Here is a 54,095-nt window from a genome sequence, read left to right on the forward strand (position 1 = left end):
TGCGCCTCGCGTTCATCGTGGCGCTGCAGATGCTCCCACCGCGCCAGCGCGCCGTGCTCCTGCTGCGGGACGTGCTCGTCTTCAGCGCCGCGGACGTCGCCGCCATGCTCGAGACCTCGCCCCAGGCGGTCAACAGCCTCCTGCAGCGGGCGCGGACACGGATCGCGCAGGAGGCGCCGACGGAGGACGAGGTGGGGGAGGTGGAACCCGGCACGGAGCGGGAGATCCTCGAACGTTTCGAGACCGCGATGCGCGCCAACGACATCCCGGGGCTCGTCGCAGTCCTCACCGAGGACGCCGTCTACGAGATGCCGCCGTACCCCGAGTGGTTCCGCGGTGCCGCGGAGATCGGTGCGATGGTCGATGCCCAGAGCCCGGCGCAGGGGCCGGGGGACCACCACCTTGTGCCCGTCGCAGCCAACGGCCAGCCGGCCTTCGCCCTCTACATGCCGGACGAGCACGGCGTGCACCGAGCCTTCAACCTGCAGGTGCTCACCGTGACGCCCACCGGCGTCGCCCATGTCGTCGCCTTCTTCGACCCGCGGCTGTTCGCGCGGTTCGGTCTGCCGGAGACCGCGACGCCGCCGCGGTGACAGCAGCCGGCGCTCCGTACACTGGGCGCATGTCCGACGATCCCGGCACCCCGGGCGGCACGACGGAGCGCCCCGCGCTCTTCTTCCGCGATGCCGCGGAGTTCCGCCGATGGCTCGAGCTCCACCACGACTCCGCGAGCGAGCTGTGGATGGGGCTCCGGCTCGCGCACGTCGAGGAGCGGGGACTCACCTGGGCCGATGCCGTCCCCGAAGCGATCTGCTTCGGATGGATCGACTCCGTCTCACAGCGGATCGATGCCGACTCGCGCCGCCAGCGCTGGTCGCCGCGCAGGGCCCGCAGCACCTGGTCGCGGGTGAACATCGCGCACGTCGAGCGCCTGAGGGCGGAGGGCCGGATGCACCCGGCGGGGATCGCGGCCTTCGAGAGCCGCAGCGAGGACCGCACGGGCACCTACTCCCACGAGAACCCCGAGGCCGAGCTCGCGCCCGATCTGCAGCAGATCCTCGATGCCTCGCCCGGCGCGCTCGCCTTCCTCGCGCAGGCGACGCCCGGCTACCGCAAGGCGGCGCGGCACTGGATCATGTCCGCAAAGCGGGATGCCACCCGGGAGCGCCGCGCGCATCAGCTCGTCTCCTGCTGCGAGGCGGGCGAGCTGATCCCGCCTCAGCGCCCGGGACGCACTCCGGCATGGCTCGCTCGCGCGGCCGCGGCGAGCGCCGACGCCTCCTGAGCTCCCTCGAGGCCGACGGCGTCGAGCTCTTCGGCCGGAGTGCCCCCGCGTCGTCCCGGCCGGGCGTCCGAGCAGGAGCCGGCGAGTCACCTCATCACTCGGTGAGCGCCCACCGTGCCAGGTCCGCCGTGCGGCGCCGGACCCTGGCGACGCCCTCGCGGCCGTTGTACGCCGCGAACGGCGGCCACACCAGCAGGTACGTCGCAAGCTCGATGAGCGCGGTCGCCCGTCGCAGCTTGGAGAGGTCTTCGCCGCCCGCGGCGGCGTAGGCGGCGAGGAAGGCGTCCGGTGCCGCCCGCCCTGCCGGGGCGAGCCGGACGTCGACGAAGGCGAGGTCCGCGGCCGCCGAGCCGGCGCCGCACTGCTGCCAGTCCACGATCCGCAGGTCGTCGCCCGAGGCGAGGACGTTGTCCAGGTGCAGGTCCCCGTGGACGAAGGCGCCACGGTCCAGCAGGGGAGGCACGGATTCCCGTACCGCCGCGAGCACCTCGTCGAGCGCGGGGGAGAGGTCGCGCCAGAACGCGGTGCTCCCGTCACAGTCGGGGACGGTGAGCACCTCCTCCAGGGGGTGAGACGGCGCGAGCTCCTCGTGCAGCGTCGGCGTTGCCGCGTGCACCTGGTGCATCGTCTCGGCCAGAAGCGACCAGCGCTCGGTGTCCCAGTCCTCGACGGGCAGGACCCGGCCGGCGGCCTCGATCAGCAGGGCGGTGCCGTCGGACCCTTCGGTCGCCTCCAGGAGGCGCGGCGCCACGTGCGGGAGGCCGGGGGCGATCTCGGTATAGAACGCGAGCTCGCGGCGCGCCGCCCGCACCGCGGCCCCGCCGGCGGCCGACGAGGTCACCTTGAGGACCGCGCGGCCGTGCCGCCCCAGGACGTGGTGGACGGACGCCGGTGAGCGCGCTTCGCGCGGCTGTGCGCCATCGGCCGGCGAGAGCCCCCACCGTTCCATCGACTGCTCGAGAACGGGCACGGCGCGGACTCCTCTCCCCGGGATGCGTCGGAGCGCCTCATTCTTGCTCAGGAACCACCTCGAGCACAGCGCCGTCAGGCGCCGATGTCATCCAGCTCCGCGATGTCCTCCGCCGTCAGGTGCAGCGCGGCGCCGGCGATGTTCTCCCGCAGGTGCGCCGCCTGTGAGGTGCCCGGGATCAGCAGGATGTTCTCCGAGCGCTGCAGGAGCCAGGCCAGCGCCACCGCCATCCTCGTCGCTCCCGTCCGCGCCGCCACCGAGGTCAGCGCCTCCGCCTGGAGCGGGGTGAAGCCGCCGAGCGGGAAGAACGGGACGTAGGCGATGGCGTCGGCGGCGAGCTCGTCGACGAGCGCGTCGTCCTGGCGGTGGGCCAGGTTGTACATGTTCTGCACGCAGACCACCGGGGCGATGCTCCGCGCCTCGGTGACCTGGTCGGCGGTCACGTTGCTGAGGCCGAGCTCGCGGATCAGGCCCTGCCGCCGGAGGCCGGCGAGGGTCTCGAAGGCCTCGGCGAGGGAGTCCGGCCGGGGGCCCGATGCGTCGCCCATCCGCAGGTTCACCAGGTCCAGGGCGTCCGTCTGGAGGGACTCGAGGTTCTCGTGCACCTGCCTCCTCAGGGACTCGGGATCCCGGGCCGGGGGCCAGCCGCCCTCCGCATCGCGGACCGCTCCGACCTTCGTCGACAGGACGAGTGAGTCCGGGTAGGGATGCAGCGCCTCGCGCAGGAGCTGGTTCGTGATCCGCGGTCCGTAGGCATCGCTGGTGTCGATGTGCGTGATGCCCTGCTCGACCACGGCGCGCAGGACCGCGATCGCCTCGTCGCGTCGGGCGGGTGGGCCCATCGCCCCGGGGCCGGCCAGCTGCATCGCGCCGTATCCGAAGCGGGTCACCGTGCGGTCGCCGAGCATCCAGGTCCCGCCGGGAAGCGTGGTGGTGGTCATCTCTCGCCCTTCTCGTGGTGGTGCGGTGGCGGAGCGCCACCGTGTGCACCATCCTTGGAGAGCAGCACTCCATCGGGAAGTACGCACCTCGAAGTGCGTAACGCACGAGAGAAGAGACCAGCATGGCGACCACCACCGCCGCCGCGAGGCGCGATGAGGCCGGGGCCCGGTACAACGCATTCCTCGCCGGATGTCCGAGCCGGGCCCTGCTGGATCGGATCTCCGACAAGTGGGTGGTCCTGGTCCTGTGTGCGCTCGGCGGCGACGGCGAGGAGGACCCGGAACCGCGACGCTATTCGGAGCTGGCGCGGACCATCGCCGGCGTCAGCCAGAAGATGCTCACCCAGACGCTGCGGTCCCTGGAGCGCGACGGGCTCGTCACCCGCACGGTCACGCCCACGGTGCCCGTGACCGTCCACTACGCGCTGACGGACCTCGGCCTCTCCCTCCACCTGCTCATGCAGCAGGTCCGCTCCTGGGCGCAGGAGAACATGGACGAGGTCCAGGCCCGACGCGAGGAGCACGACACTCGCGCCTGAGTCGATGCCGGGGGCGTCCGGTCGCCGCGTAGGATCCGATCCATGAGCGGCGACCTGGTGATCCGGCGATCCGTGGGTGCACCGGAGTATCCGCGGCTCGTCGAGGTGTGGCGGACCTCCGTCGACGCGACGCACGGGTTCCTCGCCGCAGAGCATCGGGAGGAGATCCAGGAGCGCCTCGCGGCGGACTATCTGCCGCAGGTGGCGCTCTGGGTCGCGGACCGCGGCGGAACCCCGGTCGGATTCGCCGGGACGGCCGATGGCGCGCTGGAGATGCTGTTCGTCGACGCGGCGCATCGTGGCCGCGGCATCGGGTGGCAGCTGCTGCGCCAGGTGCTCGCCGCGGACGGGGTGACGCGCGTCGACGTCAATGAGCAGAACGAGCAGGCGCTGCGCTTCTACCGGCGTGCCGGGTTCGCGGTGGTCGGCCGGAGTCCTCTCGACGGTGACGGACGCCCGTATCCGATCCTGCACATGGCGCTGGGCCGCTGACTGCTTCTGTCGGTCGGCGATCTGCGCCCCATTGACCTCCCCCATCCGGCGGGGAACACTCGAGAGGGTGAGAACCGTCGAGGTCGACGACGTCTCCCTGGTGGTCGACGAGGTCGGTGACCGGGGCGATCCCGCGGTGCTGCACATCGCCGGCGCCACGCAGTCGATGGACTGGTGGACCCCGGACTTCTGCGCCCTGCTCGCCGCGGAGGGCCTGCACGTCCTCCGCTACGACCAGCGGGACACCGGGCAGTCCACCACGAGCCCGCCGGGCCGCCCCGGCTACACAGGCAGCGATATGGCGAGCGACCCGCTGCGGATCCTCGACGCCCTCGGCCTCGACGCCGTGCACCTGGTGGGTCTGTCGATGGGCGGAGGGATCGCCCAGCACCTCGCCGTCCACGCGGTATCTCGGGTGCTCACGCTCACCCTCATCGAGTCCTCGCCCGCCGGCGGGGACACCGGAGCGCTGTCGCCGCCGGACCCGTGCCTCGCCGCCGAGGAGGAGGCGGTCCCCGCCGTCGAGGACTGGGGTGATGCCGCCGCGGTCCTCGAGCACCGTGTGGCCGCAGAGCGGCCCTACGCCGGCTCGTTCGGCGTCGACGAGGAGCGCCTGCGATCGATCGCCGCCACGGAGATCGCCCGCAGCCGGTCCCTGGAATCAGCGATGACGAACCACGTCCTCCTGGAGGACGGCACCGCAGCGGATCCGTCACGGATTGTGGCGCCCACGCTCGTCCTCCACAGCGCCACGGACCCGCTGCTCCCGCTCGACCACGGGGAGGCGCTCGTCCGGATGATCCCGCACGCCGTCCTGCTGCGGACCGACGGCATGGGGCACGAGGCGCCGCCGCCACCGGTGTGGGACACCGTCGTGCCCGCGCTCGCCGACCACATGCTCTCGCGCGAGCGGCCGCCGAGGGATCGCGGTGCTCGATGAATCGTGAGAACGGAAGCGCCTGGCTGGAGAGGACCAGGGCGTCCTACGACCTCGACGCCGAGGGATACGCCGAGCAGGTGCGAGGGCTGCTCGAGGACCGCCCGGCCCTGCGGGCCCCGCTGGAGGTGATCGCGCAGCTCGTGGCGCAGGACGGCGGCGGTCCGGTCGCCGACATCGGCTGCGGAACCGGATACGTGACCCGGTATCTCCATGATCTCGGTGCCGAGGCCTTCGGGATCGATCTCTCGCCGGCGATGGTCTCGATCGCTCGACGCGACCACCCGCAGCTGCGCTTCGAGGTCGGGACCATGACCAGCCTCGAGCTGGAGGCCTGCTCGGTGGCCGGCATCGTCGCGTTCTGGTCGACGGTCCACATCCCCGACGACGTCATGCCGGATGTGATCGCCGAGTTCCACCGCGTCCTGCGCCCCGGCGGGCACGTGCTCCTCGGCTTCCCCGTCGGCGAGGGCATCGAGCACCGGTCGACGGGCTACACCGGACGGTCCATCAGCATCGACTCCCATCGCCGACCGGTGAGCACCTTCTCGGCCTGGCTGCGCGACGGCGGCTTCCGGGTGGCGCAGGAGACGGTGCTGCGCCCCGATGACGAGACCCCCGGGGCCCTCGTCATCGCGAGCCGGTGACCTCCGCGCTCAGGTGTGAGAGCCGACGTTGACCACTCGCCCCGAGGCATCGCGGTAGAGGAAGCGGGTCACGCCCCAATCCTCGGCGGTCAGCGGGTGCACGATCTCGACGCCCGCAGAGGCGGCCGCCTCGTGCGCGGCGCGGACGTCGTCGACGAAGACGGAGAGATCCGCGGCAACAGGCGGCCGAGGCGTCCTCTGTCATGAGGCTCAGCTGGTGGCCCGCGCCGTCCGCGAGGGTCACGATCCAGCCATGGTCCATCACGATCTCGAGCCCGAGGATCTCGGTGTGCTGGCGGACCGCCGTCGGGAGATCGGCGACGGTGAGGACGGGGACGATCCGTTCGATGCGCATGACCCAGTCGACCAGAGTGGAGGGTGCGAGGCCATGGTTTCGACTGCGGCAGAAGTCCTGATCACCGCGCCCGCTGGGACAGGAGCGACAGGGCGGCCCGGCCGGCGAGGGCCGCGGCGAGCATCGCGGCCGCCGCGGCGAGGGCGGCGGGGGACGTCATCAGCGGCTCCTCCGGCGGGGCCAGGGAGGCGCCGGCGAGGTTGACGCCGAGGTGGACCAGCGTGGCCGGCAGCATCCGCTGCCAGAAGGAGCCCACGTAGATCGTGGTGATCGTCAGGCTCATGAGCATCGCGGTCACCGCGAACGTCAGCACGGGCAACACCCCGAGCCCCCAGTAGCCCAGGTGCGTCGCACCGAAGACGAACCCGGCGATCGCGGAGACCACGGCGGGCCGGGCGAGCTGCTCGCCGCAGCGCTGGACGAGCCCGCGCCACCCGATCTCCTCCGCGAGCGCCCCGAGGGCCTGGGCGAGGAGCAGGACGGCCGGCGCCGTGCTCGTCGCGGGAGGCCAGGACGGCGCACGGCCCGTCAGGATCGCGAGCACCGCCAGGAACACGGCCGTCGCCGCCACGGCGAGCAGCGACGCCCGCAGGACCGCGGGCACCGCCGCGGCCCTCCAGGGCTCCGGCATCCAGGACGGCCGCACGAGCACCACCGCACAGGCCAGCGCGGGGGCGAGCATCACCAGGGAGAGCAGCTCCCCGGGCACGCCCAGCTGGTCCTGCGCGACCGTGGCGAGGGTGGCGAGCACCAGCAGCGAGAGCGCCCAGAGCATGAGCACCCGGATCGGCCGCCCGGTGAGGGCAGGGGTCGCCTCGTGCCGGGGCGCGGTCGACGGGGCGGGGCGCGAATCGGTCACGCGGCGATCGTACGAAGCGGTGCTCGTCGCGAGGAGCCTGCTGACGGGGTGGCCGTCAGCCTCTCTCGGTGTTATCGGCTGCGCGCCGGTGGGCCCTCTCGAGACGGTGGAGCGGAGCTGGCCTGCTGCGCTCCGGCGCCGGGGCGCCGAGATGCCGGACGCGCAGCTCGTCCATCAGCTCCGCGACGAACTCCGGCCCGGCATCGCACAGCAGCTCCTGGCGCGCGCGCAGCTCCGGCGTGCCCTCCCGCCACGCGAGGCCCCAGGTGCCGAGCGCGACGAGGATCGGGACGGTCTGGATGCCGGCCTCGGTGAGGCTGTACCGGGCGCGCTGTCCGCGCCGTACCTCGGCCTTCGTCAGCAGACCCGCGGCCACCAGCTTCTTGAGGCGGCTGGCGAGGATGTTCGAGGCGATCCCCTCGATCGAGCCGTCGAGGAGCTCGCGGAAGTAACGGCGGTCGCCGAAGATCATGTCGCGCAGGATCAGCATCGACCAGGAGTCGCCGAGCGCTTCGACCGCGGCGTTGATCGCGCATCCGGAGCGGGGCTGCATCGTTCCTCCCGAGGTGGATCTCTTGACCGGTCTCCGTCCGCGCTCTAGCGTACTGGTTGCACAGTGCAATCACTGGAGGGGTGTGGACGATGGGGATCACGCGGGTGGATCTGAACGTGTCGCTGGACGGGTACATGACCACCACGGACCAGACGCCGGAGGACCCGTTCGGCGCGGACTGGGAGCGGCTGACCGCGGCGTACACCGCGACCCGCACGTTCCAGCTGCGCCTCGGCCACGAGGGCGGCACCACGGGACTCGACGACGCCCATATCAAGGCGGAGTCCCACGGGATCGGCGCCGAGATCCTCGGCGCCGGGATGTTCGGCTTCCATGCGCATCCGGAGGACTCCGACTGGCAGGGCTGGTGGGGGCCGAATCCGCCGTTCGGTGTGCCGGTCTTCGTCCTCACGCACCGGGAGCGGGAGAGCCTCGCGATGGAGGGCGGGACCACCTACCACTTCCTCAGCGCCTCGCCCCAGGAGACGCTCGCCCGGGCGCAGGAGGCGGCCGGCGAGCTCGACGTGCGCATCGGCGGCGGCGCCCGTGTGGTGAAGAACTTCCTCCGCGCGGGCCTGGTGGACCGGCTGCACGTCGCGATCGTGCCGATCCTGCTGGGTCGCGGGGAGAGCATCTGGCAGGACCTGCGCGGATTCGAGGAGGGGCGCGAGATGCGCAGCGAGGTCGCCGAGTCCGGCGTGGTGCACGTCGTCTTCGAGCCCCGCTCGTCATGAGGCCGACGGGCGCGCCGCGCGAGCGCATCGTCCTGCGCGCGGCGCGGGCCGAGGAGGCGCCGCTGATCTCCGCCCTCGCACTGCGGTCCAAGGGGCACTGGGGGTACTCGCCGGAGTTCCTCGCGGCCTGTCGCGAGGAGCTCACCCTCACCGCGGAGCAGTGCGCCTCCGGAGCGGTGCGGGTCGCCGTCCTGGACGGGCACCTCGCGGGATTCTCCCGACTCGACGGCGCGCCGCCCGAGGGGGAGCTGGAGGCGCTGTTCGTCGATCCGCCGTGGATCGGCGAGGGTCTGGGCGCCGCGCTGCTGGACGATGTGCTGCGCCGGGCCGCAGGCAGCGGGATGCGATACCTCGGCCTGGACGCCGATCCGGGCGCCGAGAGCTTCTACGCGAAGCACGGCGCGGTCACCGTCGGGCGCGCGGAGAGCGGCTCGATCCCGGGCAGGATGCTGCCGCGGATGCGCTTCGACCTGGGGTGAGGCCGGGCTCCGACCCGTCAGAAGCTGCCGATGCCCTTGCCGATCATCGAGATGCCGATGACCAGGAGCAGGACGGCCATGATGACGGCGTTCTCCCGGGCGAGCCAGGTCCGCAGGGCGTCCAGGACACCCCGGAGCCTGTCGGCGGCGAGCAGATAGCCGACCACGGGCACCGCCACCGTCGAGGCGGCGAGAACGGTGAAGACGGCGAGGACGGTGATCGTCGAGCCGGCGGAGAGACTCGCAGAGCCCACCGTGACACCGGCGCCCGCGGCCATGATGAGGTTCTTGGGGTTCACCGCGGACAGCAGGAATCCGAGGCCGAGGGCCTTGCCGAGCGTGAAGGTGTCGATGGCCTTCATCCAGGTCGGCAGCGCAGCCTCCTCGCCCTCCTGAGGCCGCTTGCCCCACTGCTTCGCGGCGATCACGAACAGCAGCGCGCCGAGGAGGAGCTGGATGACCCCCTTGATCGGCTGCGCGGCGTCGGGATCCTGCTCGGGAAGCACCGAGGACAGCAGCGTGAACAGCGAGATCGCGACGACGATCCCGGCGATCCAGCCGATCAGGAAGCCCACGCTCGTCGTCCGCGCCTTCGGGGAGAGCAGCATGAGGATCGCGGCGATGATCGGGATCGGGCTGATCGCGACGCCGAGCGCGAGCGGGAGGACGTCCCCGAGGGCGGAGCTCATGGGCGGGCCTGCTTTCCGTGGACGAGGGGTGACCGGCGTCGATATCGTCGCACGGTTCGGCCCGCCCGGATCGTGTCGGCGCGACCGGGGTGGACCCGGCCGCGTGCACCTCAGCGCTCGAGCGAGGCGTAGTACTCCGCGAGGGTGCGCGAGCCGTGCCGCTCGCCGACGGAGTCCGTCAGGGCACCCTCGAGGAAGAACCGCGTCAGGGAGCCCGCACGGGGGCTCACCCGGTCCGAGGCCCAGACGGCCGCGGGGGCGACCGCCCGGGGCACGCCCAGGTAGCGCTCCTTCCTTCCGGCGGCGTCGAAGGCAATCCGGGCGATGTCCCGGTACGTGAGCACTTCCGGACCGCCCACGTCCCAAGTCCCCGCCCCGCTGCGCAGACGGGCGAGGCAGAACTCCGCGAGGTCCGCGCCATGGATCGGCATCAGGCGCACGTCCCCGGCGCCCAGGCCCACCACCACGCCGCGCCGGGCGAGGTCGTAGATCTCGGTGAGGTCGGAGAAATATCCGGAGGGATTCACGATCTGGGGCGTGACCCGCGAGCGGGAGAGGGCCTCGACGAAGGCGTGCTTCGCCCGCATGAGCTCCGAGGTGCCCTTCTCGATGTTCATCACGCCCACATAGAGGAAGGAGCGCACCTCCGCCTTCTCGGCCAGCTCGAGATAGCGCAGGTTCATGAGGAAGTCGATGTCCCACGGGAGCGCCTTCTGCCGCGTCACGCCGAGCGCGGACACCACGCGGTCCACGCCGTCCATGACCCGGCTGTCCAGCTCCGCGGCGCCGCGCGGCGCGATCACCCAGTCGTCGACGAGTCCGGCGAGGCCGGGGGCGTCGTAGGCTCCGGGAGCCTCGGCGCGCCCCCGCTCGCGGACCACGGCCCGGACGCGGAAGCCCTCGGCGTGGAGGCGCTGGGCGAGGTGCCGGCCGACGTATCCGGTCGCGCCGACGAGAAGGACGGTCTCAGGGGACGAGGTCATGCCGTGGCCTTTCGTCGAAGGGGACGTCCGCGCTGCGAGAGCGCGGTGCTCCCCTCCAGGCTACGGCGCGGGCCCCGCTCAGAGGGTGCTGCGTCCCTGCGCCGCCGAGGTCACCAGATCGCTGCCCGCGAGCGCCTCGCCGGAGTCCACGGCCGCGACCCAGGCGGCGGTCTCCGCGACGGCAGCCCAGCTCGAGTTCAGCACCGCCATGAGCGTCTCGTGGACCTGGCGGGCGCTCGCCCCGCCCGCGTCGTTGACGATGTCGATCGCCCCGGTCGCGTCCGAGAGCACCTCGACGGCGAACCCGAGCGGCTCGGCGCCGGCGGCGGAGGCGAGCACGCAGTTGTTGTTCATGTAGCCGACGAGGGTGACGGTGTCGATGCCGTGCTCGCGCAGCCAGGACTCGAGCTCGGTGCCGGCGAAGACGCTCGAGAACTGCTTCGTCACACGCAGCGCGGCTCGCTCCTCGTGGGCGGCGACCTCGGGATGGTTCGCCCCGCTCGACGAGCCGGCGGCGAAGACCGGTGCCCCCTCCGGCAGTTCGTGCTGGACCAGGACGACTGGGATCCCGGCGGCCTCCGCCGTCTCGATCGCTGCTGCGATGCGGGTGATCGACCGCTCGCGGTCGGGATGCTGGATCGGCAGCAGGCCGTCGAAGTACTCCTGCTGGGCGTCGATGACGATGAGGGCGCGGTGCGGTGCGGTCATGGTGTTCTCCGGTTCGTCGGTGCGTGGGGCTCGTTGGGAAGGATGGGTGGGGCCGGGATCAGCGCGCGGGGGTCATGCTGCCCGTCGGGTCCTGCGCCGGCTGGTCCGTGGGGCGGGCGTCCAGCCCGTAGTGCTCGGCGATCAGCTCGATGCCGCGCCGGTCGAGCTCGGCGGAGTGGCCGCTGACGACGAGCATCATCTCGTCGACACCGGTGCGCTCGTGGAGGACCTCGAGGCGGGCGGCGACCGCGGCCGGGGTGCCGTGGAGGCTGCGGTGGACATAGGCGTCGAGGACCTGCTGCTCCTGGATCGTGGCCGGATAGGCTCGACCTCCTCGGGCGGCAGCAGGAGGTAGCCCTTCCGCGTGAACATCCGCAGCATCGCCATCGCGGAGGTCGAGGCCTGGCGCCGCGCGGCGAGCGGGTCCTCGCTGATCGCCACCGGCACGCTGACCAGGGTGCGGGGTGCGGAGAGCGCCGCCGAGGGGCGGAACTGCTCGCGGTAGATCCGCAGGGCGGTGTCGATGTCCGCGTCGCCGAACTGCAGGGCGAAGGCGTAGGGGCGGCCCAGCTGGGCGGCGAGCTGTGCGGAATAGGGTGAAGAGCCCAGCATCCACAGCTCCGGCGCGGTGGTCGGGGCCGGGACCCGGTTCTGCTCCGCCTGCCACGGCCCGGGGACCGCATGGACGGCGCGATAGGGGTGCGTGGGCGGGAACTCGTCGCCGAGGAAGCCGAGCAGCTCCGCGACCTGCTGCGGGAAGCCGTCGTTCGCATCGGCGCCCTGCCGCAGCGCGGCCGCGGTGGCGCCGTCGGTGCCGGGTGCACGGCCCAGGCCCAGGTCGATGCGACCGGGCGCCAGGGCGTCGAGCATCCCGAACTGCTCCGCGACGAGCAGCGGCGCGTGGTTGGGGAGCATCACCCCTCCCGCCCCCAGGCGCAGGTGGGCTGTCTCGGCGATGAGCCGGGCGACCATGAGCGCCGGGGAGGAGACGGAGGTCGCGCCCATGGCGTGATGCTCGGACATCCAGAACCGGTGCAGTCCCCTCGCATCCGCGGTGCGGGCGAGTGCGATGGTGCCCGCCAGTCCCTCCTGGGCGGTCATTCCCACGCCGGTGCCGCCGGTGGCGAGCAGGGAGAGGGCGAACGGGGCAGAGCCCGTGGGGTGTCCGAGCGGCATGCAGAAGCTCCATGTCTCATGGCAAAGTGGCACGTTTGACGTGACGTGAGCGTAGCAGAGACTCACGGCAACGGCGGACTGTTACCGTGAGGGCATGGAGGAGTCAGAGCGCATCGAGGTGCCCGGGGTGCAGGAGCACCCGAGCCTCGCCCTGGTCGACAGCGAGGTCCGCACAGGCCGCGGAGGAGCGAGGGATGAACTCGAGACCCCGGAGGCGTTGCGCGCCTGGCTGCTCGAGCGCGACCTCATCGACCCCGGGGCCGAGCTCTTCGAGCACTGCCGTGGTCGGATCGTGCGGCTGCGCGCGGACCTCCGGGAGCTCTTCGCCGCGCGCGCGACCGCGCACGCCCCGTCGGTGGGGGCGATCGAGGCTCTCAACCGTGCGCTGACCAGCGCCCCCGGCACCCTGCTCCTGCACTACGAGCCGGCGACGGGATTCGTCCGCGGCGCCGACCATCCCGCCACCCAGGTCATCGAGCACGTCATGGCCCTGATGGCAGAGGATGCTGCGGCTCTGCTGTCCGGGGAGGAGGGAGATCTGCTCGCCCTCTGCGGGGCGGACGGCTGCGAGCGCTTCTACCTGCGCACCCACGCGCGTCGGCAGTGGTGCTCGACCCGCTGCGGAGACCGGATGCGCGCCGCGCGCGCCTACGCCCGCCGGCGCTCGGCGCTCGCGAGGACCTGAGTCGCACCGCGTCGTGCGTGGGGGAAGAGCTCCTCCCGGTCCTGGAAGCTCAGGATGCTCGGGTTCTCGACGACGCCGTCCCGGATCTCGATCGCCCGCGAGACGGTCGGGCTCGAGGCCCACGCCGCGGGACCCTCCATCACCGTGCGCAGGAACGGAAGCAGGGCCGCGCTGACCTCCCAGGTGGCCGCGTTCCACAGATGGGACGGGCTGTGATCCACCGCGTAGTGGTGCACGCCGTCGCCGACGACGAACATCGGGTCCTCGAAGGTGGTGGGCCGCGCCCACTCGAAGCCCATCCCCGCATCGCAGGAGACGTCGATGATCAGGCTGCCCGGGGCGAATCCCGCGAGATCCGCCGTGCGGAGGTAGGTCAGGGGAGCGGCGACGTCCTGGAGGGTGCAGTTGACGACGATGTCATGGGAGGCGAGGAACGTGGCGAGCGGGACCTCGCCGCGCGCCGTGGGCACCGTGCTGCGGTGGGCCTCGCCATCGACGAGGGGGAGGTGGGTGATGTGCGCGCCGTGGATCGGGGAGCTGACCGCGCCGATGTCGCGCTGCGTGAGGACCTGGATGTCGTGGATCCCCTGGGCGGCGAGAGCGGTCACCGCGCCGCGGGCCGTCGCGCCGAAGCCGATGACCACGGCGCTCCGCCGCGGACCGTAGGTGCCCGTGATGCCGGTGAGGCTCAGGGCATGGAGCACGGAGCTGTAGCCGGCGAGCTCGTTGTTCAGGTGGAAGACGTGCAGGCCGAACTCGCCGCGGCTCGTCCAGTGGTGCATCGCCTCGAAGGCGATGAGGGTGAGGCGGCGGTCGATCGCCGTCTGCGTCATCGCCGGGTCCTGCACGCAGTGCGGCCAGCCCCACAGCACCCTGCCCTCGGGGATCGCCGCGACGTCGTCCGCCTGGGGCTTGGGGAGCAGCAGGATGTCGGCCGTGCGGAGCACCGTGGCGCGATCGGCGACGCGACCCACCCGCGAGGCGACGTAGCCGTCGGCGAGCTGGAAGCGCTCGCCGTAGCCGTGCTCGACGATCATCCGGGCGCGGAGATCGGGGTCGATCCGCTCGAGGTGGTGGGGATGGATCGGCAGCCGGTGCTCGTTCTCCATCGAGGACTCGGCGAGCAGTCCCAGGGTGAGCAGCGGGCTCGCGGGGGACAGCGGGCGGGGTGAGGCGGTGCCGGGCATCCGGGCTCCCATCGTCGGGGAACCAGGGTCAGCTCCCTTCTGATCGTACGCGCCCCCTCAGCCGGCGCCTGCTGGCTGTTCTCCTCCCGCCTCGTCCCTCGGCAGCACGTCGATCAGGCGGTGCCGTCTGGCTGATCTCCTACCGCCTCGTCCCTCGGCAGCACGTCGATCAGCTGATCTCCTCGGCGAGGCCCAGGAGGATGCCCTCGGGGCCGCGCACGTAGCACAGCCGGTAGGCGTCCCCGTAGCGGACCACCTCCTCGCTCACGAGCTCCGCGCCGTGCTCATCGAGGCGCGCGAGGGTCGCGTCGAGATCCTCCACGCGGAACATGGCGCGCAGGTAGCCCAGGGCGTTGACGGGGGCGCGCCGGTGATCGGCGATGATCGCGGGGTCGAGGAAGCACGTGAGCTCGAGACGGCCGTGCCCGTCGGGCGTGCGCAGCATCGCGATCTCGCAGCGCTGCCCCTCCAGGCCCGTGACACGGCCGGCCCACTCGCCCTCCACGACGGTGCGGCCCTCGAGCTCGAGCCCGAGGGCGCGGAAGAAGTCGATCGCGGCGCTCAGGTCCTCGACGACGATGCCGACATTGTCCAGTGACACGGTCATACCGCCATCCTAGGCCCCCCACTCGGGGTCCCGGGGGCGGGTGCGCGCCGCGACGGCGCGGCCGCGGCCCCAGGTAGGATCGTCCCAGGTCATCGGCGGATATGCCTCCGTTCACCTGGAACGGGGGATACCTCGCCGGATTCCGCTTCGGATACTGGCGGGGTCGGCGCGCGCTGGCATCGGCACGCCGCGGCTAACCACGAGAACTGCTCGAGGAGAGAACACATGGCTGACAAGCCGAACATTCTGATCATCTGGGGCGACGACATCGGTATCAGCAATCTCAGCTGCTACAGCGACGGCCTGATGGGCTACCGCACCCCGAACATCGATCGGATCGCGGACGAGGGCGCGCGGTTCACCGACTACTACGGCGAGCAGAGCTGCACCGCCGGCCGCGCCGCCTTCATCAGCGGCCAGAACCCCTACCGCACCGGACTGACCAAGGTCGGCATGCCGGGCGCCCCGATCGGCTACCAGGCCGAGGACCCCACCATCGCGACGGCGCTCAAGGCCGAGGGCTACGCCACCGGGCAGTTCGGCAAGAACCACTTCGGCGACCGCGACGAGCACCTGCCCACCATGCACGGCTTCGACGAGTTCTTCGGCAACCTCTACCACCTCAACGCCGAGGAGGAGCCCGAGGACCCGGACTACCCGACCGAGGAGGAGTTCCCGAACTTCAAGGAGCGCTTCGGACCCCGCGGCGTGCTGAAGTCCTGGGCCAACGGGGACGGCACCCAGCGGATCGAGAACACCGGCCCGCTGACCAAGAAGCGGATGGAGACCTGCGACGAGGAGTTCCGCGACGCGACCATCGACTTCATGCGTCGCCAGGTCGAGTCCGACACCCCCTTCTTCACCTGGTTCAACACCACGCACATGCACTTCCGCACGCACACCCGCGAAGAGGACAAGGGACGGGCCGGACGCTGGCAGTCCGAGTACCACGACACGATGCTGTACCACGACGAGATCGTCGGCCAGGTGCTCGACGAGCTGGACCGGCTCGGCATCGCGGACAACACGATCGTCATGTACTCCACCGACAACGGCCCGCACATGAACTCGTGGCCCGATGCCGGCATGACGCCCTTCCGCAACGAGAAGGACTCCAACTGGGAGGGCGCCTATCGCGTGCCCTGCATGGTGCGCTGGCCGGAGAGGATCGAGGCCGGCGTGGTCCTCAACGACATCGTCAGCCACAACGACTGGTTCGTGACCCTCCTGGCCGCAGCCGGGAACACCGAGATCGCCGAGCAGCTCAAGCAGGGTGCCGACCTCGACGGGACGACCTTCAAGGTCCACCTGGACGGGTACGACCAGCTCGACTACATCACCGGCGCGTCGGAGAAGAGCGCGCGGAACCACTTCTTCTACTGCTCGGACGACGGTGACCTCACGGCGCTGCGCTACGACAACTGGAAGATCGTCTTCCTCGAGCAGCGCGCTCCCGGGACGCTGCAGGTCTGGATCGATCCGTACACGGAGCTCCGCGTCCCGAAGATCTTCAATCTGCGCACCGATCCCTACGAGCGGGCGGACATCACGTCCAACACCTACTACGACTGGATGATCAGCCACGCGTACCTGCTGGTCCCGGCACAGATGTACGTCGCCCAGCTGCTGGAGACGCTCAAGGAGTTCCCGCCGCGCCAGGAGCCGGCGTCGTTCAGCGTCGACAAGGTGATGGAGAAGCTGAAGGCAGGTGCCGGCAGCGCATGAGCTCGTCGCTGCGGCGTCGGGACCCAGCCGATCAGCGGACGGACGTGATCGCGCAGTTCTACGATCGCCATCCGTACCCGCCCCCGGCGAACCTCGACGCCGCGGCTCCGCGCTCCGCGCTCGAGCGACGCGCGGCGCACCACCTGCTGTGGCCCGCCCGACCGGTGCCGGAGACCCATCGGGTGCTGGTCGCCGGCTGTGGCACCAGCCAGGCGGTGCGCCACGCCCTGCTCGACCCCACGGCGGAGGTCGTCGGCATCGACGTCTCCGCCCGCTCCCTCGAGCACTCCCGACGCCTCGTCGCGCGACACGGGGTGACGAACCTGGAGCTGCGCCGGCTGCCGATCGAGGACGTCGCCGCGCTCGGTGCGCGGTTCGACCACATCGTCTGCACCGGAGTCCTGCACCACCTCGCCGATCCCGCAGCCGGTCTGCAGGCCCTGCGCGGCGTCCTCGCCCCCGGCGGGGCGGTGACCCTCATGGTCTATGCCCCCTACGGCCGCGCCGGCGTCTACCTCCTCCAGGACTACTGCCGCCGCCTCGGCGTCAGCACCGAGACCGCGGACATCGCCGATCTCGTCGCCACCCTGCGCGAGATCCCACCGGGCCACCCGATCAGCCCCCTGCTGCGCGGGACCCGCGACTTCGCGGACGACGACGCCCTCGCCGACGCCCTGCTGAACCCCCGCGACCGCGCCTACTCGGTGCCCCAGCTGCTCGAGCTGCTGGAGGGGGCGGGCCTGAGGATGCGGCGCTGGGCCCGCCAGGCCCCGTACCTCCCGGACTGCGGCTCGATCAGCGAGACGCCGCACGGCCGGAGGATCGCCGAGCTGCCGGCGGTGGAGCAGCACGCGGCCCTCGAGCTCTTCCGCGGCACGATGCTGCGCCACACGGTGCTCGCCGCGGCGGCCGACGACCCCGGCGCCGAGCAGCCCGACCCCACCGACCCGGAGCTCGCCGCGGCGCGACCGATCCCGTCCCCGACCGCCCTCGCCGTGCAGGAGAAGGACCGCCTGCCGCCCGGCATCGCGGCCGCGCTGCTGAACCGCGCCCACACCGAGACCGACCTGGTGCTCTTCGTCGACGCCGCGGAGCTGGCGCTCTTCCGACGGATCGACGGGGAGCGGACCATCGCCGCGCTGGGGCCCGGCGCCCCGGCGTTCGTGCGCCGCCTGCTCCGCCACGACCTGGTGGTCCTGGACGCCTCCGAGTGTGCTGGGATGGCCCCATGACGGACACACGGCACCGCGGCCACGACGTGGTCGCGCTCGAGGGCGGCACCTTCACGATGGGCTCCGACGCCCACTATCCGGAGGAGGCGCCCGCGCACCCGGTGAAGGTCGCGCCCTTCGGCATCGATCGTCACCAGGTCACCAACGCGCAGTTCGCGGCCTTCGTCGAGGACACCGGGTATCGCACGGTGGCGCAGCGACCGCTGGATCCGAAGGACTTCCCGGGCCTCACGCGCGAGCAGCGGGTCCCCGGCTCGATGGTCTTCACCCCGACCTCCGGCCCGGTGGATCTGCGCCACCTCAGCCAGTGGTGGGAGTGGAAGCCGGGGGCCAGCTGGGCGCGTCCGGAGGGCTTCCCCTCCACGATCGCCGAGCGCGGTGACCACCCCGTGGTCCATGTCTGCCACGAGGACGCCCTCGCCTATGCCCGGTGGGTCGGGGCGCGCCTGCCCACCGAGGCCGAATGGGAGTTCGCCGCCCGCGGCGGACTCGAGGGGGCGGCGTTCACCTGGGGCGACGAGGCGCGTCCGGACGGGAGGATCATGGCCAACAGCTGGGACGGGCTCGACTTCCCCTGGCGCTCCACCGGCGAGTCCGGTTACGAGCGGACCTCGCCCGTGGGCACCTTCCCCGCCAACGGCTACGGCCTCCACGACATGGCCGGCAACGTCTGGGAGTGGACCGAGGACTGGTGGAGCGCCCGTCATCCCGACGCCGCGGCCTCCGTGTGCTGCGCGCCCGCCGATCCCCGCGGCGGCACCCTCGAGGACAGCTACGACCCCGCCCAGCCCCAGTTCCGCGTGCCCCGGAAGGTCGTCAAGGGCGGCTCCCACCTGTGCGCGGACACCTACTGCCTGCGCTACCGACCAGCGGCGCGGCGCCCCCAGATGATCGACACCGGGATGAGCCACGTCGGCTTCCGCTGCGCGTGGTCCCCGGCCACCGACGAGGAGCAGCCATGACCACCCGCCTTCCCTCCTGGCGTCCCGGCCCGACGCGGGACGCGATCCTCGCCTTCCTCGACGGGATCGACCGGGTGCCGGTCGAGGACCGCGTGGCCTATCTCGACAACGACGGCACCATGTGGGGCGAGAAGCCGCAGTACGTCCAGTACTTCTTCTTCCTCGACGTGCTCCGGCGGCGCGCGGCGCACGACCCCGCTCTCGCCGAGCGCCCGGAGTTCGCCGCGGTCCTCGCCTCCGATGCCGCCGCGATCGGCGAGATCGGGCTCGCGACGGTTGCCGGTGCGCTCGCCGCGCTGTTCGACGGACAGTCCCCGGAGGAGTTCGCGGCCGCGGTCGACGACTTCGCCGCCCGGTTCCGCCACCCCGTCCACGGCGGGCCGCTCGCCACGGTCGTCTACCATCCGATGCTCGAGCTGATCGACGAGCTGCGCGCGCATGAGGTCACCGTCGGCATCGTCACCGGCGGCGGGACCGAGTTCGTGCGCCGCCTGAGCCCTCGCCTGTACGGGGTCCCGCCGGAGCTCGTGGTGGGCACCATGATCGGCTACGAGGTCGCGCGCGACGACGAGGACCGCCTGAATCTGCGCCGGTCCATCGCGCTGCTGGGCCCGGCCAACGAGGGCTCTGCGAAGATCCTGAACATCCAGTCCCAGACCGGTCGCGCGCCGCTCATCGCGGTGGGCAACTCCGGCGGCGACCGCGAGATGCTCGAATGGGCACAGGCCTCCCCGCACGGCGGGCTCGCGGTCCTCATCGACCACGACGATGACGAGCGCGAGGTCGCCTACCGCAGCACCGCGGCCACCTTCGCCGACGCCGAGCCGATCACCGCGATCGGCGAGCGGCTGGGCTGGGTCGTGGTGAGCATGGCGAGGGACTGGGAGCAGGTGTTCGCCCCCGCCGCCGCGGACTGAGTTCTCCTCCGGCGCGGGGGGGGGGGGGGGGGCCGGGGGGGGCGGGCCGGGGTGGCGACCCAGCGAGCGCGGTCCAGTGGCCAGCGGCCGCGGTCTGTTTCCCCCCCCGGCGCGCGCGGCCGGGCTAGTCCGGGGCGGCGCGCGACGTTGTGCCGACCATGCGAGCGATGACCTATGCCCAGTACGGAGACCCCAGCACCCTCGAGCTCACCGATGCCCCCACCCCCAGGGTCGGTCCCGGATCCGTGCTGATCCGGGTGGAGCGCGCGGCCGTCAACCCCGTGGACTGGAAGGTCATGGCCGGCGCGCTCGAGCCCCTGCTCGACGCCGTCTTCCCGGTGATCCCCGGCTGGGACGTGGCCGGTGTGGTCGAGGCCGTGGGTCCCGACACCCCCGAGTTCTCCCCGGGGGACCGCGTGGCCGCCTACGGCCGCAAGGACGTCGTCCACGGCGGCACCTTCGCCGAGCTCGTCGCGCTGCCCGCCACCTCGGTGGCGGCGATCCCGGAGGGCGTCGACGTCGACAGCGCCGCCGGCCTGCCGCTGGTGGGGCTCACGGCCCTGCGCAGCCTGGAGACCCTGCAGCTCGGCGCCGAGGACACCCTGCTCATCCACGCCGCCTCCGGCGGCGTCGGCCACCTGGCCGTGCAGCTCGCCCGCGAGATCGGGGCGCGCGTGATCGGAACCGCCTCGGAGCAGAACCACGAGCGGCTGCGCGCCCTCGGCGCCACGCCGGTGCTCTACGGCGACGGTCTGGTCGAGCGGGTGCGCGAGATCGCCCCGGAGGGTGTGAGCGCGGTCGCCGACTTCGTCGGCGGGGTCCACGAGCAGACGCTGCAGCTGCTGGCCGACGGCGGCCGCCACGTCTCGATCGCCGACCACTCGGTGGGGGAGAGCGGCGGCCACGTGGTGTGGGTGCGTCCCGACGGCGCCCGCCTGCGCACGCTCCTGGAGAAGGTCGCCGCCGGCACCCTGGAGGTCGAGATCGACCGCGTGCTCCCGCTCGCGGAGGCGGCCGACGCCTTCGCCGCGAGCCGTGACGGCGCCGCGCGCGGAAAGCTCCTCATCGACCCCACCCGCTGAACCTCGACCAGGCTCTGCACATCGGGCTGATCTCCTGCCGTTCGCAAGCTCACAGCACCTCGATCAGCCTCTGCTCTCGGGCCCCGTCCTCCGCGACCGGAGGTATTCGCCGACCACGGCGGAACCCAGGTCCTCGGGGGACGGGGCCACCACGCTCCCTCCCACCCGCCGCGCCATCGCGGCGAGGAACTGCTCGAGGCCGGGATCCTCGCCCAGCCGGAAGAAGGTGACCTGAGCGCCCAGGCGCGCCGCCCGGTCCAGCTCCGCCACGGTCGCCTCGAGCGTCTCGGGCAGCGGCGGATAGCTGAACAGCGGCTCTCCGCCGGGCAGCAGATGGGCCGTCGGCTCGCCGTCGGTGACCACCAGCAGCACCGGCGTCATCGTCGGGTGGCGGCGGAAGAAGCGCAGGGCGAGCAGCAGCGCGTGGTGCAGGTTGGTGCCCTGCTCGTACATCGCCGGCAGCGCCGTGAGCTCCTCGATGTCCATCTCCTGGGCCCAGCGGCCGAAGGCGATCGGGCGCAGGCGGTCCCCGCGGAACCGGGTGGCCACGAGATGGTGGAGCGCCAGGGCGGTCCGCTTCATGGGGACCCAGCGGCCTTCCGAGGCCATCGAGAAGGAGGTGTCCACGAGCAGGGCCACGGCCGAGCGGGTGCGCGCCTCGGTCTCCTGCACCTCCACGTCCTCGACGCGCAGGCGCAGGGGCGGTCCCGGGTCCGCGCCGGCCGCGGCGGTGCGGGTCAGCGCGTTGGTGAGGGTGCGGCCCACGTCCCACGGCTCGGTGTCGCCGAACTCCCAGGGCCGCCGCGCCCCCGTCAGCTCCCCGGCCGCCCCGGCGAGGTGCGCGTCGCGCTGCCCGCCGCGGTCGGCGAGCCGACGGGCGGCGTCGCGCAGCAGCGAGCGGCCCAGCCGGCGCATCGCGGCGGGGGACAGGCGCAGAGTCCCGTCAGCATCGCGGCGCAGCAGGTCCCCCTCGCGCAGCGCCCGCTCCAGCGCGGCGAGGGTCCGGGCGTCCACGGCGGCGTCCTCGCCCAGCTGGCGGCCCATCGCCTCGAGGTCCAGATCGGAGAGCGAGGAGCCGGCATAGTCCTGCGAGAGCTGCTCGGCCAGTCGATCCAGCTCCGCCAGGTCCTGCAGCGCCTCGGTGCCCGCCCCCATTCCCAGCCCCTGCTCGCCCTCGAACGTCTCGGAGCCGGTCCAGTCCTCGCCCGGACGCAGAGCCTGCAGGCCGGAGTCCAGGCGGGCGAGCTGCTGCATCAGCTCGGGGGAGCCGAAGGCCTGCGCGGACAGCTCCATCAGCTCCTGCCGCTGCTGGTCCGTCATGGAGCGCAGCATCCGCTGCGCCGCGGCGGAACGGCGGGCGAGGGCGTCGATGAGCTCGTCGACGTCCTGCGGGCCCTCGGGGAAGGCCTGTCCGTGACGCTCCATGAAGCGCGCGAAGTCCTCGGGGGTGTCCTCCCCGCGGGCGTGCGCCTCGAGCAGCTCGTTGAGGTCGCGCAGCATCTGCGTGACCTCCTCGCGGTCCTCGGCCGTGGCCCCCTGCAGCGCCTGCTTCATCCCGGCGAAGCGCGCATCGAGCATCTCCCGGCCCAGCAGGTCCGTGATCTGCGCATATCTCGCGCGGGCGTCGCCGGAGGCCCAGTCGTAGTCCGCGAGCTCGCGGACCGCCGCGGCGGTCGAGGACGGCAGGCTCTCGATCTGCATCTCGCGCAGCGTCCGGTCCGTGGCGTCCCGCTCGGTGTCCCGGGCGAGCTCCCCCCGCTCGGCGAGCACCGCCTCGTCCAGCAGCCGCCGGACCTCCTCGAGGGTGCCGCCCAGGTCGTGGCGCGCCAGCAGCTCGCGACGGCGGCGCTGGACCTGGCCGGCGAGATCGTCGAGGCCTCGCCGGGTCCCGTCCCCGCGGCGCAGGTGCTCGCGCAGGGCCTGGTCGGCGGAGTAGCCCTCCAGGAGGTCGTCGGCCATCGCCTCGAGCGCGGCGGAGAGATCCAGCGGCGGGGCGAGCGGGTCGGGCCCGCCGCGGAAGGCGCCGTAGCGGGCGGCGCGGCCCTCCCGCGGGGTCGGGGACTCGGGCTCAGCCATAGATCGTCGCCCCGTCACCGCTGTCCTTGGACAGCCGTCGGGCGAGATACAGGCCCTCGAGGGCGAGCTCGACCGCCCCGGCGCGCTCACCGGGCGTGCTCGCCCCCACCCGCTGCGCGATCCGGTCGTACAGGTCCGGCGGATCGAGGGCGGGCAGGGTGTCCAGCACCTCCTGCGCGGTGACGCGGTCCCCGGTGGTGAGGGTCCGCTCCCCGTCGAAGGCGTCGACCAGCGGCGCGAGGTCCACTCCCGCGAGATGCTCACGGACGGCCTCGGCGGTCGCCACACGCAGGAGGTGCTCGAGGATCTCGTGCTCGCGCCCCTCCTCGCCGGAGTCGAACTCCACCTTGCCGCGCAGCACGTCCACGACGGTCCCGAGGTCGACCGGGCGCGCGATCGCCTCCTCCCCGGGACGGACCGCGGCCCGCAGCCGCGCCGCGGCGGCGACGGTCTCGGCCCCGGCGATCGCGAAGCGGGCGGAGACCCCGGAGGTGCGGCTGACCGCGGGGGACTCGCGCACCGCGCGGGTGTACCGCGCCAGGATCTCCAGCAGGACGTGCGGCACCTCGGCCACCAGCTGGGCCTCCTGGCGGACCACAGCGATCTCGTCCTCGAGCTCGATCGGGTAGTGGGTGCGGATCTCCGCCCCGAAGCGATCCTTGAGCGGCGTGATGATGCGGCCGCGGTTGGTGTAGTCCTCGGGGTTCGCGGAGGCGACCACGAGCACGTCCAGGGGGAGGCGGAGCACGTAGCCGCGGATCTGGATGTCGCGCTCCTCCATGACGTTCAGCAGAGCCACCTGGATGCGCTCGGCGAGGTCCGGCAGCTCGTTGAGGGCGACGATCCCGCGATGGGCGCGGGGGACCAGGCCGTAATGGATGGTCTCCGGGTCGCCGAGGCGGCGGCCCTCGGCGACCCGCATCGGATCGACGTCGCCGATCATGTCCGCCACCGAGGTGTCCGGGGTGGAGAGCTTCTCGACGTACCGCTCGGAGCGGTGCTTCCACGTGATCGGCAGCGCGTCCCCCTCCGCCGCGATGCGTGCGCGGGAGGCGGCCGTCACCGGTGCGAAGGGGTGCTCGGACAGCTCGGACCCCTCGATCGCGGGTGTCCATTCGTCCAGCAGGCCCACCAGGGTGCGCAGCAGGCGGGTCTTGCCCTGCCCGCGCTCGCCCAGCAGCACGAGGTCGTGGCCGGCGATGACGGCGCGCTCCAGCTGCGGGATGACCGTGGTGCTCAGGCCGTGCATGCCCGGCCACGGATCGCGTCCCGCGGCGAGCGCGGCCAGCAGGTTCCGTCGCATCTCCTCGCGCAGGGAGAGCGCCTCCGCACCGGAGGCGCGCAGCTCGCCGAGCGTGCGGGGCGCCGGAGCGCCGGCGGGTGGCGCCGCGGCGGAACCGGGAGCGGCCGACGGGGTGGTCGGGGACGATGAGGACGACGGGACCGGCTGAGGGTGTTCGCTCACGCCTCCACGCTAGACCTGCGGGACATCCCATGGCGAGGGGTGCGGCGACCCTGTCGGGCACGCCGGTCGCGGAGGCGCGGGGGAGGGACCGGGGCGTCGGCGCCCGGGTGCGCCTACCCTGGAGGCGTGAGCGACCCTGCCACCCCCGCCGCCCGCCCCGCGACCCTCGTGCTGCTGGTCCGCCACGGGCGGACCCCGACCACCGGGCGCGACCTGCCCGGCCGCGCTCCCGGCCTGTCTCTCGACGGGAGCGGACGCGACCAGGCCCAGCGCCTCGCCGCACGTCTCGCCGGGCTGCGGATCGACGCCCTGTACAGCTCCCCGCTCGAGCGGGCGCAGGAGACCGCCGCCCCGACGGCGCGACGCACGGGCCTGGCCGTCCGGGAGGAGCCGGGGCTGCTCGAGGGCGAGTTCGGCGACTGGACCGGCCGGCCCCTCGCGGAGCTGACCGCGCTGCCGGCCTGGCAGGACGTGCAGCGCCACCCGGCGGGCTTCCGCTTCCCCGGCGGGGAGAGCTTCGCCGAGATGCAGGCGCGGATGGTCGGGACGATCGAGCGTCTGCGGCGGGAGCACGAGGGAGGCACCGTGGTCTGCTTCTCCCACGCCGATCCGATTCGTCTCCTCCTCGCCCACGCGCTGGGCACCCCGCTGGACGCCTTCCAGCGGATCAGCGTGGGGACCGCCTCGGTCTCGGCGATCTCCTACGCGACCGACCGGGACCCGGTGGTGCTCACCGTCAGCTCCACCACGGACTCCCTCGCCCAGCTGACCGCCTCATGACCGCCGAGGACGCCGCGCGCGAGCTGCTCGGGGCCGCGAGGCCCGGCGCGGAGGGGGAGCTGCTCGCCTCCGGGGAGATCCTGCCGATCGCCCGGCTGGTCAGCTCGAACCAGACCTTCCTGGTCGAGATCCGCGACGGGCAGGATGCGGGCTGGGCCGTGTACAAGCCGGTGCTGGGGGAGCGGCCGCTGGAGGACTTCCCGCCCGGGCTGCATCGCCGGGAGCGGGCCGCATACCTGCTCAGCGAATCCCTCGGCTGGGGCCTGGTCCCCGAGACCGTCGTGCGCGAGGACGGCCCCTTCGGCGTCGGCTCTCTGCAGCGCTTCGTCGCGGCGGATCCCGAGGAGCACTACTTCACGCTCCTGGGTCGGGATCCGGGCACCGACGACGCCCTGCGCCGCCTGGCGGTCTTCGACCTCCTGGTCCGCAACACGGATCGCAAGGCCGGGCACGTGCTCCTCGACGACGCGGAGCGGATCTGGGGCATCGACCACGGACTGTGCTTCCACCCCCACGCGCCGCTGCGCACCGTCATCTGGGACTTCGCGGGGGAGGCGATCGACCCCGGCCTGGTCGAGGACGCCGCGGCCCTGATCGACGAGGTCCCCGCCGTGCTCGCCGCGGTCCTCGAGCCCGAGGAGATCCGGGGCCTGCGCGGACGAGCACGGTTCCTGCTCGCCGCGGGCGCTCTGCCCGAGGACGCGACGGGGATGGCCTTCCCCTGGCCGCTCATCTGAGCCGGGCCCGCGGGGCGGCACCGCCGCCGGCCCGCGGCGGCGGGTAGGTTGCGGCCATGCGATTCACCGACCTCGGCGCCCGGCTCGATGCGCTCGTGCAGAGACTCCGGGACCGTGCGCGACCGGGGACGGGCGGCGAGCTGCGGCTCGGGGAGCGGACGTACCGCATCGGAAGAGCACGGCGCGAGGACGTCCCCGCGATCCGTGACCTGCTGCGGGACGACGCGCTCGGCCGCGACCGCGAGCTCACGGCCGCGGAGGACTCCGCGTACCAGGCTGCCTTCGACCGGGTCGCACGGGACCCCGCGCATCTGCTCGCGGTGGTCCGCGACGAGGCCGGGGAGATCGTGGGGACGATGCAGCTGACCCTCCTGCCGGGCCTGTCCCGCCAGGGCGCCACCCGCCTCCAGATCGAGGCCGTGCGCGTGGCGCGGACGGAGCGCTCCCGCGGGCTGGGCGGCGCGATGTTCGCGTGGGCCCATAGCCACGGCCGTGCCCGCGGGGCCACGCTCGCCCAGCTGACCACCGACCTGAGCCGGGACGGAGCGCGCGCCTTCTACGCCCGGCTCGGGTACGAGGAGTCCCACGCCGGCCTCAAGCGTCCCCTGTGAGCGACCGGCTCCGATCGCGCGGGGCGGGACTACTCACCGCCGCCGATTCCGGCTAAGGTGCCCGGCACGCCCCCTGTGACCGCGGGCACACCCGGAAGGCTGCGGCCCGGGGGAGCCGTCGATGCTCACGACGAGGTGAGGAGGACCTGATGGGACCGGAGTCGATCGAGCTGTCCGCGGCGAGTCTCACCACGGTGGGGGTGATCGCGGTGATCGCCCTGCTGGCCCTGGCGATGGCGCTGCGGTTCCGCACCGAGGTGCTCCGTGCCGAGGCCGGCACCGCGAACATGAACGCCGTCGCCGCGGCCGTGCAGGAGGGGGCCGCGGCGTTCCTGCGGCGGCAGCTGCGCACCCTCGGGGTGTTCGCGGTGATCGCCGTCGTGCTGCTGATGCTGCTCCCGGTGCACGCCTCGACGGGGGCGGACGCCGTGCTGCTGCGCGGCGCGCGCTCGGCGGCCTTCCTCGTCGGTGCCGCCTTCTCCGGCCTCATCGGCTATCTCGGCATGTGGCTCGCGGTGCGCGCGAACGTGCGGGTGGCGGCGGCCGCCCAGGCCTCCGGCCGCGACATCGCCGCCCGGATCGCCGTGCGCACGGGAGCCTGCGTCGGGATGGCGACCATCGGCTTCGGCCTGCTGGGCGCGGGCACGGTGGTGCTGCTGTTCCGTGGCGACGCCCCGCTGGTGCTCGAGGGCTTCGGCTTCGGGGCGGCGATGGTCGCGATGTTCATGCGCGTGGGCGGCGGCATCTTCACCAAGGCGGCCGACGTCGGCGCCGACCTCGTGGGCAAGGTCGAGCAGAACATCCCCGAGGACGACCCGCGCAACGCCGCGACCATCGCGGACAACGTCGGCGACAACGTGGGCGACTGCGCGGGGATGGCCGCGGACCTCTTCGAGTCCTACGCGGTGACGCTGGTCGCCGCGCTGATCCTGGGCCGGGCCGCCTTCGGTGAGGCGGGCATGGTGTTCCCGCTGCTGGTCCCGGCGATCGGGGTGCTGACCGCGCTGATCGGCATCTACCTCACCGCGCCGCGGGCCGGGGAGTCGACCCTGCGCGCGATCCGCCGGGCGTTCCTGATCTCCGCCGCGATCTCCGCCGTGCTGTGCACGGCGGCCGCCTACCTCTATCTGCCGGGCAGCTTCGCCGAGCTGGGGACCGGGGACGTGGGTGCGGCGGTGGACGATCCGCGGCTGGTGGCCGCGGCCTCCGTCGTGATCGGCATTGTGCTCGGGGTGCTGATCCTCTTCCTCACCGGCTACTACACGAGCACCGAGGACCGCCCGGTGAGGCAGGTCGCCGCCACCTCCCGCACCGGCGCGGCGACCGTGGTCCTCGCCGGGTTCTCCCTGGGGCTGGAGTCCGCGGTCTTCACCGCGCTGGTCATCGGCGCCGCGGTCTTCGGCACCTTCCTCCTGGGCGGCGCCGGGGTGGCCGGCCTGTTCGCCGTCGCCCTGGCCGGCTGCGGGCTGCTGACCACCGTCGGCGTGATCGTCACGATGGACACCTTCGGCCCGGTGACGGACAACGCGCAGGGCATCGCCGAGATGTCCGGGGACGTCGACGACGAGGGCGCCCAAGTGCTCACCGAGCTCGACGCCGTCGGCAACACCACCAAGGCGATCACCAAGGGCATCGCGATCGCCACCGCGGTGCTCGCGGCGACCGCCCTGTTCGGCTCCTACACCGACGCGATCCGCGGCGTGCTGGGGGAGCGGTACGAGGACTTCCTCGCCCAGTCCGTCGTCTTCGCCCCGCCGACGCTGGTGGGCGTGGTGGTCGGCTCCTCCGTGGTGTTCCTGTTCTCGGGGCTCGCGATCAGCGCCGTCGGCCGCGCCGCGGGCGCCGTGGTCCACGAGGTCCGCCGGCAGTTCCGGGAGATCCCCGGGATCATGGACTACAGCGCGAAGCCCGAGTACGGACGGGTGGTCGACATCGTCACCCGGGACTCGCTGCGCGAGCTGGCCACCCCGGGCCTGCTCGCCGTCGCCGCCCCCATCGCCGTGGGCTTCGGCCTCGGAGCGCCTGCGCTCGCCGGCTATCTGGCCGGGGCCATCGCCACCGGCGTGCTGATGGCGATCCTGCTGGCCAACTCCGGCGGCGCCTGGGACAACGCCAAGAAGATCGTCGAGGACGGGCACCACGGCGGCAAGGGCTCCGCCGCCCACGAGGCCACGATCATCGGCGACACCGTCGGCGATCCGTTCAAGGACACCGCCGGACCGTCCATCAACCCGCTGATCAAGGTGATGAACCTGGTCGCGGTGCTGATCGCCCCGGCCGTGGTCGGGATGTCCGCGCTCAGCGGGGAGGCGAACCCGCTGCGCTTCGCGATCGCCGGCGCGGCGGTGCTCGTCATCGCCGTCGCGGTCGCGGTGTCGATCCGGCGGGGGATCGCCGTCGAGGTGCCGGCCGACGGGGAGACGCCGCGCGAGGAGGCGCCGCGGCGGGAGGCGGAGCTCGAGGAGAGCTGAGCGCCCCAGCGGGGATCAGGCCGCGGCCGCGACGAGTCGCGCCAGGGTGCTGCGGCCCAGCTCCGCCATCGCCGGATGGGAGGTGTCGTAGTACCAGACCAGCCCGATGGCCTGCTCGAAGGCCCAGCCACGGCCCCGCTCCCACTCCTCGTCGCCGCAGCCCAGTGCGCTGCGCAGATGCTCCCGGGCGCCCTCGTCGAAGAGGTGCCAGGCGGCGACGAGGTCCAGCGCGGGGTCTGCCGGTCGGGTGCCGCCGGTGTCCAGCACGCCCACCAGCCGGCCGCCGGCGACCAGGAGGTTCGCGGGGATCAGATCGGTATGGCACAGGGCGAGGCGCGGGGGCGCGGGCAGTTCGCGCAGGCGCTCCCACTGGGCACGCAGCGGGGCGGTCTCCAGCAGTCCCTCCGATCGCGCCAGGCAGTCGCGGACCCAGTCGTCATGGGCGCGGAGCGTGCCGCCGCGGCCCGGACCGGTGAAGCGCCGGCCCGTGACGTCGACCGCGCGCAGGGACGTGATGAGCGCGGCGAGGTCCTCGGCGAGGGAGATCTCCTCGCGGTGGCCCCGGGGCGAGGCGACCGTGCCGGGCAGCCAGGTCTGGAGGTTCCAGGGCATCGGGACGCCGTGCCCGGGGCGGCCGACGACCAGGGTCCTCGGTCCCGGGACCGGCGAGACGGCGGCGAAGAGGGCCATCCGCTCCGCGTCCTCGCGCAGCCAGCGCTCCGCGTCCGCCGCCGGGGCGTGGGCCTGCCGCGGGAAGCGAGCGGTCGCCTCCTCCCCCACGCGGTAGATGGTGTTGACCGTGCCGCCGGCCTCCAGCGCGGTGATCTCCTCGCCGGCGAACTGCGGCGCCTGGTCCTGGAGCAGTGCGCGGACCTGGTCCGTGGTCACGGTGAGCTCATCGACATGCAGCGGCATGGCGTCAGTGAACACCGTTGTCGCGGCCGGGGCCAGCGGGATTCCCGCGCGGGCTCCCGCTCAGCCGGTCGGAGCCTCTCCGTCGGGGCCGGCCTCGGGCGCGGGGCCCGCGTCCTCCTCGCGCAGGCGCGGCTCGACCCGCTTCCCGGGCGTGTACCCGGCCTTGTCCGCGTAGAACGCGCGGATCCGGTCCATGTCCGCGGCGACCTCGCCGGTGAGCTCGAGGGTGGGCCCCAGGCCGGTGGTCATGGTGGTGCGGTCCACGAAGCCCAGCGTCACCGGCAGCTGGGCGGTGCGGGCGATGCGGTAGAAGCCGGACTTCCAGTGCGTGTGCCCCCCGCGTGTGCCGTCGGGCGTGATGACCAGGCCGAACACCGTGCCGGCGTGCACCTGGTCCACCACCTCCTCGACCACGCGGGCGGGATCGGAGCGATCCACGGGGATTCCTCCCAGGGCGCGCATGACCGGCCCCTTCCACCCGGTGAACAGGTCGTGCTTGCCCAGCCAGCGCAGCGGGATCCGGTGCCTCCAGGCGATCGCGAGCATGAAGACGAAGTCCCAGTTCGAGGTGTGCGGCGCCCCGAGGATCACGGTGGGACGCTCCGGGCGTCCGGCACCGGCGAGCGTCCAGGGGCTGAACGCCCAGAAGGTGCGGGCGAGGAGGCGTCGGATCATGACGTCAACCTAGGCCACCGCCGCTCTCCGGGGGGTGGCGCTCCCGTGGGTGGACGGGTGCGGTGCGGGACGGTCCGCCGGATCGGGGGTGACGGGCCGTCGGGCGGCGGTGCCGGCCGGTCACTCGGCCCCGGGCTTCCGGCGGGTGCGCTTGACGTCCCCGCGGCGACGCTTCGCCTCCAGCCGTCGGCGCTTCGACCCTTTGGTGGGGCGCGTCGCCCGCCGCACCACGGGCGGCGCGACCGCCTCCCGCAGCAGCGCCGCGAGCCGCTGCCGGGCCGCGATGCGGTTCTGGCGCTGGGAACGCTGCTCGGAGGCGGTGAGGGTCAGCACGCTCCCGGCGAGCCGCGGCGCGAGGCGGGACAGGGCGCGGTCGCGCTGGACCTCGTCGAGCGCGGAGGTGGTCGCGAGGTCCAGGCTCAGCTGCACCCGGGAATCGGCGGTGTTGACGCCCTGCCCGCCGGGGCCCGAGGCGTGGGAGAACTGCTCGATCAGCTCCGCGTCCGGGATCTGCAGCCCGTGCGGCGCACCGGGGCCGGGGGTCACCTGCAGATCGTCCATCTCCCCAGTGTCCCGGATCCTGCCGAGCAGCGGTCGCCGCCCCTCCGGAGAGGTCGTCGCGCGGGGGAGGGGTGGCCGATCCGTCCCGGCGGGGGCACGATGGAGGTATGGCTGATCCGACGACACTCCTCACCCCCGACGAGATCTCCGAGGCCGACCTCCCCGACTGGCAGCAGGAGGGCGAGACCCTCACGGCCCGCTTCGCCACCGGTGACTTCGCCACCGGGCTGCAGCTGGTCCAGAGCATCGGCGCCTCCGCCGAGGAGGCGAACCACCACCCCGACCTCCTCCTCACCTACCCCTCTGTCGCCGTGACCCTGACCAGCCACGACGTCGGTGGGATCACCAGGCGCGACCTCGTCCTCGCCCGCACCGTCAGCGAGCACGCCGCCGCCCTCGGCATCGGCGCCGCGCAGGACTGAGATCCCCGCGCCGCGCAGCGCGGCCGCCGAGCGCACCGCGAAGCGTCCCGGGATGAGCAGGGCGGTCTCGCCGCCGCTCCCTCCGCGGTGGGAGGATGGCCCGATGACCGCCACCCTCGTCGCCCATGGCCTGGCCGGAGGGTACGGCCACCGCACCCTCTTCGAGGGGCTCGACCTCACCGTCGCGCCCGGCGACGTGGTCGGCGTGGTGGGAGCCAACGGCGCCGGCAAGTCCACCCTGCTGCGTCTGCTCGCCGCCGAGGACCTGCCTCAGGAAGGGGCCGTCACCCTGTCCCCGTCCGGGGCCTTCGTCGGCCATCTCCCGCAGGAGCACGAGCGCGTGCCCGGCGAGACGGTCGCCGGATACATCGCCCGCCGCACCGGCTGCGCTCGGGCGAGCGCGGAGATGGACGCGGCGGCCATGGCCCTGGCTGAGCAGAGGGCACCCGGCGCGCCCGATCCGGCGGAGGTCTACTCGACCGCCCTGGACCGCTGGCTGGCCAGCGGCGCCGCCGACCTCGAGGAGCGCATCCCCGCGGTGCTCGCCGAGCTGGGACTGCCCGTCGCCCCGGAGGAGGTGCAGCGGACGGTCATGACCTCCCTGTCCGGCGGGCAGGCCGCCCGGGTGGGCCTCGCGGCGCTGCTGCTGAGCCGTTTCGACCTCGTCCTCCTCGACGAGCCCACCAACGATCTCGACCTCGACGGCCTCGAGCGCCTGGAGGGCTTCGTCCGGGGCCTGCGCGGCGGGGTGGTCCTGGTCAGCCACGACCGCGAGTTCCTCGCCCGCTGCGTGACCACCGTGCTCGAGCTCGATCTCGCCCAGCACAGCAATCGCGTCTACGGCGGCGGCTACGAGTCCTATCTCGAGGAGCGCGCCACCCTCCGCCGCCACGCCCGCGAGCGGTACGAGGAGTACGCCGCCACGAAGGCGGACCTCGCGTCCCGAGCCCGCACCCAGCGCGAGTGGTCGAGCCAGGGCGTGCGCAATGCGATGCGCTCCTCGCCGGACAACGACAAGATCCGCCGCCGCGCCCAGTCGGAGTCCAGCGAGAAGCAGGCGCGGAAGGTGCGGCAGATGGAGAGCCGGATCGCCCGCCTCGAGGAGGTCGACGAGCCCCGCAAGGAGTGGCGGCTCCAGCTCGAGATCGCCGCGGCGCCGCGCTCCGGCAGCGTCGTCTCCACCCTCGCCGATGCCGTCGTCGAGCAGGGCGGTTTCACCCTCGGACCAGTGTCGTTGCAGGTCGACGCCGGGGACCGGATCGGCATCACCGGCACCAACGGCGCCGGGAAGTCCACGCTGCTGCTCACCCTGCTGGGCCGGCAGGCGCCCGTGCAGGGCTCCGCCTCCCTCGGTGCGAACGTGAGGATCGGCGAGATCGATCAGGCCCGCTCCCTGTTGGAGGGCACCGCGCCGCTCGCCGACGCCGTCGGGGCGCAGGTGCCGGAGATGACGCCCGCCGAGGTGCGCACCCTGCTGGCGAAGTTCGCGCTGCGCGCCGACCACGTCGGCCGGAGCGTGGGCGAGCTGTCCCCGGGGGAGCGCACGCGCGCCGCCCTCGCGCTGCTGCAGGCCCGCGGCGTCAACCTGCTCGTGCTCGACGAGCCGACCAATCACCTCGACCTGCCCGCCATCGAGCAGCTCGAGCAGGCCCTGGAGACCTACGAGGGCACCCTGCTGCTGGTCACCCACGACCGCCGCATGCTCCGGGCCGTCCGCACCGACCGGCGCTGGCACGTGCAGGACGGACAGGTCCACGAGCTCTGACCGGCGCCGGCGCCGGAGCGCCCGCCGGGCATCATGTCCCTGTTCCACGGGGCGGGTCCGCACTAGCCTGAGTCCATGATCGAGAACTCGAAGCTCACCGTCATCGGTGCCGGAGCCGTCGGCTCCAGCGTCGCCTACGCCGCGCTGATCCGGGGCTCCGCCCGGCACGTGGCCCTCTACGACATCGACGCGGCCAAGACGGAGGCCGAGGTCCTCGATCTCGCCCACGGCACCCTCTTCACCGGCGCCTCGGACATCGACGGCGGTGCCGATATCGGCGTGGCCGCAGGCTCCCACGTCGTGGTGATCACCGCGGGTGCCAAGCAGAAGCCCGGGCAGACCCGCATCGAGCTGGCGGCCACCAACGCGCGGATCGTCGGCTCCCTGATGCGCGAGACGCTCGAGGTCGCTCCCGACGCGATCTTCGTGATCGTCACCAACCCCTGCGACGTGCTGACCATGCTGGCCCACGAGGCCTCCGGACTGCCGGCCGCCCGGGTGTTCGCCTCCGGCACCGTGCTGGACTCCTCCCGCCTGCGCTGGGAGATCGCCCGCCGCGCGGGCGTGGCGCCCACCAGCGTGCACGCCCAGATCATCGGCGAGCACGGAGACACCGAGTTCCCCCTGTGGTCCACGGCGACCATCGGCACCGTGCCCCTGTTGGAGTGGCGCGGCGAGGACGGGTCGCCCCTGTTCACCCGTGAGCTGCTCGACGGGATCGCGGTGGACGTGCGCGATGCCGCCTACACGGTCATCCAGGGCAAGGGCGCGACCAACTATGCGATCGGCCTGTCCAGCGCGCGCATCGTCGAGGCGATCCTCCGGGACGAGAATGCGGTGCTGAACGTCTCGACGGTGCTCTCCGGCTTCCACGGGATCGACGGCGTGGCACTCTCGGTGCCCAGTGTCGTCGGCTCCGCCGGGGCCCGCCCGATCGCCGGGACGCCCTTCGACGAGACGGAGCTCGACAGGCTGCGTGCCTCCGCCCGGGCGCTCGAGGAGGTCGCCGCCGGCCTGCGGCCCTGAGGGCCGCTGCTCTCGCGGGGTGCGCCGACGGCCCCCACCGTTATAGGACTGTTGCCCCAGTGCCGTCCACAGTGCGGTATGGAGCGGCACAGTTGTGCTGTGATGGGGCCGATCCATTCACGGACCCACCGGCATCGATGTCGCAAGGGCCGCCCGAAGCACCGGTCGGAAGACCGCGACCCTGAGGAGAACTCATGAGAATCGGACGACGCACATTCGCGACGCTGGGCCCGGTGGCGGCCCTGGGACTGCTGGCTGCCTGCGGCAACGAGAGCGGCGGCGGCACCGGCGGCGGCGAGGGTGATTTCGTCACCGACCTCACCTTCGGCACCGGCGGCACCGGCGGCGTGTACTACCCGCTGGGCGGCGAGTACGCCGCCATCTACGAGGACAACATCGAGGGCGTCACCGTCAACTACACCGACTCCGGTGCCTCGGTCGAGAACATCGGCAAGATCTTCCAGGGCGAGTGGCAGCTGGGCATCGTCCAGTCCGACACCGCCAACTCGGCGGTCATCGGCGAGGGCGAGTTCGAGGGTGCGCAGGTCGACAACCTCGGCTGGATCGCCGGCCTGTACCCCGAGGCCGCGCACATCGTCACCCTCGCCAGCAGCGGCATCGAGTCCCCGGCGGACCTCGCGGGCAAGAAGATCGCCGTGGGCGACGTCGGCTCGGGCACCCGCGCGGTCTCCGACGCAATCCTCGCCGCCTACGACATCGGCGAGGGCGACTACGAGCCCTTCGAGCAGGACTTCGCCAGCTCCCTGGACCTGCTGCGCGACAACAACATCGACGCCTCGCTGTTCGTCGTGGGCACGCCGACGGGCTCGCTCGGCGACCTCGCCGCGACCAACGAGGTCAAGCTCGTCTCCCTCGACCAGGAGACGGCCGACCAGGTGGCCGGGGAGACCCTGTTCGACGTCTACACGATCGAGACGGACTCCTACGACTTCCTCGAGGAGCCGGTCATCACCCTGTCCGTGGCGGCCGCACTGGTCGCCTCGACCACGCAGGTCAGCCCCGAACTGGGCTACGAGATCACCAAGGCGACCTTCGAGCACGCCGGCGAGATCACGCTGCCGCAGAGCAGCCTGATCGGCCACGACTTCGCGCTCTCGGGCCAGGGCGAGGTGCCCCTGCACCCGGGCGCCGAGCAGTACTACGAGGAAGAGGGACTCCTCTGAGATGAGCAGTAAGGACCACGAGGACGCTCCGAAGGTCTCACGACTCGAGGTCGACGAGAACGCGCAGCACGAGGCCGAGGAGGTGCTGCGCGAGCACGACACGTCCAGCCGTTTCCGCACGAACCTGGGGCTGTGGGCCTGGGTGGTGGGTGGCCTCTCGGTCGCCCTGACGGTGTTCCACCTGTACACCGGCATCACCGGATCCCGCACGTCCCTGGTGCAGGGGGCGATCCACCTCGGCGGGGCGACCTCGCTGATCTTCCTGCTCTACCCCGCCGGGAAGCGGGTCGAGCGCCGCAACGGGAAGGCCGGCATCCCCTGGTGGGACGCCGTGCTGGCGTTCGTGGGGCTGGGGGTGAACCTCTACATCGTCCTGCGGTACTCGCATCTGACCAGCAACCTGGTGCAGATCATGGGCTTCGACACGATCGACTACGTGGTGGCGACGCTGGGCATCGTGCTCACCCTCGAGGCGACCCGCCGCTGCGTGGGCGTGCCCATCGTGCTCATCGCCCTGGCGGCGATCGGGTACTCCACGGTGATCGTCGGGCAGACCTGGCAGGACTACGCGGTGAGCACCTACTTCACCGCCCGCTCGGGCATCTTCGGCACCCCGATCCAGGTCTCCTCCACCTTCATCTTCCTGTTCCTGCTGTTCGCGGTGGTGCTGATCCGCACCAACATCGGCCAGCTCTTCAACGATCTCGCCTTCCGCCTCACCGGCCGCTTCACCGGCGGTCCCGCGAAGGCGGCCGTGGCGGCCTCCGGGCTGCAGGGCATGATCTCCGGATCGTCGGTGGCCAACACCGTCGCGTCCGGGTCCTTCACGATCCCGCTCATGAAGCGGGCCGGTTTCAAGCCCAGCTTCGCCGGGGCGGCCGAGGCCACCGCCTCCACCGGCGGTCAGCTGATGCCGCCGATCATGGGCGCGGCCGCGTTCATCATGGCGGAGTACACCGGGATCCCGTACAACCAGATCATCGTCATCGCGATCATCCCCGCGGCGCTCTACTTCCTCGGCGCCTTCCTCTCGGTGCACTTCGAGGCCAAGCGCGATCGGATCACGGGCATCCCGAGCTCGGCTCTCCCGCCGTGGAGGAGCCTGCTGGCCCGGCTGGATCTGCTGCTTCCGCTGGTGGTCATCGTGTTCATGATGCTCTCGGGCTTCTCGCCCGCGCGCGCGGCGCTGTGGGGGATCGCGGTCGCCTTCGCGCTGAGCTTCCTGCGGCGCTCCACCCGGCTGTCCCTGATCGGCATCGTGCAGACGCTCGAGGCGGGCGCCCGCACGGCGCTGCCGGTGATCGCCGCCTGCGCGACGGCCGGCATCGTCGCGGGCACCGTGACCGGCACCGGTCTGGGCGGTCGACTGGGCAACACCGTCATCGACCTCGCCCAGGGCAACTTCCTGCTGGTGCTGCTGATGACGATGATCGTCTGCCTGATCCTGGGCATGGGCCTTCCCACCACCGCGAACTACGTGGTCACCGCGACCGTCGCCGCACCGATCCTGGTGAACAACTTCGACGTCCCGATGATCGCGGCGCACATGTTCGTGTTCTTCTTCGGGATCCTCGCGGACGTCACCCCGCCGGTGTGCCTGGCGGCCTACGCCGGCTCCGGCATCGCCGGCTCCAATCCGCTGAAGACCGGCGTGACGGCGCTGCGCCTGGCCATCGCCGGATTCCTGGTCCCGTTCGTCTTCGTCCTGGAGCCCTCGCTCCTGCTGGAGGGCACGATCGGGGAGCTCATCCCGGCGCTGACCACCGTCATCCTGGGCATGACGGCGCTCTCCGCGGGCATGGCCGGCTATCTGGTGGGCCCGGCGACGAGGGCCGAGCGGATCCTGCTCGCCGTGGCCGGCGTGATGATGGTCTATCCGTCCATCCCCGTCTCCGCGGCCGGGCTCGCCCTCGCCGTCGCCGTGGTGATCGTGCAGCTGCTGCGTCGGCGCGGCAGCGACAGCGACAGCGGGGCGGAGCCCGCCGCCGCGGTCTGATCCCGCCGCGGCCGTCGTCGCCCGGCGCGACGACGGCCGCGGGCCTCAGGCCGGCCGCTCCCGGGGCACCAGATCGTTGAACCGGCTGCGGTGGAAGACCATCGCCTCGGCCTCCGGATGGCGGCCGATCGTGAGCACCTCGAGCAGCACCAGGTCGTGGTCCCCGGCCCGCATCTGGTCGTGGACCCGGACGGTCATCCAGGTCGGGGCACACTCGAGGCACAGCGCGCCCTCGTCGTCGACCCGCACCTCCACTCCCTCGAAGCGGCGCGCACGATCCGTCGCGGCGAGCTGGACGGCGATGCCCGCCTGCGCCCGGCCCAGCACGGTGACCCCGAGGTGGCCGTGCTCGCGCAGCAGCGGCCAGGTGCGGGAGGTGTGCTGCACCGCCACCGAGACCAGCGGCGGATCCAGTGAGACCCCCACGGTGAAGGTCGAGGCGACCAGCCCGTGCTTGACGCCGTCGACCTCGGCGGCGAGGAGGGCCACGCCCTGCGGGACGTGGGAGAAGGCCTCACGGAGCGCGGTCTCGGTCAGCATGGTCCTCACTGTAGGACGCCGTGCGGCCTCCCGGCCGTCGCGCTCGCACGCCGGGTGGTGCGTGACATCCCGGCGCGCAGCGGGGGCGACCTCGCGGACTCGGTCCGCGCTCAGGCCCCGCGCCGCGCGCGGCGCAGGGGAACCCCCACCTTCGAGCGCACCCCCCAGAACAGCATCCTCCCCAGGGACAGCGGGCCGTAGCGCACCCCCTGGAGGTAGGGCCGGTCCGCGCGCAGCGCGGCATCCGCCCCGCCGTCGACGAACACGATCTGCCCGGCCATGAAGGAGTTCTCCTCGCTGACCATCCAGGAGATCGCCGCTGCCACGGCCCGCGACGGTCCGGGGAAACCCAGCGGCTGGGGGAGCGCGGCGTTGAGCATGCGCGTCCGGGCGGTGTCGCGGGACGCCCCCTGGGCTCCCTCGCCCTCCTCGACCACGCCGGGAGCCACGACGTTGACGACCACGCCCGTGCCCGCCCATTCGTCGGCCGTCGCCGACTGCCGCACCCATCGGTTCAGGGCGATCTTCGCCGAGCGGTACAGCATGCCCCCGCGGCCGGCGGCGACCGCGTGCTCGGCGGCGGTGTGCGCGGCCTCCTCGTCCCCCCGCAGACATGCGGTGATGACGTCGGCATCGCCGTCGGTCAGCGTCACGGCGGAGGAGACCACCACCACGCGCGGCGCGGGGCGCAGCCGCAGCAGAGGTCGCAGACCGGCCAGCGCCGCGAGCATCCCGAAGTAGTCGACATGGACGGCCTCCGCCGTCGCCGCCCGACCCTCCGCGATCAGCACCAGCCCGTCGATGCCGCTGGGCGCGAGACGGCCCACCTCGGACACGAGCATGTCCCGACCGAGGTCACCGACGAGATCGGCCCGCACGTCGAGATCATCCACGGCGCCGCAGCGCAGCACCCGGGCGCCCTCGTCCTCGAGGAGTGCGGCGGTGAGCTCGCCGATGTCGCTCTCGGCACCGGTGACGACGTAGGTGCGGCCCTGATGGCGGGACATCTCGACTCCCCGGTCGGTGACGGCGTCGTCCCCGGAATGAGGGGCGACCTGGACCGTCAGGGTACTCGGACACGTGTCGCAGGTCACGCGTCCAGGGTGGCGGGTGCCGTCAGTCTCGCAGTCCGGACTCCCCGGGACCCGGCGTCCCGGGGGCCGACGGGCCGACGGTCGAGCGGCGCGGCATGGTGTCGCGCAGGAAGCAGGAGCCGATCACTCCCAGCACGGCGAAGATTCCGGCGACCACGAAGGCGACGTTCACGCCGTGGATGGCGCCGGCGGGCCCGTGCACCTCCGGATCGCGCGCCGCCGCGGACATGACCGTGACCAGCACCGCGGTGCCGACAGAGGCCGCGATCTGGCGCAGCGTGTTGTTCAGGGCGGTGCCATGGGGGATCAGCCGCATCGGCAGCCAGTTCAGGGCCGCGGTGGTCACCGGCATGATCACCATCGCCGTGCCGAGCATCCGCACCGTGTTGATCCCCGCGATGTAGGCGAAGGTCGTCTCCGTGGTGAGCCCGGTGAGCAGGAAGGTGGAGACGGCGACCAGGGAGAAGCCGATGATCGCGAGCCACCGCGCGCCGAAGCGATCGAAGATCCGGCCCGTCACCGGGGACATCACCCCCATCACGGCGGCACCGGGCAGCAGCACCAGACCCGAGGCCACCGCGGAATGGCCGGCCATGTTCTGCATGTACAGCGGCAGCAGCAGCATCCCGCCGATCATCGCCATGAACACCAGCATGCCCAGCACCGTGCCGAGGGTGAACACCGAGTAGCGCAGCACGCGGAACTCGAGGAGCGGCTCCTCCAGGCGCAGCTGCCGCAGCACGAACCACACCAGGGTGACGATGCCGATGCCGAGCGGAACCAGTGCGGTGGCGCTGGTCCAGCCCGCGTTGCCGGCGGATCCCAGGCCCAGCAGCAGTCCGCCGAACCCGAGGGAGGACAGGATGATCGAGAGCACGTCCAGGCGCGGGAAGGTGCGCTCGGTGACGTTGCGGAGGATGAAGTGCGCGACGATCACGTCTGCCACCGCGATCGGGACCATCATGAGGAACAGGGTCTGCCACGGGAAATGGTCCACGATCCAGCCGGAGAGGCTCGGACCGATCGCCGGGGCGAAGGAGATGACCAGTCCCATCGTGCCCATCGCGCTGCCGCGCTTCTCCACCGGGAACACGGCGAACAGCACGTTCTGCACCAGCGGCATGATGATGCCGCCGCCGGCCGCCTGCACCACGCGCCCGGCCAGCAGCACCGGGAAGATCGGCGCGAGGGCGCACAGGATCGTCCCGGCGATGAACAGTCCCATCGCGGTGAAGAACAGCGCACGCGTGGTGAACTTCTGGATGAGGAACGCGGTGACCGGGATCATGATCCCGTTGACCAGCATGAACAGCGTGGTGACCCACTGCGCGGAGACGGCGGTGATGCCGAAGTCGCGCATGAACGCCGGCAGTGCGGTGTTCAGCAGGGTCTGGTTGAGGATGACGACGAAGGCGCCGGAGACCAGCACGGTGAGGACCACATTGCGGTTCACGCCCGCCGGGACCGCTCCCTCGCGGGGCGTCTTCGCGGGTCCGGTGCTGTCGGTGGTCACACGACCATCCCTCTCTCGTGCGTCGGGGCCCCGGGCCGGAGGCGTCGGGGGAGGAGGACGGCGCCAGCACGTCCCTGGACGACAGTAGGTGCGAGGTGCAGTGAGTGCAACTAGAGCCGCCGCGAGACGGTGGCCACGCGGCGCGGTGCGCAGTACCGTGGTGATCCCCGGCACCGTCGCAGCCCGGGGACCCCGACGGCGAGGACGCACCATGGGTGACACCGACGCATCGCATGCACCGCAGCTGCTGCTCGTGGACTTCATCCTGTCCCTGGACGGATGCGCCGCGGCCGAGGGATGGCCCGGCTGGTGGGGACTGCAGAGCCAGGAGTACCTCGACTGGCTCGCCTCCGAACCCGAGCGCCTGCAGCTGATGGGAGCCACCACCTATCGGCTGATGGCGCGGATGGCCCGGGAGGCGCGCGAGCTCGATGTCGCCGAGGAGGAGAAGGCGAGCTTCGCGGCGATGGGCGCGGCGAGCAAGGTGGTCTTCTCCTCGACCCTCGAGGAGCCGCTGTCCTGGGAGAACACCCGACTCATCAGCACCGATGCGGTCGAGGCGGTGCGCGAGCTGCAGCGCACCTCGCCGCTGCCGCTGACCACCGTGGGCAGCATCCGCCTCAGTCACTCGCTGCTGCGGGCCGGTCTGGTGGACGTCCTCCGGGTGGTCCTGTTCCCCGTGGTCACCGGCCGCACGGGGCTGGAGCGGATCTGGGAGCACTTCGAGGACTTCTCCCTCGAGCTGCTCCGGGCCCGCACCTTCGACGGCGGGCTCCAGCTGCTCGAGTACCGCCCCACCTACCTGCCGCACCCTCCCGGCACGGCCTGGGAGCGCTGAGCGATGACGACGCCGCCGGAACGGGCCCCCGGGCGCCCGCCCGTGGTCGACATGGCCACCTGGCAGGGCGCCCGCGAGGAGCTGCTCGCGCGCGAGAAGGCCCACACCCGCGAGGGGGACGCGATCGCCGCCGCTCGGCGCCGGCTGCCGATGGTGGAGGTGGACGCGGCGGCGGAGGTCGTCGGTCCCGTCGGTCCCGTGCCCTTCTCCGCGCTGTTCGGGGAGCACGACCGCCTGGTGGTGTACCAGCACATGTGGCACGACGGTGCTCCGCACCAGGGACAGTGCGAGGGCTGCACCACCACGGCCTGGCATCTGCACGATGCGACGTACCTCGACGCCCACGGGGTCGCGCTCGCGATCCTCACCACCGGCCGCTGGGAGGAGGTGCATCCCTTCACGGACTTCATGGGGTACCGGCGGGTGCCCTGGTACTCCGTGCGCGGGCTCCCCGATCCGATCGGCGGCAACATGGGCCATCTGGCCAGCTTCCTGCGCGACGGCGACCGCGTGTTCCTCACCTACCGCACCACCGGGCGCGGCAACGAGCGGGTCAACTACTCGCTGGGACTGCTGGACATGACCGCCTACGGTCGCGGCGAGGACTGGGAGGACATGCCCGCCGGCTGGCCGACCGGGCGTCACGCCTGCTGGGCCTGGCGCTCCGACGCCGAGGGGAACCCCACCTGGGGCCCCACCAGCCGGCCGGTGCCCCAGTGGTCCCGCCCCGGCGCGACCCCCGTGACCACGCTCGGCCGCGACGGCGAGCGCTGAGGCCCGTACCGCCGCGGCCGCGTCGCGAGAGCGCGCTCAGCCGACGGTGAGCTCGCCCATCGGGCCCCAGCCCTCGCCCTCGACCTGGTGGGAGACGATCTGCGGAGTCGCCTCCAGGTACTGCGGGAACTCCTGCTGCATCGCGCGGAAGTGCGGGGAGTCCACATGGGGGCCGGCGCCCTCGTCGGTGAACGCCTCGATGAGCACGTAGGTGTTCGGCTCCTCCACGCTGCGGGACCACTCGAACCACAGATTGCCGGGCTCGGCGAGGGTGGCCTCCGTGAAGGGCCGGGAGATCTCCGGCCAGCGGTCGGCGAACTCGGACTTCACGGGGAACTTGACGTTGATCAGGATCATGGGGAAATCCTCTCAGGTCCCGGCCACCGCGTGGTGGCGGTGCCTCAGATGTTGACGGTGACCTCGCCGCTCTCGCGCAGCTCCGCGGCGATCTGCGTCGCCGCCTCGTTCTGTTGCTGGGAGACGGACTGCTGGGCGAGCTGCTCCTTGACGTCCTCGAAGGGCGGCACCTCGGACTGCTGACCGCCGGCCTGGGACTGCTGGGCGACGAGCTCCTCGTACTGGGCCTTCAGCTCCTCGTCGGTGGGCTCGGAGATGTTGGCCTCCTGCTCGATGAAGGTGGTGAGCTGGAACTGCTCGCCGGCGTCGCTGCGCACGTCCTCCTCGCTCAGCCCCTGCTGCTCGAGGGTCGAGATCACCTCGTCGGCGGAGCCCAGGCCGTTCTGCTGGGCGATCTCCTCGAGGGTCGCGTCGATGTCCGCGTCGGTCGGCTCGATGCCGGCGTCCTGCGCGCCCTGCAGCAGCAGGCGGTTGTCCACCAGCTGCGCGGCGACCTGCTGCTTGAGCTCGTCCTGATCGACCTCCTGGCCGGTGCTCTGCTGCTGCATCGAGGCCTGCTGGAACTGCGTCTCGTAGGCGGCGGCGAACTCGTCCTTGGTGATCTCCTCGCCGTTGACCACGGCGACGACCTCGGGGACGCCGGAGAGGTCGGCCTCGGGCATCTGCTGGGCGCCGCCGTCGGACGCGGCGGCGCTCCCGCCGTCGCTCGCGGCGGGCGCACCACCGCCGTCGCTGGCGCCGGAGGACGCACCGCCGTCGTCGCTGCACCCGGTGAGGGCGACGACGGCGGCGAAGGAGATGGCGGCGAACGTGGTGCGGAGAGTCGAGGTGCTGGGGACCTTCACTGTGCCTCCTGTGGTTGTCGGCCCGCGAGACGCTACGCCCCGAACCCTGGAGCCGTGTTGCAGCTCCGTCCAGTGCACGGTCAGGAAGCCGGATTCCGTGGGGTGTCTCTCGCCGCCGGTGCGCCCCGGCGGCGGCGGATCGGCCCCCGCGGCACCCGGCCCCGGCGGCCAGGACGCCTGGGCACGGGCCTGTCCGGCACCTAGGCTCGGACCATGGAGATGACCGTCACGGCAGACTGCGGCAACTCGCCGCGGATGAGGATCGTCGCCGATCTCGCGGCGGCCTGGGCGGCGGGGGAGGAGGAGCACGTGCGCCCCTGGCTGCGCGAGGACACCCGATGGATCCTCGTGGGCGCCGCGGACGGGCAGCAGCCGGCGCCCGGCGGGATACTCCCGCCGCCCGTCCCGCCCGAGCACGGCGAGATCCTCACCGTCCTCAGCCACGGCCGCCTCGCCGCCTGCGACGGGTACCTCGTGAGCGGGCAGGAGCGCGTCGACTTCTGCCATGTGCTGCGCTTCGCGGGCGCGGCGAGGACCGCCGCCCTCCGCGAGATCCGCACCTACCTCCAGCCCGCCGTCTCCTGACGGGGAGCCGGCGGGCGGAGCCGGAGCTCAGGAGCGCGTCGGGTACTCGCCCTCGTCCTCGATGCGGCGATTGAGCTCGGCGAGGTACTCCTCGGAGGGGTAGTCCACGAGGTCGATCTCCCGCCCCGTCCACGCCGACAGCTGCATCCCCGAGGCCAGGCGCACGCCGTTGATGCCCTCGGCGCCGTCCGCGATGAGCGGGACGCCGTCGTTGATGTGCGCGGCGAAGTTGGTGAGCACCTCGACGTGCTGGGAGCCCCAGGCCGAGTCGTACACCTTCTCCTCGACGGTCAGGACCTCCGAGGTGTCCTGCTCGCCGCGGAAGAGCTTCGCGACCTCCTGCATCGACATGCGCTCGCTGAGCACCCGCTCGTCCTCGGCCAGGCGCGTGATGGTCACCGTCTTCGAGCCCTCCACCACGATCTTGCCGCGATCCAGGAGGATCTCCAGGCGGTCCGTGCCGACGATGTCGTTGGTGCTGGTCATGAAGTGGCCGGTGGCGCCGTTGCCGAAGTCCACGAGGGCGTTGACCTCGTCCTCGGTGGCGATGTCGCGCCGGAAGCCGAAGGCCAGCTTCGCGAACACCTTCTGCGGGGTGCCGCAGAGCCACTGCCACAGGTCCAGCTGATGCGGCGCCTGGTTGACCAGCACGCCGCCGCCCTCGCCGCCCCAGGTGGCGCGCCACGCCGACTGGTCGTAGTAGCCCTGCGGCCGCCACCAGGTGGTGATGATCCAGGAGGTGTGGCGCAGCGCCCCCAGCTCCCCGGAGTCGATGAGCGCCTTGAGGTCGGTGTAGACCGGATTGGTGCGCTGGTTGAACATGATCGCGAAGGTGGTCTCGGGATGCGCCGCCGCGAAGGCGTTCATCTCCTCGACCTGCTTCGTGTACACGCCCGCGGGCTTCTCCGTCAGCGTATGGATGCCCTTGCCGAGCGCGGTGATCGTCATCTCGGGATGCAGGAAGTGGGGGACGGTCGTGACCACGGCGTCCACGTCCCCGGAGTCGAGCATCGCGAGGTAGTCGTCGTGGAAGGGGGTGTCCGGGTGCTTCTCGGCGGCGAGCTCGCGCTTGGCCGGGTCGGTGTCCGCGATCGCGCCGAGGCTCATGCCCGGGACCCGCCCCTCGCTGAGCAGGCCGGCGTAGGCGCCGCCCTGGGCGCCGAGCCCGATGATTCCGAGCCGAACGGTCTTCTCCGACATGGTGTCTCCTGATCTTCTGGGGGATGACCGTGCCGGACGGGCGGCACGGTGGGGTCAGCGGATGGACAGGCACGGTGCTCGCAGCATCGCGAGCGCCGTGGAAGCGCTCTCCAGTGCACTCTAGCCGCCGCGACGCCGCGGACAGCAGGCCCTCCGAGTCTGGCGAGTCCGCGGAGCGCCCGTGGGTTGTTGCCGGAGGTTGCGCGAGCCGGTCCGCCTCGGGGCAGTCCCTGCCCGGCACGATCGAGGAGCGCGTCGCCACGGCCCCGGCGGCAGACGCAGGACGGCCGGGCCACCCGCGAGGGTGACCCGGCCGTCCGGGAGAGTGCGGCGCTGCCGCAGGGCGTCAGCGGTCGGTCGCGGCGGACCGTGCTGTCGCGGTGGTGCTCAGTAGAGGTTGAGGAAGGTCTGCAGGACCTCCACGGTGTCCTCGTCGATCGAGTCGGAGCCGTTCTGGGAGGCGCCGATCTCGTGCTGGAGGCCGGCGACGGTGTTCTCGCCGATCACGCCGTCCTGGTGGGTCTTCGCCCAGCCCTGGAGAGCGAGGGTGGTCTCCTCGTTCATCTCACCGGTCTGCTCGACGCCCAGCCAGTCCTGCAGGGCGGTGATGGTCTTCGGGCCCATCGTGCCGTCCACCTCGAGGGTGCCGGCCACGGAGAGATCGGCGGTCGCCTGCGAGCCGGGCTCGGCGGCCGGGCTCTGCTGCGGGGCGGCCTGCTCGGCCGGGGCCTCCGCCTGCTCGGTGTCCTCGGCGGGCGCCTGCTCCTGGGCAGGGGCCTCCTCGGCGGGTGCCTGCTCGGGCTCCTCGGCGGGCTCGGTCTCCTTGGCGAAGCCGTTCTCGTCGCAGTTGTCGGCGATGCCGTCGCCGTCGCAGCTCCAGTCGCCCTGGGGCTCGGTGCTCTCGCGCTCGGTGGAGCGGTTGGCCTGCTGGCCGCTCTCGCGAGACTCGGTGGACTCGGTGGACTCGGTGGACTCCTGCGAGGACTGCTCGGAGCCGGCATCCGACTCGGAGGAGCCGCTGTCCTCGGCCGCCGGAGCGCCGGAGGTGTCGGCGCCGCCGCTGAGCGCGGAGCCGCAGTTCGGCCAGGCGCCCGCGCCCTGACCGGCCAGGACCTTCTCGCCGATGGCGATCTGCTGGCTCTTGCTCGCCTGGTCGGCGGTGGCCGCGTACTGCGTGCCGCCGTAGCCCTCCCAGGTCGACTGCGAGAACTGGAGCCCGCCGTAGTAGCCGTTGCCGGTGTTGATGGACCAGTCGCCGCCGGACTCGCAGGCGGCGACCTCGTCCCAGCCGCCGGCCGCGTTCGCGGCGGTGCCGGTGGCGAGCATGCCGGTGGCGACGATCGCGCCGCCGGCGAGGGTCACCGCGGTGCGGGCCATGCCGCGTCGCAGGGAGGCGGTCCTGGGGGTGGTCTTGGCGTGCGTGCTGTGCAGGGACATGTGCACGTCCTTTCGATCTCGCAAAGTGTGGAGAGCGGGGAGGTGCGGCTCCCGCAGTGCGCGTGGTGCGTCACCCGCTCGGGTCGAACGGTCGCCACGCTAGGGCCCGCCTCCCCCCGCCCAGCAAGGGGGATCGAGAAGTGGTGACGGCTTCTTTGCCGAGACGTTCCCGAGCGATCGGAGGGCGGTCTCCGGGGCCCGCGGGTGTGGCCTGGAGGAATGCGCCTACCGGTGCCCCGGAGGACTGATCATGTGACGTGGGTCGCTTCTGTTCCTCAGGTCACAGCAAGGTCACGAGGTTCGTGATTCACGCCTCTGACGTGGGGTTCAGGGAGGACGCGGCCGCCTCCCAGTGCGCTGCCAGGCCCGTCTCGAGGGCGAACAGGCCGTAGGCCACGGGTGAGGCGGAGAACATCTCCGTGCAGTGATCGGCCAGTCGCGGCCACAGCTGTCCGCCGCCGGCCTCGTAGTGCTCCAGGAAGAGCTCGAAGGCGTCCTCCGTGGCGCCCACGCGCTGGAACATGAGGTCCTTGGCAGGATCGCCGACGGCCGCGGTGGTCCAGTCGAGGACCGCGGAGAGCCGCCCGTCCGCGACGAGGGTGTGGCCGGGGTAGATCTCCCCGTGGGTCAGCACGCTGCGGCGGGGCCAGTAGCTGTCCTCCTCGACCCAGGCGTTCCACCGCTCCCACAGAGGAGGGGCGATCTCGAAGGACTCCGCGACCCGCTCCAGGTCCGTGCGCCAGCGCGCGCGCACCTGCGCGGGGGAGAGCACGTCGATGCCGGTCGCCGCGGCCTCCTCGATGCCGATCCCGTGGAGCTGGGCGACGGTGGCGCCGAGGGACCTGGCGTAGTCCGGAGAGGACACGTCGACGTTCCAGCTCACCTCCCCGGCGGCATCGAGGGTGAGCCCCGGAGTGCCCGGCAGCAGGGGGTAGGCGATCAGGTCCTCGGTGTGGACGCGCCAGTCGGGCACGGCCACGTCCAGGTGCGGTGCCACCGTCCTCAGCAGGCGGCCCTCGATCTCCGCCCGGGCGAGCACGTCCGCTCGGCGGGGGATCCGCAGCACCCAGTCCTGCCCGTCACGGGCCCGGGCGAAGACCACCCGGAAGTCCAGGCCGATCTCCTCGGCGCGGAGGGTCTCGCGCGAGAGCTCGAGCCCGTGGGTTCCGGCGAGCTCGAGGAGGGCATCGGCGTCCGAGGGGAGATCCGTCGAGGTCATCGGACCAGTCTGGCATCACCGCGGCGAACCCGCCAGGTGGATCCCTCCCCGCGGGGGCATCCGGCGGCCTACGCTTCGCCCATGCGTCCGGCACTGGGGATCCTGGCCGGGGTGTCCTTCGTGCACCTCGGCGCCCAGGCGAGCGGCCGGGAAGGTCTGGCCGCTCTCACCCAGGTGCTGCTCATGCCCGCGCTGGCCGCCGTGCTCTGGACGGGGACTGCGCCGCCGCGGGGCGCCCTGGTCCGTCTGTCCCTGGCGGCGCTCGGGCTGTCCTGGCTGGGCGACACCGTTCCGCGCTTCCTGGCGGGGACGGCCGGCTTCCTGGGCATGCTCGGATTCTTCCTGCTGGCGCAGCTGACGTACGCCCTGGCCTTCTGGCCGCACCGGGCCGGCTCGCTGCTCGCGCGTCCGGTGCTGGTCCTTCCCTATCTGGCGGCCACGGCGGGGATCATCGTGCTGTGTGCGCCCGGTGCCGGAGCGCTGCTGCCCGTCGTGGTGCTCTACGCCGGAGCGATCATCACGATGGCGATCCTCGCCACGGGTCTCTCGCCCCGTGCCGGACTCGGTGCGGCACTCTTCGTGATCTCCGATGCGCTGATCGCCCTCGACGCCTTCGGCGTGCTCACCCTGCCCGGCCAGGGCGTGTGGGTGATGAGCACCTATCTCGCGGCGCAGCTGCTGCTGGTGCTGGCGGTGCGGGAGGCGGCCGCGCTCAGCGCAGCTCCGACTCCGAGGCGGCCCCGGTCCCGGGCGCAGGCTCCGGATCGCTCCCGGCCCCCGCGGCGGGGTCCGAGGACGGGGCATCGGCGTCGCGGGAGATGATCTGGCCGCTGGCGTCGCGACGGATCCGGCCGTCGGGGCCCACGGTGCGCAGGCCCTCCGGGTGCTCGTCGGTGCGCCGGCCGCCATCGCGGTCGGAACGGCGCTTCTCGGCCATGACGTGGGCGTCCGAGAGGAGCTCGCTGAGCGACTTCTCCTCGTGCAGCAGGCCCTGGTACTTCTCCGGCAGGCTCCGGATCGCGTCCTCGTTCTCCTGCAGACGCCGATAGATGCGCTCACGCTCCTCCTCGAAGGAGGTGTAGCTCATCGAGACGTAGGCCTCCGCATCGCGGCGCGCGCTGGCGACGGCGGCCTTCGCCCGGCCGCGGCGCGAGAGCAGGGACGCGGCCACGGTCACGATCAGGACACCCACGATGACCGAGAGCGAGAAGCTCGTGGTGATCTCGGGGACGGGCACCGGCTGGCCGTTGTTGACGAACCCGAGGGAGTTCTCGTGCAGCGCGTGGACGATGAGCTTGACGCCGATGAAGGCCAGGATCGCGGCCAGCCCGTAGGAGAGGTAGACCAGGCGGTCCAGCAGCCCGTCCAGCAGGAAGTACAGCTGGCGCAGGCCCAGCAGGGAGAACACGGTCGCCGTGAAGACGATGAAGGTGTTCTGGGTCAGGCCGAAGATCGCCGGGATCGAGTCCAGCGCGAACAGGATGTCGGTGCCGCCGATGGCCACCATGACCAGCAGCATCGGGGTCATCACGCGCTTGCCGTCGATGTGGGTGAACAGACGGTCGCCGTCATAGGTGTCGGTGGTGGGCAGCAGCCTCTTGGCGAGGCGGACCACGATGTTGTTCGCCTCGTCCTTGTCCTCGGACTCCGGCTTGAGCATGTTGCCGGCGGTCAGCAGGAGGATCAGGCCGAAGAAGTAGAACGCCCAGGCCAGATGCTCGATCATGGCGGCGCCGCCGACGATCATGGCGGAGCGCGCGATGATCGCGAAGGTGATGCCGAACAGCAGCACCTTCTGCTGGTCCTCGCGCGGGACGCGGAAGCTGCTCATGATCACGAGGAACACGAACAGGTTGTCCACCGAGAGCGCCTTCTCGGTGATGTAGCCGGCGAAGTACTCGCCGCCCATCTCGGCGCCGCCTCCGAGGAGGACCAGCACGCCGAAGAGCAGCGCGATCGCGACGTAGATCGTCGACCAGATCGCGGCTTCGCGCAGGGTGGGGATGTGCGCCTTGCGCACGTGGAAGAAATAGTCGAAGGCCAGGAGGCCGACGATCACGATGATCGTGATCGCCCAGATGAGCGGGGAGACGGTCACGGTTCTGCTTTCCGGGGTCGCTGAGTCGACCCGGGTCTCTCCGCCCGTCGATCTCCTCGACGGACCGCGGCGCACGGAGGACCATCGACAGTCCCCGTGATGACGTGCGCAGCGTGGTGGATACTCCCCCGTTGCCGTGCCGCAGTGTACACAGCGCTCCTGGACGCGCGGTGAGGACCGCGCCGGTCGCGCCGTCGCCGGCGCGCCGGCGTCCTCCTCAGCGGTCCTCGCGCTCCGTGACCGCTTCCTCGAGCTCCTCCTTGGTCATCGAGGAACGCCCCTCGACGTCCAGGCGCCGCGCATCCTCGTAGAGCTGATCGCGCGTGCGCCCCTGCGGCCCGGAGCCGGACCGTCGGCCGCCGCGCTCGGCCGGGGACATGTCCTCGGTGGAGGTCCTGCTGGCCTCCTGGGCCTCGCCGCTCTGCGCCCGCGTCTTGTTCACGGTCCGGGCGGCGATCTCCTCGGCCTCCTCCTCTGAGCGGCCCGCATCGAGCTGGCTGTCCTTCACGTGCTCGTACTGCCGCTCACGCTTGCGGCTCCATGCGTCGGGCACGGTCCCTCCTTCCTCGTCGGCCCACCACCCGGCGGCGCCGGGTGGTCAGGCACCCAGCGACTGCTCCTCCCGCCGGTGCGGCGAGTCCTCGTCGCGCGCCGGGTCGACCGCCTCCTCGCGGCGGGTGTCGTGGCTCATGCTGCCCACGCGGTTCGACGGGGTGGCCCCGTCGCGCCAGCGCAGCAGGGCGCCGACACCCTCGGGGAGCCCGTCGTGCTCCTCCTCGAGGGCGGAGACCGAGGCGTCGGTGAGCAGGGCGCGGCGCGCGAGCTCCTCGAGACCGGCCACGTCGCGGCCGGCGGTGAAGATCAGCTCCTCGACCTGCCCCCGCTCGAGCGCCTGGGCGACCTCGGCGGCACCGCCGACGGAGGCGCCGTCCCGCGCCTGGCTCTCGTGGAAGCGGGCGGCCAGCTCTCGCTGCCGGTCCTCGATGAACGCACCGGTGACCCGGGCGACCTCCTCGCGGAAGGACTCCCGGTCCAGGGCGACCCCGCGGGTGCCGCCGGGGACCTCCTGGATCCGCTCCCGGACCTCGTGCCCGATCGCCTCACGGCACAGTGCCATGGCGCGCACGTCACCGCTGAGCAGCACCATGTCGGGGGAGTGCTCGCGGACGATGCGGTCCACCGCCTCGGCGACCGCGTCCGCATTGCGCTCCCAGGAGTCCTCGACCCGTGCCTCGAAGTTGTTGGCGCGCCAGCCGTGCTGGCTGCCGCCGCCGAGGTTCGCTTTGTGCAGCTCGTCGTGGCCTCCCTCGACCGTCGCATCCTCGCCGAGCCCGTTGGTGCCCTGCGTGATGGACGGGTTCTCGGGAGCGCGCAGGTGCAGGTCCGCACCGGCTCGGTCCACGACGATCAGCAGCTGGCTCACCGCGAACGGGGTCAGCTGGAGCAGCGGGAGCAGCTGCGGGAACTCCCCGCGGTACCCGGATTCCTGCAGCGGCGGGACGGGCAGCACCCGGTCCACGAGGATCTCGGCGTCGGAGGCGATGATCGTCCGGCCGTGCCGGCCGCCGATCGGCGACGGGCTGAGCACGGTCTCCTCGATCTGCGTCAGCAACGCCTCCGGGGCACCGTCGGCCGCGAGCGCCGATCGCATCTGCGACCACCGCATCTCCAGCTCGGCGGCGGCGTGCGGATCCGTCCGGGTGGTGTCGAGATGGACCGAGACGAACGGCCCGGGATGTTCGAGGGCGGACTTGAGCCAGGGCAGCTTCACGGATGACCTCCTGCGTGCTCGACGTGCGGTCGACCGAGCTCACGGCGATGGAATGAGCCTCGTTGCCGCGTGGGTCGTCCCCACCTTTCCACGGGACGCCGGGGGCCGCAAGAGAGATCCCCGCCCGGCCCGCCCCCGCCGGGCAGGATGCCGCTCGCCCGCTGGCGGCACGTCGCTCAGGGGAGGGCGCCGTCCCGGGTCAGGACGTGGTGGCGGCCGATCGGCACCATCAGCGGCAGCCCGGACACCGGGTCGCTGACGATCCGATTGCTCAGGCCGAAGACCTCGCGGACCCCGTCCTCCGTGAGGACCTCGGCGGGCGAGCCGCTCGCCCGGACGGTGCCGCCGGAGATCATGACCAGCTGATCGCTGTACCGGGCTGCGAGGTTCAGATCGTGCAGGACCATGACGATCGTGATCCCGCGGCTGCGGTTGAGATCCGTCAGCAGGTCCAGCACCTCGACCTGATGGCTGACGTCCAGGAAGGTGGTCGGCTCGTCGAGCAGCAGCAGGTCCGTCTCCTGGGCGAGCGCCATCGCGATCCACACCCGCTGGCGCTGCCCGCCCGAGAGCTCGTCGACGGGGCGCTCGGCGAGCTCCGCGGTGCGGGTGGCGTCCAGGGCCGCGGCGACGGCCGCGTCGTCGGCGGCGCTCCAGCGGCTGAACACCCGCTGGTGGGGATGCCGGCCGCGGCCCACGAGGTCCGCGACGGTGATCCCCTCGGGCGTGATCGGCGACTGCGGCAGCAGGCCCAGCGTGCGGGCCAGCTGCCGGGCCGGCATCCGATGGACCTCCGCGCCGTCCAGGAGCACACCGCCGGAGCGCGGGGTCAGCAGGCGGGACATGGAGCGCAGCAGCGTGGACTTGCCCGAGGCGTTGGCGCCGACGATCGAGGTGATGGCACCCGGCACCACCGACAGGTCGAGGCCCTCGATGACGTGGCGCTCCCCGTAGCCGAGGGTCAGGTCCTCCACGCGCAGGGTGTGGTCGGTGGTCACAGGGAGCTCCCTCGTCGGTTGACGCGGATGATGAGGTACAGCAGGAACGGGGCTCCGAGCACGCCGGTGACGACGCCGACGGGGTACCGGGTGCCCGTGGCGTGCTGGCCCACGAGATCGGCGACCAGCACGAGCAGCGCGCCGACCAGCGCGGCGGGGATCAGCGGCGAGGTGCCGGGACCGACGATCCGCACGGCGATCGGGCCGGAGAGGAAGGCGACGAAGGCGATCGGTCCGCAGGCGGCCGTCGCGAAGGCGACGAGGCCGACGGCCGCGACCACCACGATCAGGCGCGTGCGGTCCACGCGCACGCCGAGCGCGCGGGCGGCATCGTCCCCGAGCTGGGTGGCGCGGAGGTCCCGGGACCGTGAGAGCAGCACGGGAACGAGGACCACCATCGCCCCGAGCACGGGCAGCACCTGGTCCCAGGAGGTGTTGTTCAGGCTTCCGGTGAGCCAGCGCAGCGCCTCCTGCAGATCCCACTGCCCGGCCCGGGAGAGCACCCAGTCGGTGAGGCTCTGCAGCATCGCCGCGACGCCGATGCCCACCAGGATCAGGCGGGTCCCGGCCACCCCGCGCCGGTAGGACAGCAGGTAGATCAGCACGGCGACGACGAGCCCGGCCACGATCGCGAGCAGGGAGACGGCCGCTCCGGACCACCCCAGGATGACGATCCCGAAGGCCGCGGCGGCGCTCGCCCCGGAGGAGATGCCGATGATGTCCGGGCTGGCCAGCGGGTTGCGGAGCATGGTCTGGAAGGTGACCCCGCCGAGGCCGAAGCAGGCTCCGGCGAGCACCGCCAGCACGGCGCGCGGGAGGCGCAGCCGGCCCACCGTGAAGCTCGCGCCCGGCACCTCCTGCCCGAGGAGGACGCGCAGCACGTCCCCGGGCGGGTGGACGGTGCGCCCCACCATGAGGCTCAGGGCGAACACCGCGAGGATCGCCGTGACGAGCACGGCGAACGTGATCGCGGCCCGGGTGCGGCGGCGCCGGCGGGAGGAGGCCACTCGCTGCAGGGTCGTCCCCGCGGCCTCGGTCGCGGCAGGGGCGTCGACGGTCGCGGTCACAGGCTCGTCAGCTTCTGTCGGCGCACGATGGCGATGAAGAACGGGGCGCCGAGGAGGGCGGTGACGATGCCGACGTCGAGCTCCTCGGGACGGGCCACGATGCGGCCCAGGACATCGGCGGCGGTGAGCAGGGCCGCTCCGACCACGGCGCTCAGCGGGAGCAGCCAGCGGTGGTCCGGTCCGATCAGCAGACGGCAGGCGTGGGGGACGACGAGGCCGACGAAGGCGATCGGGCCGGTCACCGCGGTCGCCGCGCCGCACAGCACCACCGCGCCGAGGGCGGCCAGGCCGCGGGTGAGCGCGACCCGCTCGCCGAGCCCGGCGGCCAGCT

Annotated in this window: 58 protein-coding genes (2 of these 58 running past the window's edge); 27 read left to right on the plus strand and 31 right to left on the minus strand. The window is 72.4% G+C overall.

The features are described from left to right. Positions 1–593, plus strand: the 3' portion of a protein-coding gene (locus CXH06_RS07615) for a sigma-70 family RNA polymerase sigma factor (RefSeq protein WP_114854576.1). The gene continues 397 nt to the left of window position 1, outside the view; only the last 593 of its 990 coding nucleotides appear in the window; its start codon lies off the left edge, out of view; the stop codon is at positions 591–593. Positions 594–622: 29 nt separating this feature from the next. Next, entirely contained in the window at positions 623–1,285 is a 663-nt protein-coding gene (locus tag CXH06_RS07620) for a YdeI family protein (protein ID WP_114854577.1), read from the plus strand. A 94-nt stretch (positions 1,286–1,379) separates the two neighbouring features. On the opposite strand, the gene CXH06_RS07625 is transcribed toward CXH06_RS07620, so the two are convergent. Together CXH06_RS07625 and CXH06_RS07630 are read right to left on the minus strand one after the other, a co-directional pair. Then, entirely contained in the window at positions 1,380–2,255 is an 876-nt protein-coding gene (locus CXH06_RS07625; RefSeq protein WP_114854578.1) for a phosphotransferase family protein, read from the minus strand. 74 nt (positions 2,256–2,329) lie between these two features. Then, positions 2,330–3,196, minus strand: a complete 867-nt coding sequence (locus tag CXH06_RS07630) for an oxidoreductase (protein WP_114854579.1) — start codon at positions 3,194–3,196, stop codon at positions 2,330–2,332. Between the two features lie 122 nt (positions 3,197–3,318). Between CXH06_RS07630 and CXH06_RS07635 the strand changes: the two genes are divergently transcribed. The 4 genes from CXH06_RS07635 to CXH06_RS07650 all read left to right on the plus strand — a co-directional run bounded on the left by CXH06_RS07635 (position 3,319) and on the right by CXH06_RS07650 (position 5,811). Next, entirely contained in the window at positions 3,319–3,735 is a 417-nt protein-coding gene (locus CXH06_RS07635) for a helix-turn-helix domain-containing protein (protein WP_114854580.1), read from the plus strand. Positions 3,736–3,777: 42 nt separating this feature from the next. After that, complete coding sequence (locus tag CXH06_RS07640; RefSeq protein ID WP_114854581.1) at positions 3,778–4,227, plus strand: acetyltransferase; 450 nt, start codon at positions 3,778–3,780, stop codon at positions 4,225–4,227. Between the two features lie 67 nt (positions 4,228–4,294). Next, positions 4,295–5,167 carry an alpha/beta fold hydrolase gene (locus tag CXH06_RS07645; RefSeq protein WP_114854582.1) on the plus strand — a complete coding sequence of 291 codons (873 nt, stop codon included), beginning with the start codon at positions 4,295–4,297 and terminating at the stop codon, positions 5,165–5,167. Then, the gene (locus CXH06_RS07650) at positions 5,164–5,811 is read left to right on the plus strand and encodes a class I SAM-dependent methyltransferase (protein WP_114854583.1); all 648 of its coding nucleotides are present in this window, start codon (positions 5,164–5,166) and stop codon (positions 5,809–5,811) included. Before CXH06_RS07645 ends, CXH06_RS07650 begins: the two co-directional genes overlap by 4 nt. Positions 5,812–5,820: 9 nt before the next feature. Here the strand turns inward: CXH06_RS07650 and CXH06_RS18800 are convergent, their stop codons facing one another. From CXH06_RS18800 to CXH06_RS07665, 3 genes are all read right to left on the minus strand, one after another. After that, the gene (locus CXH06_RS18800; RefSeq protein WP_369832977.1) at positions 5,821–5,913 is read right to left on the minus strand and encodes a hypothetical protein; all 93 of its coding nucleotides are present in this window, start codon (positions 5,911–5,913) and stop codon (positions 5,821–5,823) included. Between the two features lie 314 nt (positions 5,914–6,227). Next, on the minus strand, positions 6,228–7,025 hold the full coding sequence (locus tag CXH06_RS07660; RefSeq protein ID WP_114854584.1) for a CPBP family intramembrane glutamic endopeptidase: 798 nt from the start codon (positions 7,023–7,025) through the stop codon (positions 6,228–6,230). A 55-nt stretch (positions 7,026–7,080) separates the two neighbouring features. After that, positions 7,081–7,578: a helix-turn-helix domain-containing protein gene (locus CXH06_RS07665; protein ID WP_114854585.1), complete on the minus strand. Its 498-nt coding sequence runs from the start codon at positions 7,576–7,578 to the stop codon at positions 7,081–7,083. A gap of 104 nt (positions 7,579–7,682) precedes the next feature. Between CXH06_RS07665 and CXH06_RS07670 the strand changes: the two genes are divergently transcribed. Then, positions 7,683–8,312 (plus strand): dihydrofolate reductase family protein, encoded by a 630-nt coding sequence (locus CXH06_RS07670; RefSeq protein ID WP_369832978.1) that lies wholly within the window; start codon positions 7,683–7,685, stop codon positions 8,310–8,312. After that, positions 8,309–8,791: a GNAT family N-acetyltransferase gene (locus CXH06_RS07675; protein ID WP_114854587.1), complete on the plus strand. Its 483-nt coding sequence runs from the start codon at positions 8,309–8,311 to the stop codon at positions 8,789–8,791. The genes CXH06_RS07670 and CXH06_RS07675 overlap by 4 nt, the downstream gene beginning before the upstream one ends. Before the next feature lie 17 nt (positions 8,792–8,808). Here the strand turns inward: CXH06_RS07675 and CXH06_RS07680 are convergent, their stop codons facing one another. The 5 genes from CXH06_RS07680 to CXH06_RS07695 form a co-directional block, all read right to left on the minus strand. Next, positions 8,809–9,480 (minus strand): GAP family protein, encoded by a 672-nt coding sequence (locus CXH06_RS07680; protein ID WP_114854588.1) that lies wholly within the window; start codon positions 9,478–9,480, stop codon positions 8,809–8,811. 110 nt (positions 9,481–9,590) lie between these two features. Beyond that, positions 9,591–10,463, minus strand: a complete 873-nt coding sequence (locus tag CXH06_RS07685; RefSeq protein WP_114854589.1) for an SDR family oxidoreductase — start codon at positions 10,461–10,463, stop codon at positions 9,591–9,593. A 78-nt stretch (positions 10,464–10,541) separates the two neighbouring features. Continuing rightward, positions 10,542–11,171, minus strand: coding sequence for an isochorismatase family protein (locus tag CXH06_RS07690; protein WP_114854590.1), 630 nt, complete (start codon positions 11,169–11,171; stop codon positions 10,542–10,544). 58 nt (positions 11,172–11,229) lie between these two features. After that, positions 11,230–11,370, minus strand: coding sequence for a hypothetical protein (locus tag CXH06_RS18595; protein WP_232820259.1), 141 nt, complete (start codon positions 11,368–11,370; stop codon positions 11,230–11,232). Next, entirely contained in the window at positions 11,367–12,347 is a 981-nt protein-coding gene (locus CXH06_RS07695; protein ID WP_232820260.1) for an MsnO8 family LLM class oxidoreductase, read from the minus strand. Before CXH06_RS07695 ends, CXH06_RS18595 begins: the two co-directional genes overlap by 4 nt. Positions 12,348–12,441: 94 nt before the next feature. Here CXH06_RS07695 and CXH06_RS07700 point away from each other — a divergent pair, with 94 nt between their 5' ends. Continuing rightward, positions 12,442–13,032 (plus strand): ABATE domain-containing protein, encoded by a 591-nt coding sequence (locus CXH06_RS07700; protein ID WP_114854591.1) that lies wholly within the window; start codon positions 12,442–12,444, stop codon positions 13,030–13,032. Here CXH06_RS07700 and CXH06_RS07705 read toward each other — a convergent pair. Both CXH06_RS07705 and CXH06_RS07710 read right to left on the minus strand, forming a co-directional pair. Next, a complete protein-coding gene (locus CXH06_RS07705) occupies positions 12,996–14,219 on the minus strand; it encodes a N(5)-(carboxyethyl)ornithine synthase (RefSeq protein WP_114854592.1) in 1,224 nt (407 codons plus the stop codon). The genes CXH06_RS07700 and CXH06_RS07705 overlap by 37 nt on opposite strands. Before the next feature lie 169 nt (positions 14,220–14,388). Further along, the gene (locus CXH06_RS07710) at positions 14,389–14,826 is read right to left on the minus strand and encodes a VOC family protein (protein ID WP_114854593.1); all 438 of its coding nucleotides are present in this window, start codon (positions 14,824–14,826) and stop codon (positions 14,389–14,391) included. A 225-nt stretch (positions 14,827–15,051) separates the two neighbouring features. On the opposite strand from CXH06_RS07710, the gene CXH06_RS07715 reads away from it, so the two are divergent. The 5 genes from CXH06_RS07715 to CXH06_RS07735 all read left to right on the plus strand — a co-directional run bounded on the left by CXH06_RS07715 (position 15,052) and on the right by CXH06_RS07735 (position 20,744). Next, positions 15,052–16,551, plus strand: coding sequence for an arylsulfatase (locus CXH06_RS07715; RefSeq protein WP_114854594.1), 1,500 nt, complete (start codon positions 15,052–15,054; stop codon positions 16,549–16,551). Further along, positions 16,548–17,783, plus strand: a complete 1,236-nt coding sequence (locus tag CXH06_RS07720) for a class I SAM-dependent methyltransferase (protein ID WP_114854595.1) — start codon at positions 16,548–16,550, stop codon at positions 17,781–17,783. The genes CXH06_RS07715 and CXH06_RS07720 overlap by 4 nt, the downstream gene beginning before the upstream one ends. Next, a complete protein-coding gene (locus tag CXH06_RS07725; protein WP_114854596.1) occupies positions 17,780–18,745 on the plus strand; it encodes a formylglycine-generating enzyme family protein in 966 nt (321 codons plus the stop codon). Before CXH06_RS07720 ends, CXH06_RS07725 begins: the two co-directional genes overlap by 4 nt. Continuing rightward, positions 18,742–19,662, plus strand: a complete 921-nt coding sequence (locus tag CXH06_RS07730) for an HAD family phosphatase (protein ID WP_114854597.1) — start codon at positions 18,742–18,744, stop codon at positions 19,660–19,662. The genes CXH06_RS07725 and CXH06_RS07730 overlap by 4 nt, the downstream gene beginning before the upstream one ends. Positions 19,663–19,829: 167 nt before the next feature. After that, positions 19,830–20,744, plus strand: a complete 915-nt coding sequence (locus tag CXH06_RS07735) for an NADP-dependent oxidoreductase (RefSeq protein ID WP_369832979.1) — start codon at positions 19,830–19,832, stop codon at positions 20,742–20,744. Positions 20,745–20,807: 63 nt separating this feature from the next. Here CXH06_RS07735 and CXH06_RS07740 read toward each other — a convergent pair whose 3' ends face one another. Together CXH06_RS07740 and CXH06_RS07745 are read right to left on the minus strand one after the other, a co-directional pair. Further along, entirely contained in the window at positions 20,808–22,820 is a 2,013-nt protein-coding gene (locus CXH06_RS07740) for a VWA domain-containing protein (protein WP_114854599.1), read from the minus strand. Further along, positions 22,813–24,165, minus strand: coding sequence for an ATP-binding protein (locus CXH06_RS07745; protein WP_232820264.1), 1,353 nt, complete (start codon positions 24,163–24,165; stop codon positions 22,813–22,815). Before CXH06_RS07745 ends, CXH06_RS07740 begins: the two co-directional genes overlap by 8 nt. 246 nt (positions 24,166–24,411) lie before the next feature. Here CXH06_RS07745 and CXH06_RS07750 point away from each other — a divergent pair, with 246 nt between their 5' ends. The 4 genes from CXH06_RS07750 to CXH06_RS07765 all read left to right on the plus strand — a co-directional run bounded on the left by CXH06_RS07750 (position 24,412) and on the right by CXH06_RS07765 (position 28,884). Beyond that, on the plus strand, positions 24,412–25,065 hold the full coding sequence (locus CXH06_RS07750) for a histidine phosphatase family protein (protein WP_114854601.1): 654 nt from the start codon (positions 24,412–24,414) through the stop codon (positions 25,063–25,065). Further along, complete coding sequence (locus CXH06_RS07755; protein WP_114854602.1) at positions 25,062–25,802, plus strand: SCO1664 family protein; 741 nt, start codon at positions 25,062–25,064, stop codon at positions 25,800–25,802. The genes CXH06_RS07750 and CXH06_RS07755 overlap by 4 nt, the downstream gene beginning before the upstream one ends. A 56-nt stretch (positions 25,803–25,858) precedes the next feature. Further along, the gene (locus tag CXH06_RS07760; RefSeq protein WP_114854603.1) at positions 25,859–26,413 is read left to right on the plus strand and encodes a GNAT family N-acetyltransferase; all 555 of its coding nucleotides are present in this window, start codon (positions 25,859–25,861) and stop codon (positions 26,411–26,413) included. Positions 26,414–26,562: 149 nt separating this feature from the next. Then, a complete protein-coding gene (locus CXH06_RS07765) occupies positions 26,563–28,884 on the plus strand; it encodes a sodium-translocating pyrophosphatase (RefSeq protein ID WP_114854604.1) in 2,322 nt (773 codons plus the stop codon). A gap of 15 nt (positions 28,885–28,899) precedes the next feature. Here the strand turns inward: CXH06_RS07765 and CXH06_RS07770 are convergent, their stop codons facing one another. From CXH06_RS07770 to arfB, 3 genes are all read right to left on the minus strand, one after another. Next, a complete protein-coding gene (locus CXH06_RS07770; protein ID WP_114854605.1) occupies positions 28,900–29,799 on the minus strand; it encodes an aminoglycoside phosphotransferase family protein in 900 nt (299 codons plus the stop codon). Positions 29,800–29,859: 60 nt separating this feature from the next. Beyond that, positions 29,860–30,474 (minus strand): 1-acyl-sn-glycerol-3-phosphate acyltransferase, encoded by a 615-nt coding sequence (locus tag CXH06_RS07775; RefSeq protein ID WP_114854606.1) that lies wholly within the window; start codon positions 30,472–30,474, stop codon positions 29,860–29,862. Between the two features lie 120 nt (positions 30,475–30,594). Beyond that, positions 30,595–31,035 carry an alternative ribosome rescue aminoacyl-tRNA hydrolase ArfB gene (gene arfB, locus CXH06_RS07780; protein WP_114854607.1) on the minus strand — a complete coding sequence of 147 codons (441 nt, stop codon included), beginning with the start codon at positions 31,033–31,035 and terminating at the stop codon, positions 30,595–30,597. Positions 31,036–31,142: 107 nt separating this feature from the next. On the opposite strand from arfB, the gene CXH06_RS07785 reads away from it, so the two are divergent. The 5 genes from CXH06_RS07785 (at position 31,143) to CXH06_RS07805 (ending at position 37,428) form a co-directional block, all read left to right on the plus strand. After that, positions 31,143–31,457: a 4a-hydroxytetrahydrobiopterin dehydratase gene (locus CXH06_RS07785; protein ID WP_114854608.1), complete on the plus strand. Its 315-nt coding sequence runs from the start codon at positions 31,143–31,145 to the stop codon at positions 31,455–31,457. A 103-nt stretch (positions 31,458–31,560) separates the two neighbouring features. Then, positions 31,561–33,222: an ABC-F family ATP-binding cassette domain-containing protein gene (locus tag CXH06_RS07790; RefSeq protein WP_114854609.1), complete on the plus strand. Its 1,662-nt coding sequence runs from the start codon at positions 31,561–31,563 to the stop codon at positions 33,220–33,222. Between the two features lie 75 nt (positions 33,223–33,297). Next, entirely contained in the window at positions 33,298–34,248 is a 951-nt protein-coding gene (locus tag CXH06_RS07795) for an L-lactate dehydrogenase (RefSeq protein ID WP_114854610.1), read from the plus strand. A 194-nt stretch (positions 34,249–34,442) separates the two neighbouring features. Then, positions 34,443–35,432, plus strand: coding sequence for a TAXI family TRAP transporter solute-binding subunit (locus tag CXH06_RS07800; RefSeq protein WP_114854611.1), 990 nt, complete (start codon positions 34,443–34,445; stop codon positions 35,430–35,432). A 1-nt stretch (position 35,433) separates the two neighbouring features. Next, the gene (locus CXH06_RS07805; RefSeq protein ID WP_114854612.1) at positions 35,434–37,428 is read left to right on the plus strand and encodes a TRAP transporter permease; all 1,995 of its coding nucleotides are present in this window, start codon (positions 35,434–35,436) and stop codon (positions 37,426–37,428) included. A gap of 45 nt (positions 37,429–37,473) precedes the next feature. Here the strand turns inward: CXH06_RS07805 and CXH06_RS07810 are convergent, their stop codons facing one another. The 3 genes from CXH06_RS07810 to CXH06_RS07820 all read right to left on the minus strand — a co-directional run bounded on the left by CXH06_RS07810 (position 37,474) and on the right by CXH06_RS07820 (position 40,575). Continuing rightward, complete coding sequence (locus tag CXH06_RS07810) at positions 37,474–37,968, minus strand: flavin reductase family protein (RefSeq protein ID WP_114854613.1); 495 nt, start codon at positions 37,966–37,968, stop codon at positions 37,474–37,476. 110 nt (positions 37,969–38,078) lie between these two features. Continuing rightward, on the minus strand, positions 38,079–38,975 hold the full coding sequence (locus tag CXH06_RS07815) for an SDR family oxidoreductase (protein ID WP_114854614.1): 897 nt from the start codon (positions 38,973–38,975) through the stop codon (positions 38,079–38,081). A 109-nt stretch (positions 38,976–39,084) separates the two neighbouring features. Next, on the minus strand, positions 39,085–40,575 hold the full coding sequence (locus CXH06_RS07820) for an MDR family MFS transporter (protein WP_304650811.1): 1,491 nt from the start codon (positions 40,573–40,575) through the stop codon (positions 39,085–39,087). A 211-nt stretch (positions 40,576–40,786) separates the two neighbouring features. Here CXH06_RS07820 and CXH06_RS07825 point away from each other — a divergent pair, with 211 nt between their 5' ends. Both CXH06_RS07825 and CXH06_RS07830 read left to right on the plus strand, forming a co-directional pair. Further along, entirely contained in the window at positions 40,787–41,413 is a 627-nt protein-coding gene (locus CXH06_RS07825; protein WP_114854616.1) for a dihydrofolate reductase family protein, read from the plus strand. Between the two features lie 3 nt (positions 41,414–41,416). Beyond that, positions 41,417–42,187, plus strand: coding sequence for a DUF899 family protein (locus CXH06_RS07830; protein WP_114854617.1), 771 nt, complete (start codon positions 41,417–41,419; stop codon positions 42,185–42,187). A gap of 36 nt (positions 42,188–42,223) precedes the next feature. Here the strand turns inward: CXH06_RS07830 and CXH06_RS07835 are convergent, their stop codons facing one another. Together CXH06_RS07835 and CXH06_RS07840 are read right to left on the minus strand one after the other, a co-directional pair. Next, a complete protein-coding gene (locus CXH06_RS07835; protein WP_114854618.1) occupies positions 42,224–42,544 on the minus strand; it encodes a putative quinol monooxygenase in 321 nt (106 codons plus the stop codon). Positions 42,545–42,588: 44 nt separating this feature from the next. Then, entirely contained in the window at positions 42,589–43,389 is an 801-nt protein-coding gene (locus CXH06_RS07840) for a SurA N-terminal domain-containing protein (protein ID WP_114854619.1), read from the minus strand. Positions 43,390–43,602: 213 nt separating this feature from the next. On the opposite strand from CXH06_RS07840, the gene CXH06_RS07845 reads away from it, so the two are divergent. After that, the gene (locus tag CXH06_RS07845; RefSeq protein ID WP_157975656.1) at positions 43,603–43,974 is read left to right on the plus strand and encodes a hypothetical protein; all 372 of its coding nucleotides are present in this window, start codon (positions 43,603–43,605) and stop codon (positions 43,972–43,974) included. A 27-nt stretch (positions 43,975–44,001) separates the two neighbouring features. Here CXH06_RS07845 and CXH06_RS07850 read toward each other — a convergent pair whose 3' ends face one another. From CXH06_RS07850 to CXH06_RS07860, 3 genes are all read right to left on the minus strand, one after another. Next, entirely contained in the window at positions 44,002–45,174 is a 1,173-nt protein-coding gene (locus CXH06_RS07850) for a Gfo/Idh/MocA family protein (RefSeq protein WP_114854621.1), read from the minus strand. Between the two features lie 387 nt (positions 45,175–45,561). Continuing rightward, entirely contained in the window at positions 45,562–46,611 is a 1,050-nt protein-coding gene (locus CXH06_RS18765) for a transglycosylase family protein (protein WP_114854622.1), read from the minus strand. Between the two features lie 307 nt (positions 46,612–46,918). After that, the gene (locus tag CXH06_RS07860; protein WP_114854623.1) at positions 46,919–47,830 is read right to left on the minus strand and encodes a macrolide 2'-phosphotransferase; all 912 of its coding nucleotides are present in this window, start codon (positions 47,828–47,830) and stop codon (positions 46,919–46,921) included. Between the two features lie 81 nt (positions 47,831–47,911). On the opposite strand from CXH06_RS07860, the gene CXH06_RS07865 reads away from it, so the two are divergent. Further along, positions 47,912–48,652, plus strand: coding sequence for a lysoplasmalogenase (locus CXH06_RS07865; protein ID WP_114854685.1), 741 nt, complete (start codon positions 47,912–47,914; stop codon positions 48,650–48,652). Here CXH06_RS07865 and CXH06_RS07870 read toward each other — a convergent pair. From CXH06_RS07870 to CXH06_RS07895, 6 genes are all read right to left on the minus strand, one after another. After that, positions 48,543–49,928, minus strand: coding sequence for a TerC family protein (locus tag CXH06_RS07870; RefSeq protein ID WP_114854624.1), 1,386 nt, complete (start codon positions 49,926–49,928; stop codon positions 48,543–48,545). The two genes, CXH06_RS07865 and CXH06_RS07870, sit on opposite strands and share 110 nt — an antisense overlap. Positions 49,929–50,145: 217 nt before the next feature. Then, positions 50,146–50,481, minus strand: coding sequence for a plasmid stabilization protein (locus CXH06_RS07875; protein WP_114854625.1), 336 nt, complete (start codon positions 50,479–50,481; stop codon positions 50,146–50,148). A gap of 45 nt (positions 50,482–50,526) precedes the next feature. Continuing rightward, positions 50,527–51,699: a Vms1/Ankzf1 family peptidyl-tRNA hydrolase gene (locus CXH06_RS07880; RefSeq protein WP_114854626.1), complete on the minus strand. Its 1,173-nt coding sequence runs from the start codon at positions 51,697–51,699 to the stop codon at positions 50,527–50,529. Positions 51,700–51,875: 176 nt separating this feature from the next. Continuing rightward, positions 51,876–52,697, minus strand: a complete 822-nt coding sequence (locus CXH06_RS07885; RefSeq protein ID WP_114854627.1) for an ABC transporter ATP-binding protein — start codon at positions 52,695–52,697, stop codon at positions 51,876–51,878. Continuing rightward, positions 52,694–53,764 carry an iron chelate uptake ABC transporter family permease subunit gene (locus tag CXH06_RS07890; RefSeq protein WP_114854628.1) on the minus strand — a complete coding sequence of 357 codons (1,071 nt, stop codon included), beginning with the start codon at positions 53,762–53,764 and terminating at the stop codon, positions 52,694–52,696. Before CXH06_RS07890 ends, CXH06_RS07885 begins: the two co-directional genes overlap by 4 nt. Next, positions 53,761–54,095, minus strand: partial view of an iron ABC transporter permease gene (locus CXH06_RS07895; protein WP_114854629.1) — the 3' end only. Its footprint extends 724 nt past the window's final position; only the last 335 of its 1,059 coding nucleotides appear in the window; the start codon falls outside the window, past its right edge; the stop codon is at positions 53,761–53,763. The genes CXH06_RS07890 and CXH06_RS07895 overlap by 4 nt, the downstream gene beginning before the upstream one ends.

It is taken from the genome of Brachybacterium sp. YJGR34 (assembly GCF_003347015.1).
GTDB lineage: Bacteria > Actinomycetota > Actinomycetes > Actinomycetales > Dermabacteraceae > Brachybacterium.

What these genes read in the sequence shown, in the direction of transcription:
- CXH06_RS07620 (WP_114854577.1), top strand. Translation starts at nt 623, where the DNA reads ATGTCCGACGATCCCGGCACCCCGGGCGGCACGACGGAGCGCCCCGCG.
- CXH06_RS07630 (WP_114854579.1), bottom strand. Translation starts at nt 3,196, where the DNA reads ATGACCACCACCACGCTTCCCGGCGGGACCTGGATGCTCGGCGACCGC.
- CXH06_RS07635 (WP_114854580.1), top strand. Translation starts at nt 3,319, where the DNA reads ATGGCGACCACCACCGCCGCCGCGAGGCGCGATGAGGCCGGGGCCCGG.
- CXH06_RS07640 (WP_114854581.1), top strand. Translation starts at nt 3,778, where the DNA reads ATGAGCGGCGACCTGGTGATCCGGCGATCCGTGGGTGCACCGGAGTAT.
- CXH06_RS07650 (WP_114854583.1), top strand. Translation starts at nt 5,164, where the DNA reads ATGAATCGTGAGAACGGAAGCGCCTGGCTGGAGAGGACCAGGGCGTCC.
- CXH06_RS07665 (WP_114854585.1), bottom strand. Translation starts at nt 7,578, where the DNA reads ATGCAGCCCCGCTCCGGATGCGCGATCAACGCCGCGGTCGAAGCGCTC.
- CXH06_RS07675 (WP_114854587.1), top strand. Translation starts at nt 8,309, where the DNA reads ATGAGGCCGACGGGCGCGCCGCGCGAGCGCATCGTCCTGCGCGCGGCG.
- CXH06_RS07680 (WP_114854588.1), bottom strand. Translation starts at nt 9,480, where the DNA reads ATGAGCTCCGCCCTCGGGGACGTCCTCCCGCTCGCGCTCGGCGTCGCG.
- CXH06_RS07685 (WP_114854589.1), bottom strand. Translation starts at nt 10,463, where the DNA reads ATGACCTCGTCCCCTGAGACCGTCCTTCTCGTCGGCGCGACCGGATAC.
- CXH06_RS07690 (WP_114854590.1), bottom strand. Translation starts at nt 11,171, where the DNA reads ATGACCGCACCGCACCGCGCCCTCATCGTCATCGACGCCCAGCAGGAG.
- CXH06_RS18595 (WP_232820259.1), bottom strand. Translation starts at nt 11,370, where the DNA reads ATGATGCTCGTCGTCAGCGGCCACTCCGCCGAGCTCGACCGGCGCGGC.
- CXH06_RS07695 (WP_232820260.1), bottom strand. Translation starts at nt 12,347, where the DNA reads ATGCCGCTCGGACACCCCACGGGCTCTGCCCCGTTCGCCCTCTCCCTG.
- CXH06_RS07700 (WP_114854591.1), top strand. Translation starts at nt 12,442, where the DNA reads ATGGAGGAGTCAGAGCGCATCGAGGTGCCCGGGGTGCAGGAGCACCCG.
- CXH06_RS07705 (WP_114854592.1), bottom strand. Translation starts at nt 14,219, where the DNA reads ATGCCCGGCACCGCCTCACCCCGCCCGCTGTCCCCCGCGAGCCCGCTG.
- CXH06_RS07710 (WP_114854593.1), bottom strand. Translation starts at nt 14,826, where the DNA reads ATGACCGTGTCACTGGACAATGTCGGCATCGTCGTCGAGGACCTGAGC.
- CXH06_RS07715 (WP_114854594.1), top strand. Translation starts at nt 15,052, where the DNA reads ATGGCTGACAAGCCGAACATTCTGATCATCTGGGGCGACGACATCGGT.
- CXH06_RS07720 (WP_114854595.1), top strand. Translation starts at nt 16,548, where the DNA reads ATGAGCTCGTCGCTGCGGCGTCGGGACCCAGCCGATCAGCGGACGGAC.
- CXH06_RS07725 (WP_114854596.1), top strand. Translation starts at nt 17,780, where the DNA reads ATGACGGACACACGGCACCGCGGCCACGACGTGGTCGCGCTCGAGGGC.
- CXH06_RS07730 (WP_114854597.1), top strand. Translation starts at nt 18,742, where the DNA reads ATGACCACCCGCCTTCCCTCCTGGCGTCCCGGCCCGACGCGGGACGCG.
- CXH06_RS07735 (WP_369832979.1), top strand. Translation starts at nt 19,830, where the DNA reads ATGACCTATGCCCAGTACGGAGACCCCAGCACCCTCGAGCTCACCGAT.
- CXH06_RS07740 (WP_114854599.1), bottom strand. Translation starts at nt 22,820, where the DNA reads ATGGCTGAGCCCGAGTCCCCGACCCCGCGGGAGGGCCGCGCCGCCCGC.
- CXH06_RS07755 (WP_114854602.1), top strand. Translation starts at nt 25,062, where the DNA reads ATGACCGCCGAGGACGCCGCGCGCGAGCTGCTCGGGGCCGCGAGGCCC.
- CXH06_RS07760 (WP_114854603.1), top strand. Translation starts at nt 25,859, where the DNA reads ATGCGATTCACCGACCTCGGCGCCCGGCTCGATGCGCTCGTGCAGAGA.
- CXH06_RS07765 (WP_114854604.1), top strand. Translation starts at nt 26,563, where the DNA reads ATGGGACCGGAGTCGATCGAGCTGTCCGCGGCGAGTCTCACCACGGTG.
- CXH06_RS07770 (WP_114854605.1), bottom strand. Translation starts at nt 29,799, where the DNA reads ATGCCGCTGCATGTCGATGAGCTCACCGTGACCACGGACCAGGTCCGC.
- CXH06_RS07775 (WP_114854606.1), bottom strand. Translation starts at nt 30,474, where the DNA reads ATGATCCGACGCCTCCTCGCCCGCACCTTCTGGGCGTTCAGCCCCTGG.
- arfB (WP_114854607.1), bottom strand. Translation starts at nt 31,035, where the DNA reads ATGGACGATCTGCAGGTGACCCCCGGCCCCGGTGCGCCGCACGGGCTG.
- CXH06_RS07785 (WP_114854608.1), top strand. Translation starts at nt 31,143, where the DNA reads ATGGCTGATCCGACGACACTCCTCACCCCCGACGAGATCTCCGAGGCC.
- CXH06_RS07790 (WP_114854609.1), top strand. Translation starts at nt 31,561, where the DNA reads ATGACCGCCACCCTCGTCGCCCATGGCCTGGCCGGAGGGTACGGCCAC.
- CXH06_RS07795 (WP_114854610.1), top strand. Translation starts at nt 33,298, where the DNA reads ATGATCGAGAACTCGAAGCTCACCGTCATCGGTGCCGGAGCCGTCGGC.
- CXH06_RS07800 (WP_114854611.1), top strand. Translation starts at nt 34,443, where the DNA reads ATGAGAATCGGACGACGCACATTCGCGACGCTGGGCCCGGTGGCGGCC.
- CXH06_RS07805 (WP_114854612.1), top strand. Translation starts at nt 35,434, where the DNA reads ATGAGCAGTAAGGACCACGAGGACGCTCCGAAGGTCTCACGACTCGAG.
- CXH06_RS07810 (WP_114854613.1), bottom strand. Translation starts at nt 37,968, where the DNA reads ATGCTGACCGAGACCGCGCTCCGTGAGGCCTTCTCCCACGTCCCGCAG.
- CXH06_RS07815 (WP_114854614.1), bottom strand. Translation starts at nt 38,975, where the DNA reads ATGTCCCGCCATCAGGGCCGCACCTACGTCGTCACCGGTGCCGAGAGC.
- CXH06_RS07825 (WP_114854616.1), top strand. Translation starts at nt 40,787, where the DNA reads ATGGGTGACACCGACGCATCGCATGCACCGCAGCTGCTGCTCGTGGAC.
- CXH06_RS07830 (WP_114854617.1), top strand. Translation starts at nt 41,417, where the DNA reads ATGACGACGCCGCCGGAACGGGCCCCCGGGCGCCCGCCCGTGGTCGAC.
- CXH06_RS07835 (WP_114854618.1), bottom strand. Translation starts at nt 42,544, where the DNA reads ATGATCCTGATCAACGTCAAGTTCCCCGTGAAGTCCGAGTTCGCCGAC.
- CXH06_RS07845 (WP_157975656.1), top strand. Translation starts at nt 43,603, where the DNA reads ATGGAGATGACCGTCACGGCAGACTGCGGCAACTCGCCGCGGATGAGG.
- CXH06_RS07850 (WP_114854621.1), bottom strand. Translation starts at nt 45,174, where the DNA reads ATGTCGGAGAAGACCGTTCGGCTCGGAATCATCGGGCTCGGCGCCCAG.
- CXH06_RS18765 (WP_114854622.1), bottom strand. Translation starts at nt 46,611, where the DNA reads ATGTCCCTGCACAGCACGCACGCCAAGACCACCCCCAGGACCGCCTCC.
- CXH06_RS07860 (WP_114854623.1), bottom strand. Translation starts at nt 47,830, where the DNA reads ATGACCTCGACGGATCTCCCCTCGGACGCCGATGCCCTCCTCGAGCTC.
- CXH06_RS07865 (WP_114854685.1), top strand. Translation starts at nt 47,912, where the DNA reads ATGCGTCCGGCACTGGGGATCCTGGCCGGGGTGTCCTTCGTGCACCTC.